This window comes from Clostridium guangxiense (genome assembly GCF_021043395.1).
Classification (GTDB): Bacteria; Bacillota; Clostridia; order Clostridiales; family Clostridiaceae; genus Clostridium_S; species Clostridium_S guangxiense.
Genome location: NZ_JAJNKE010000002.1, coordinates 173398 through 231068 on the forward strand (window position 1 = coordinate 173398; position 57671 = coordinate 231068).

At 29.5% G+C, this 57671-nt stretch carries 57 protein-coding genes and 1 riboswitch (1 of these 58 running past the window's edge); of the genes, 28 read left to right on the forward strand and 29 right to left on the reverse strand.

The window, feature by feature from the left end; genetic code table 11:
• The 6 genes from LQK79_RS02665 to LQK79_RS02690 form a co-directional block, all read right to left on the reverse strand.
• A protein-coding gene (locus tag LQK79_RS02665) for a sigma 54-interacting transcriptional regulator (protein WP_231015426.1) crosses the window boundary here: on the reverse strand, positions 1 to 95 show its start. 2653 nt of this gene lie to the left of the window's left edge; only the first 95 of its 2748 coding nucleotides appear in the window; its start codon is at positions 93 to 95; the stop codon falls past the left edge of the window.
• A 177-nt stretch (positions 96 to 272) separates the two neighbouring features.
• Positions 273 to 1241 carry an SIS domain-containing protein gene (locus LQK79_RS02670; protein ID WP_231015427.1) on the reverse strand — a complete coding sequence of 323 codons (969 nt, stop codon included), beginning with the start codon at positions 1239 to 1241 and terminating at the stop codon, positions 273 to 275.
• Positions 1242 to 1301: 60 nt separating this feature from the next.
• Positions 1302 to 2135 (reverse strand): PTS system mannose/fructose/sorbose family transporter subunit IID, encoded by an 834-nt coding sequence (locus LQK79_RS02675; RefSeq protein ID WP_053240719.1) that lies wholly within the window; start codon positions 2133 to 2135, stop codon positions 1302 to 1304.
• A 19-nt stretch (positions 2136 to 2154) separates the two neighbouring features.
• On the reverse strand, positions 2155 to 2916 hold the full coding sequence (locus tag LQK79_RS02680; RefSeq protein ID WP_053240718.1) for a PTS mannose/fructose/sorbose/N-acetylgalactosamine transporter subunit IIC: 762 nt from the start codon (positions 2914 to 2916) through the stop codon (positions 2155 to 2157).
• A 26-nt stretch (positions 2917 to 2942) separates the two neighbouring features.
• Positions 2943 to 3413: a PTS sugar transporter subunit IIB gene (locus LQK79_RS02685; protein WP_053240723.1), complete on the reverse strand. Its 471-nt coding sequence runs from the start codon at positions 3411 to 3413 to the stop codon at positions 2943 to 2945.
• 4 nt (positions 3414 to 3417) lie between these two features.
• On the reverse strand, positions 3418 to 3831 hold the full coding sequence (locus LQK79_RS02690) for a PTS sugar transporter subunit IIA (RefSeq protein WP_231015428.1): 414 nt from the start codon (positions 3829 to 3831) through the stop codon (positions 3418 to 3420).
• A 258-nt stretch (positions 3832 to 4089) separates the two neighbouring features.
• Between LQK79_RS02690 and LQK79_RS02695 the strand changes: the two genes are divergently transcribed.
• A complete protein-coding gene (locus LQK79_RS02695; protein WP_053243614.1) occupies positions 4090 to 5388 on the forward strand; it encodes a hemolysin family protein in 1299 nt (432 codons plus the stop codon).
• Positions 5389 to 5869: 481 nt separating this feature from the next.
• On the opposite strand, the gene LQK79_RS02700 is transcribed toward LQK79_RS02695, so the two are convergent.
• From LQK79_RS02700 to LQK79_RS02725, 6 genes are all read right to left on the reverse strand, one after another.
• Positions 5870 to 6670: a hypothetical protein gene (locus LQK79_RS02700; RefSeq protein ID WP_053241761.1), complete on the reverse strand. Its 801-nt coding sequence runs from the start codon at positions 6668 to 6670 to the stop codon at positions 5870 to 5872.
• Positions 6657 to 7226 (reverse strand): CDP-alcohol phosphatidyltransferase family protein, encoded by a 570-nt coding sequence (locus LQK79_RS02705; RefSeq protein ID WP_053241762.1) that lies wholly within the window; start codon positions 7224 to 7226, stop codon positions 6657 to 6659. Before LQK79_RS02705 ends, LQK79_RS02700 begins: the two co-directional genes overlap by 14 nt.
• The gene (locus LQK79_RS02710) at positions 7213 to 7767 is read right to left on the reverse strand and encodes a flavodoxin family protein (protein WP_231015429.1); all 555 of its coding nucleotides are present in this window, start codon (positions 7765 to 7767) and stop codon (positions 7213 to 7215) included. Before LQK79_RS02710 ends, LQK79_RS02705 begins: the two co-directional genes overlap by 14 nt.
• Position 7768: 1 nt before the next feature.
• A complete protein-coding gene (locus tag LQK79_RS02715) occupies positions 7769 to 8392 on the reverse strand; it encodes a TetR/AcrR family transcriptional regulator (protein WP_053241765.1) in 624 nt (207 codons plus the stop codon).
• Between the two features lie 137 nt (positions 8393 to 8529).
• On the reverse strand, positions 8530 to 9540 hold the full coding sequence (locus tag LQK79_RS02720) for a 3D domain-containing protein (RefSeq protein ID WP_053241766.1): 1011 nt from the start codon (positions 9538 to 9540) through the stop codon (positions 8530 to 8532).
• A 256-nt stretch (positions 9541 to 9796) separates the two neighbouring features.
• A complete protein-coding gene (locus LQK79_RS02725; protein WP_231015430.1) occupies positions 9797 to 10441 on the reverse strand; it encodes a hypothetical protein in 645 nt (214 codons plus the stop codon).
• Positions 10442 to 10800: 359 nt separating this feature from the next.
• On the opposite strand from LQK79_RS02725, the gene LQK79_RS02730 reads away from it, so the two are divergent.
• The 5 genes from LQK79_RS02730 to LQK79_RS02750 are packed head-to-tail and all read left to right on the forward strand — an operon-like array spanning position 10801 to position 15335.
• Positions 10801 to 11733, forward strand: a complete 933-nt coding sequence (locus LQK79_RS02730) for an ABC transporter ATP-binding protein (protein WP_053241768.1) — start codon at positions 10801 to 10803, stop codon at positions 11731 to 11733.
• A 12-nt stretch (positions 11734 to 11745) separates the two neighbouring features.
• The gene (locus LQK79_RS02735; protein WP_231015431.1) at positions 11746 to 12534 is read left to right on the forward strand and encodes an ABC transporter permease; all 789 of its coding nucleotides are present in this window, start codon (positions 11746 to 11748) and stop codon (positions 12532 to 12534) included.
• The gene (locus LQK79_RS02740) at positions 12531 to 13619 is read left to right on the forward strand and encodes an ABC transporter permease (RefSeq protein WP_231015433.1); all 1089 of its coding nucleotides are present in this window, start codon (positions 12531 to 12533) and stop codon (positions 13617 to 13619) included. Before LQK79_RS02735 ends, LQK79_RS02740 begins: the two co-directional genes overlap by 4 nt.
• Before the next feature lie 8 nt (positions 13620 to 13627).
• Positions 13628 to 14734 carry a sensor histidine kinase gene (locus tag LQK79_RS02745; protein WP_231015434.1) on the forward strand — a complete coding sequence of 369 codons (1107 nt, stop codon included), beginning with the start codon at positions 13628 to 13630 and terminating at the stop codon, positions 14732 to 14734.
• A complete protein-coding gene (locus LQK79_RS02750) occupies positions 14712 to 15335 on the forward strand; it encodes a response regulator transcription factor (protein WP_053241775.1) in 624 nt (207 codons plus the stop codon). The genes LQK79_RS02745 and LQK79_RS02750 overlap by 23 nt, the downstream gene beginning before the upstream one ends.
• Before the next feature lie 9 nt (positions 15336 to 15344).
• Here LQK79_RS02750 and LQK79_RS02755 read toward each other — a convergent pair whose 3' ends face one another.
• From LQK79_RS02755 to LQK79_RS02770, 4 genes are all read right to left on the reverse strand, one after another.
• Complete coding sequence (locus LQK79_RS02755; protein WP_231015435.1) at positions 15345 to 16106, reverse strand: alpha/beta fold hydrolase; 762 nt, start codon at positions 16104 to 16106, stop codon at positions 15345 to 15347.
• Positions 16107 to 16123: 17 nt separating this feature from the next.
• Positions 16124 to 16750 carry a TetR/AcrR family transcriptional regulator gene (locus LQK79_RS02760; protein WP_231015436.1) on the reverse strand — a complete coding sequence of 209 codons (627 nt, stop codon included), beginning with the start codon at positions 16748 to 16750 and terminating at the stop codon, positions 16124 to 16126.
• 315 nt (positions 16751 to 17065) lie between these two features.
• Positions 17066 to 17863: an ABC transporter permease subunit gene (locus tag LQK79_RS02765; RefSeq protein ID WP_053241776.1), complete on the reverse strand. Its 798-nt coding sequence runs from the start codon at positions 17861 to 17863 to the stop codon at positions 17066 to 17068.
• A gap of 2 nt (positions 17864 to 17865) precedes the next feature.
• Positions 17866 to 18747: an ABC transporter ATP-binding protein gene (locus LQK79_RS02770; RefSeq protein WP_053241777.1), complete on the reverse strand. Its 882-nt coding sequence runs from the start codon at positions 18745 to 18747 to the stop codon at positions 17866 to 17868.
• Between the two features lie 186 nt (positions 18748 to 18933).
• Here LQK79_RS02770 and LQK79_RS02775 point away from each other — a divergent pair, with 186 nt between their 5' ends.
• From LQK79_RS02775 to LQK79_RS02785, 3 genes are all read left to right on the forward strand, one after another.
• Complete coding sequence (locus LQK79_RS02775) at positions 18934 to 19827, forward strand: aldose 1-epimerase family protein (RefSeq protein ID WP_231015437.1); 894 nt, start codon at positions 18934 to 18936, stop codon at positions 19825 to 19827.
• A 159-nt stretch (positions 19828 to 19986) separates the two neighbouring features.
• Entirely contained in the window at positions 19987 to 21048 is a 1062-nt protein-coding gene (hisC, locus tag LQK79_RS02780; protein WP_053241778.1) for a histidinol-phosphate transaminase, read from the forward strand.
• A 27-nt stretch (positions 21049 to 21075) separates the two neighbouring features.
• Positions 21076 to 21714 (forward strand): histidine phosphatase family protein, encoded by a 639-nt coding sequence (locus LQK79_RS02785; RefSeq protein ID WP_053241779.1) that lies wholly within the window; start codon positions 21076 to 21078, stop codon positions 21712 to 21714.
• Positions 21715 to 21802: 88 nt separating this feature from the next.
• On the opposite strand, the gene LQK79_RS02790 is transcribed toward LQK79_RS02785, so the two are convergent.
• On the reverse strand, positions 21803 to 22348 hold the full coding sequence (locus LQK79_RS02790) for a hypothetical protein (RefSeq protein ID WP_231015438.1): 546 nt from the start codon (positions 22346 to 22348) through the stop codon (positions 21803 to 21805).
• A 517-nt stretch (positions 22349 to 22865) separates the two neighbouring features.
• On the opposite strand from LQK79_RS02790, the gene LQK79_RS02795 reads away from it, so the two are divergent.
• Positions 22866 to 24143, forward strand: coding sequence for a putative bifunctional diguanylate cyclase/phosphodiesterase (locus LQK79_RS02795; protein WP_231015439.1), 1278 nt, complete (start codon positions 22866 to 22868; stop codon positions 24141 to 24143).
• 148 nt (positions 24144 to 24291) lie between these two features.
• Complete coding sequence (locus tag LQK79_RS02800) at positions 24292 to 24945, forward strand: DUF2238 domain-containing protein (RefSeq protein WP_231015440.1); 654 nt, start codon at positions 24292 to 24294, stop codon at positions 24943 to 24945.
• 32 nt (positions 24946 to 24977) lie between these two features.
• On the opposite strand, the gene LQK79_RS02805 is transcribed toward LQK79_RS02800, so the two are convergent.
• On the reverse strand, positions 24978 to 26126 hold the full coding sequence (locus tag LQK79_RS02805) for a GGDEF domain-containing protein (protein WP_231015443.1): 1149 nt from the start codon (positions 26124 to 26126) through the stop codon (positions 24978 to 24980).
• A 199-nt stretch (positions 26127 to 26325) separates the two neighbouring features.
• Positions 26326 to 26856 carry a CDP-alcohol phosphatidyltransferase family protein gene (locus LQK79_RS02810; protein ID WP_053241785.1) on the reverse strand — a complete coding sequence of 177 codons (531 nt, stop codon included), beginning with the start codon at positions 26854 to 26856 and terminating at the stop codon, positions 26326 to 26328.
• A gap of 434 nt (positions 26857 to 27290) precedes the next feature.
• Between LQK79_RS02810 and LQK79_RS02815 the strand changes: the two genes are divergently transcribed.
• From LQK79_RS02815 to LQK79_RS02845, 7 genes are all read left to right on the forward strand, one after another.
• A complete protein-coding gene (locus LQK79_RS02815; protein ID WP_053241786.1) occupies positions 27291 to 27488 on the forward strand; it encodes a cold-shock protein in 198 nt (65 codons plus the stop codon).
• A gap of 385 nt (positions 27489 to 27873) precedes the next feature.
• Positions 27874 to 29049 carry a metallophosphoesterase gene (locus tag LQK79_RS02820; protein WP_231015444.1) on the forward strand — a complete coding sequence of 392 codons (1176 nt, stop codon included), beginning with the start codon at positions 27874 to 27876 and terminating at the stop codon, positions 29047 to 29049.
• 284 nt (positions 29050 to 29333) lie between these two features.
• Positions 29334 to 29888, forward strand: coding sequence for a biotin transporter BioY (locus LQK79_RS02825; RefSeq protein ID WP_053241788.1), 555 nt, complete (start codon positions 29334 to 29336; stop codon positions 29886 to 29888).
• Between the two features lie 10 nt (positions 29889 to 29898).
• The gene (bioB, locus tag LQK79_RS02830) at positions 29899 to 30885 is read left to right on the forward strand and encodes a biotin synthase BioB (RefSeq protein ID WP_231015445.1); all 987 of its coding nucleotides are present in this window, start codon (positions 29899 to 29901) and stop codon (positions 30883 to 30885) included.
• Positions 30886 to 31095: 210 nt separating this feature from the next.
• Positions 31096 to 31998, forward strand: a complete 903-nt coding sequence (locus LQK79_RS02835; RefSeq protein ID WP_231015446.1) for an ABC transporter ATP-binding protein — start codon at positions 31096 to 31098, stop codon at positions 31996 to 31998.
• Between the two features lie 16 nt (positions 31999 to 32014).
• The gene (locus LQK79_RS02840; protein ID WP_231015447.1) at positions 32015 to 33013 is read left to right on the forward strand and encodes an ABC transporter permease; all 999 of its coding nucleotides are present in this window, start codon (positions 32015 to 32017) and stop codon (positions 33011 to 33013) included.
• Between the two features lie 12 nt (positions 33014 to 33025).
• The gene (locus LQK79_RS02845; RefSeq protein WP_231015448.1) at positions 33026 to 33814 is read left to right on the forward strand and encodes a GDSL-type esterase/lipase family protein; all 789 of its coding nucleotides are present in this window, start codon (positions 33026 to 33028) and stop codon (positions 33812 to 33814) included.
• A 158-nt stretch (positions 33815 to 33972) separates the two neighbouring features.
• Here the strand turns inward: LQK79_RS02845 and LQK79_RS02850 are convergent, their stop codons facing one another.
• Positions 33973 to 35325: an MATE family efflux transporter gene (locus LQK79_RS02850; RefSeq protein WP_231015449.1), complete on the reverse strand. Its 1353-nt coding sequence runs from the start codon at positions 35323 to 35325 to the stop codon at positions 33973 to 33975.
• Positions 35326 to 35634: 309 nt separating this feature from the next.
• On the opposite strand from LQK79_RS02850, the gene LQK79_RS02855 reads away from it, so the two are divergent.
• The 3 genes from LQK79_RS02855 to LQK79_RS02865 all read left to right on the forward strand — a co-directional run bounded on the left by LQK79_RS02855 (position 35635) and on the right by LQK79_RS02865 (position 37271).
• On the forward strand, positions 35635 to 36087 hold the full coding sequence (locus LQK79_RS02855) for a flavodoxin family protein (RefSeq protein ID WP_053241791.1): 453 nt from the start codon (positions 35635 to 35637) through the stop codon (positions 36085 to 36087).
• Between the two features lie 403 nt (positions 36088 to 36490).
• Positions 36491 to 37045 carry a sigma-70 family RNA polymerase sigma factor gene (locus tag LQK79_RS02860; protein ID WP_231015450.1) on the forward strand — a complete coding sequence of 185 codons (555 nt, stop codon included), beginning with the start codon at positions 36491 to 36493 and terminating at the stop codon, positions 37043 to 37045.
• 1 nt (position 37046) lies between these two features.
• Positions 37047 to 37271, forward strand: coding sequence for a BhlA/UviB family holin-like peptide (locus tag LQK79_RS02865; RefSeq protein WP_231015451.1), 225 nt, complete (start codon positions 37047 to 37049; stop codon positions 37269 to 37271).
• A 61-nt stretch (positions 37272 to 37332) separates the two neighbouring features.
• On the opposite strand, the gene LQK79_RS02870 is transcribed toward LQK79_RS02865, so the two are convergent.
• From LQK79_RS02870 to dltA, 6 genes are all read right to left on the reverse strand, one after another.
• A complete protein-coding gene (locus LQK79_RS02870; RefSeq protein WP_231015452.1) occupies positions 37333 to 38358 on the reverse strand; it encodes a lysylphosphatidylglycerol synthase transmembrane domain-containing protein in 1026 nt (341 codons plus the stop codon).
• Positions 38339 to 39409, reverse strand: a complete 1071-nt coding sequence (locus LQK79_RS02875) for a glycosyltransferase family 4 protein (RefSeq protein ID WP_231015454.1) — start codon at positions 39407 to 39409, stop codon at positions 38339 to 38341. The genes LQK79_RS02870 and LQK79_RS02875 overlap by 20 nt, the downstream gene beginning before the upstream one ends.
• A gap of 438 nt (positions 39410 to 39847) precedes the next feature.
• Positions 39848 to 41029: a D-alanyl-lipoteichoic acid biosynthesis protein DltD gene (gene dltD / locus LQK79_RS02880; protein WP_231015456.1), complete on the reverse strand. Its 1182-nt coding sequence runs from the start codon at positions 41027 to 41029 to the stop codon at positions 39848 to 39850.
• 1 nt (position 41030) lies between these two features.
• The gene (gene dltC / locus LQK79_RS02885) at positions 41031 to 41267 is read right to left on the reverse strand and encodes a D-alanine--poly(phosphoribitol) ligase subunit DltC (RefSeq protein ID WP_053241796.1); all 237 of its coding nucleotides are present in this window, start codon (positions 41265 to 41267) and stop codon (positions 41031 to 41033) included.
• 34 nt (positions 41268 to 41301) lie between these two features.
• Positions 41302 to 42465 carry a D-alanyl-lipoteichoic acid biosynthesis protein DltB gene (gene dltB / locus LQK79_RS02890; RefSeq protein WP_231015457.1) on the reverse strand — a complete coding sequence of 388 codons (1164 nt, stop codon included), beginning with the start codon at positions 42463 to 42465 and terminating at the stop codon, positions 41302 to 41304.
• Positions 42462 to 43988 carry a D-alanine--poly(phosphoribitol) ligase subunit DltA gene (gene dltA, locus LQK79_RS02895; RefSeq protein ID WP_231015458.1) on the reverse strand — a complete coding sequence of 509 codons (1527 nt, stop codon included), beginning with the start codon at positions 43986 to 43988 and terminating at the stop codon, positions 42462 to 42464. The genes dltB and dltA overlap by 4 nt, the downstream gene beginning before the upstream one ends.
• 212 nt (positions 43989 to 44200) lie before the next feature.
• Positions 44201 to 44308, forward strand: a riboswitch (TPP riboswitch).
• Positions 44309 to 44402: 94 nt separating this feature from the next.
• On the opposite strand from dltA, the gene thiC reads away from it, so the two are divergent.
• Positions 44403 to 45716, forward strand: a complete 1314-nt coding sequence (gene thiC, locus LQK79_RS02900; protein WP_053241800.1) for a phosphomethylpyrimidine synthase ThiC — start codon at positions 44403 to 44405, stop codon at positions 45714 to 45716.
• Positions 45717 to 46119: 403 nt separating this feature from the next.
• On the forward strand, positions 46120 to 46857 hold the full coding sequence (locus tag LQK79_RS02905; protein ID WP_231015460.1) for a DUF2161 domain-containing phosphodiesterase: 738 nt from the start codon (positions 46120 to 46122) through the stop codon (positions 46855 to 46857).
• A 258-nt stretch (positions 46858 to 47115) separates the two neighbouring features.
• Here LQK79_RS02905 and LQK79_RS02910 read toward each other — a convergent pair whose 3' ends face one another.
• From LQK79_RS02910 to LQK79_RS02920, 3 genes are all read right to left on the reverse strand, one after another.
• Entirely contained in the window at positions 47116 to 47988 is an 873-nt protein-coding gene (locus LQK79_RS02910; protein WP_053241801.1) for an aminoglycoside 6-adenylyltransferase, read from the reverse strand.
• A gap of 343 nt (positions 47989 to 48331) precedes the next feature.
• Complete coding sequence (locus tag LQK79_RS02915; protein ID WP_231015462.1) at positions 48332 to 50230, reverse strand: ABC-F family ATP-binding cassette domain-containing protein; 1899 nt, start codon at positions 50228 to 50230, stop codon at positions 48332 to 48334.
• A gap of 15 nt (positions 50231 to 50245) precedes the next feature.
• Positions 50246 to 51064: an AraC family transcriptional regulator gene (locus tag LQK79_RS02920; RefSeq protein WP_231015463.1), complete on the reverse strand. Its 819-nt coding sequence runs from the start codon at positions 51062 to 51064 to the stop codon at positions 50246 to 50248.
• A gap of 323 nt (positions 51065 to 51387) precedes the next feature.
• Between LQK79_RS02920 and LQK79_RS02925 the strand changes: the two genes are divergently transcribed.
• The 5 genes from LQK79_RS02925 (at position 51388) to pdaA (ending at position 57664) form a co-directional block, all read left to right on the forward strand.
• A complete protein-coding gene (locus tag LQK79_RS02925) occupies positions 51388 to 53571 on the forward strand; it encodes an alpha-galactosidase (RefSeq protein WP_231015464.1) in 2184 nt (727 codons plus the stop codon).
• 318 nt (positions 53572 to 53889) lie between these two features.
• Entirely contained in the window at positions 53890 to 54621 is a 732-nt protein-coding gene (locus LQK79_RS02930) for a TrmH family RNA methyltransferase (RefSeq protein ID WP_231015465.1), read from the forward strand.
• A gap of 150 nt (positions 54622 to 54771) precedes the next feature.
• Positions 54772 to 54930, forward strand: coding sequence for a zinc-ribbon domain-containing protein (locus LQK79_RS02935; protein WP_053242914.1), 159 nt, complete (start codon positions 54772 to 54774; stop codon positions 54928 to 54930).
• A 118-nt stretch (positions 54931 to 55048) separates the two neighbouring features.
• Positions 55049 to 56623: a DEAD/DEAH box helicase gene (locus LQK79_RS02940; protein ID WP_231015467.1), complete on the forward strand. Its 1575-nt coding sequence runs from the start codon at positions 55049 to 55051 to the stop codon at positions 56621 to 56623.
• A 141-nt stretch (positions 56624 to 56764) separates the two neighbouring features.
• Positions 56765 to 57664: a delta-lactam-biosynthetic de-N-acetylase gene (gene pdaA, locus LQK79_RS02945; RefSeq protein WP_407928504.1), complete on the forward strand. Its 900-nt coding sequence runs from the start codon at positions 56765 to 56767 to the stop codon at positions 57662 to 57664.
• Positions 57665 to 57671: the final 7 nt, after the last annotated feature.

Consider the following 57671-nt stretch of genomic DNA (forward strand, 5'->3'; position numbering starts at 1 on the left):
TTTTCAGCGATTGAATTAGCAGAAAAATTTTTAATATCTTTTTTATTGAATTCTTTGGTTAGTTCTTTTAAATAATTAGATATATTTACTCCCATAAATAAACACACCTCCTTATAATAAAAAGTTATCTTCTGTTTAGTGGTTATTGAATAATATATATTATAACAGATGACAATTTTTGTTATAATTTACTAAATATGAAAGTCACCGTTTATTAAAAAACAAAGAAACCGAACAATATCGATTTCCTTGTTTTCCATAATGGTTTTATTTTAATATTGTAATTTCCACATATATCTTCTCTTTGTTAATGGATGTTGACGTGAATATGAAAGTTCTTCAGCATATACACGGAATACTGCTGTAATTAACATTGGATTAAAATAATCTATAACAGTTTTTGGAATTGCTGAAGACAAACCGTAATCTAAAGCATCTACTACTGATACTTTTGCTTTAAAACGTTGTAAGAAGGTTAAAGCACGTGCATCAATTGGACGAGTGCTTCCATCGTTCATTAGTAAAATAAATGGAACATCTTTATCTACTATTTCAAATGGTCCATGGAAGAACTCTCCTGAATGGAATGTTCCAGAATTAATCCACTGCATTTCCATCATTAGGCAAATTGAAGTGGAGTAAGCAACTTCAGTAGTAGCTCCACTGCTCATTACATAAATTTGAGGAGCATCTTTGTAAGCTTCAGCAAATTTTTTTGCATCTGCTATAGCTGATTCTGCAGAAGTTTGTGCTAAATCGTAAATTTTACTAAAAGCAGCTTGCATGTCTTCATAATATTTATAACCTTCAAATTGTTCAAGAATTTCTACTGATAATTCAAGAGCATAGCCCATTTTTTCAAGTTTAGCTGCATAATTCTCACTGAAGCGATGGCAGATAACATAATTAGAATTTTTAGTGAGAGGAGAATTAGCTGAGTGTGTTAAGCAAATTACATGAGCACCAAGTTCTTTAGCTTTACCAGCAGCTTTTACAGTTTCAGGAGTTGTACCACCTAGAGAAGCTGCAATTACAATAGCTGTTTCGTTTACTGATGATGGTGTTGCATAATTAAACTCATTTGCTGTATAGTGACTAACACGTATATTTTTTGCATTGCTATCTAAAAAATATTTTGCTGGGTATAATTCTGCTTTTGAAGCACCACAGCCTACAAAAATAACACTTTTAATTTCCTTTTGGTTTTCTTTAATTTCTTTAATGATTTGTTTTGAAGTCATTATTAATACCTCCTAATATTTTTTATATATAATATATTCTTAAGGAATATTAGCTTAAGCTTATTTAAAAATTCCAAGTGCACTTAGGATAATTCCACCTGCAATACAAATAACAAGCATCCATCCTGTTGAAACTTTCTTTTTTAAAAGCCAATACATAAAGAAAGTTAATCCTAATGGAATAATTTGTGGAGCAATGCTGTCTAATACAGTTTGTAAAACAAATTTACTGCCATATTTAATTGGTGTTGTTATTCCAATCATACTAGCCATCATTGATCCTATAACCATTAAACCTACAACAGAACACATGTACATCACCTTATCCATAAGGCCTTCATTATAAAGTTTTGTTAAATATTTATTTCCCATTAAGTAACCAATTTTACCGCCATAATAAGTAACAATGTACGATGGAATAATGGAAATGAGCATTGCTAAAATAGGACCTAAAATACTTCCTTGCTTTGCTAGATTAATACCTAAACCAAAGGCTAATATACGAATAGTTCCCTGAAAAAAAGAATCGCCAATTCCAGACAGAGGTCCCATAAGTGAAGTCTTTATTGCACTAATTGATTCAGGATTAAAGTTTTCCCTATCTTCATAATATTGCTCTTCCATTGAAGCAGATAAGCCTAAAACAAATGAGCTTGTCTGAGGAGTGCAATTATAGAATGACATATGACGTTTATAAGCTTCTTTTTTCAATTCATCATCCTTTGGATCCTTATAAATATTGTCCAATATAGGAGCAATTCCATATAGAAAACCCATATTCATTTGCCTTTCATAGTTCCAAGAATCTTGAATTGCCCATGAACGCCATAAAAATTTTCTGTATTTCCACTTATTTGGATCTTTTTGTTTTGCTAGTTCTGTTTTATTACTCATTACAATTCCCCCCTTATCATCAAAGATCTAATGAGTCCTTAACGTTTTTATTATTGTTGAATTTAAGTTCGGCTAAAACAAAAGCAACTACACAAGCAAAAATTGCAACACCAGTTACACTTAATTTTGAATATGCTGTAATAAAGAAACCTGTAAGTAAAAATGGCAGCATTTTTTTAGAGAGCATAGTAGTAAGTAACAAAGCAAAACCATAGGCAGGTAAAATTTCACTTGCTAAAGTTAAACCATTTGTCAGCCATGAAGGAATAGAGGTTACAATGTTTTTAACTAAATCTGTGCCAAAATAAGTTGCTAAGAAAATAGGTACAAAGTACATTAATGAATATAAGATTGTTCCCCATACAATGTGTATATTGCATGCTTTTCTATACTCACTTTTTTCAATAAGCGAATCAGCTGTATGCGTTAAATTGGAAAGAATAGTTCTTAGTAATATTCCAATTAATTGTCCCAACACTGAAATTGGAACTGCAATAGTTAAAGCCGCTTGTGGATTTGCTTTTGATAAAATTGCAAATGCAGTAGCAATGATAGATGCCATGTTCATGTCTGGAGGTGCTGCAGCACCTATATTTACAAGACCAAGTGAGATTAATTCAAGAGAAGCTCCAACCATTAATCCTTTTTGAAGATCCCCTAGTACAATTCCTACTAACGTACTAACTATTAGTGGTCGCTCTAAGTTTGATCTACCCAAGAGTCTAGAATCTAGAATGCATATTATACCAATGATGCCTAATAAAATTGATTTAATTAACATCTTATTTACCCCCTTTTATTTAGTTTTTATATTTTAGATGTTAAATCTTCATTTTTGGAAGTAGGTACTTGCTGCATATACAAATTTATTCCCATTTGTTTTAGTTGCCTTGAATCTTCCAGTTCATCATCATTTAAGAAAATAGCATTGCTGTACTTTTTAGAATTTCCTTTGTTGGCAATTCCACCATAATTGATTTCAGTAATTTTGGAATAACCCTTGCAAAAATTCAAGGTATCTTTAGTTCCTCCAAAAACAAGCATAATATTTTCGCTTAATTGTTCTACTTTTTCAATTTTAGATAGTAATTGTTCTACTGAAAAAATGTTTAATGTTACTCCAACAGGTTTTGATAAGTTCAATGATATTTTTTTAAATTCATCCTTAGCAGTTGCGTCATCTACAACAATAATTCTTGAAATACCTAAACTCTTTGTCCATGAAAAAACTACTTGTCCATGTAATAAACGATGATCAATTCTAACTAATTTAATCATAAATTTACCTCCTTGTTTGTTTATATTGTTTAAGCAATTGATTGCAATCAATTATGCTTTGCTTACTTTCATAAATAATTTGTTTTAAAGATTCTTCAGAAATTTCATCGGTTTGTGTAGTGAGAGAAATAACTAAAGATAAATTCATTCCTGAAAGAATATGCAGTTTAGGATAATCCTCTAATAAGGAGATCATTGCTGTGTTAACACTTCCTCCAAAAATATCTGTTAATATGAAGATATTATTTTGATTATATTTTTCTTTAATTGTTTTTTCTACTTCACTTTTAATAGTTGTATGTTCATCTCTATAGGATGAGAAAGCCTCAATCATGGATACATCTCCGATAATCATACTTAGGGTATCTTTCATACCTTTTGCTAGACCACCATGGCTGGCTAAAATAATATATGTCATTACTTAAAACCTCCTTTGCTTTATATTATTAAATATAGCAAGAACCATGCCAAAAAACAGTGGATTAAGGAAAACACTGAAACATCAAGGAATGTAGTGTAAAACAACAGAAAGGCAACACTTTATGATAAAAAATATTAGGTGTTGAAAAAAGTGTTGGTAAATTTGTAGAAAATAATATTTATCATAAAAATTTATTGTTTGAGGTATAAATGGTTAGACTATAAATAAAATATTTGTTTTGTAAGGGGACTACATATGATTATTTTATTGAATATCATAATAGTGTTTCTACTGGTATTTATGAATGGATTTTTTGTAGCAACAGAATTCTCAATGGTTAAAGTGAGAAAATCAAGAATAGAGACACTAGTGTTTGAAGGAAATAAGAATGCAAAATATACTCTTAAAGTAATTAGTAGGCTAAATTCATATTTATCTGCATGCCAGCTTGGAATTACCCTGGCATCTTTGGGATTAGGTTGGATAGGAGAGCCAGCTGTTGCAAGCTTGCTTATGCCTATATTCCACTTGTTTAATATCCCAGATGCTTTAGTGCATTCAATTTCTTTTGTATTGGGCTTTATAGTTATAACAGGTTTTCATATTGTACTTGGTGAACTTGCACCTAAATCCTTGGCAATATTAGGTACAGAAAAAATAGCGATGTACACAGCACTGCCGCTTATTACCTTTTATAAAGTAACTTATCCTATAATGTGGCTTTTTAACCATAGTACAAATTTAGTTTTAAAGTTATTTGGGCTTACTCAAGTAGAGGAGCATGAGGAAGCTCATACAGACGAGGAAATAAAGCTGCTTGTTGAGGAAAGTTATAAGCATGGATTAATAGATCAAACCGAACTTACTTTTGTGGATAATATATTTGATTTTTCAGAGAAAACAGCAAAGGAAATAATGATACCGCGTACCGATATGGAATGTATATTTATTGAAGATTCCTTTGATGAAATAATAGAAACTACTTTAAAATCTCAACTTACAAGGTATCCAGTATGTAAAGAAAGCAAGGATAACATAATTGGTTTCATACATATTAAAGATTTATATAGGCAAAAAATTGAGGGGAATAATAAAGGTATTAAGGATATTATTCGTGAAATTAAATTTGTTCCAGAATCTATTTCAATAAGCGAACTTTTTAAGGATTTTCAAAAAGAAAAAATGCAAATGGCAATAATAATTGATGAGTATGGTGGAACCTCAGGCTTAGTTACAGCAGAGGATATATTAGAGGAGATTGTTGGAGAGATTCAAGATGAATTTGATGAAGAAGAAGGAGAAGAGATAAATAAAACAGAGGATGGTAATTATATTGTTGATGGAAAAGTTATTATTGAGGATATAAATGAGCTTCTTAAAATCAATATTGAAGAGGAAAATATTGATACTATAGGTGGATGGGTTTATTCAAAATTAGATTCGTATCCCCAAGTTAATGATAAGGTTAGCTATGAAGGACATGAATTTATAATACTTAAATGCAATAGAAAACGAATTAGTAAAATATTAATTAATAATACTTCAGAAGATTAAATGTAGATAGACCACTTGGAAGGTTGAAATTGTTAATACTAAGTTCATCTTGATAAATTGGAATTTGTCGAGCTGAGTGAAGGGTTTTAATTGGCCCTGCTCATTAAAAAACTAACTTTTTCACTTATGTGAAAAGTGAAGGGTTTGACATAGCTTTGCTTGTCAAAGGTGAAGGTTTTTGCCACGGCAAAAGGTTAAGGAATATTTTTCTCCGTTTCTCTACGAAAAATAAATAATTTAAATACGTTAAAGATTTTCCGTAGGGAAACGGAGGAAAATCAACCTTAGCTTTTTATTGAAGATAAAAAAGTTCACCTTTTACGTGCACAGCACCGTAAAACCCTTCACCTTTCGCATAGCGAAAACCTTAGTCTTTTAACAAACGAAGTGAGTTAAAACCCTTCACTATAGTGCTCGACAAATTCCAGTTTGTCAGGATAAACCTGGAATTTACTATTTTCAAGTTCCAAGTTATTTATCCTTAATAAGGATTAAGATAGCAACTTAAAATAACTGATAGTATATTTACTATAATGCTTATTATAAATTTAATTAGAATACCGCTAAAAATAAAGGGCATAAATATAGCAAATACTAGCCAGTTAGCCCCAAATATTATAGCCCCAAATTTTGTTGTGCTTGAGAGTTTTGTGGATGATGTGTGAGCCCAATTGCCTAACAATAAGTAAGTTATACCTATGCAAGTACCCATTAAAAAAGGCCAAATAAAGGCAAAGTATGGTTCATTTTGATACACTATTTTTATAATGCCTGTACAATTAATAAGATAACATCCAATTGAAAATATAATAGAAAAAATTAAAAGAGATAATATTACATTGCTTGGATTAATAAATTTATGTTTAATTCCAATATGATGATTACTTTTGGTTGTAAATTTGCCAAGTAATAATCCCATAATTACAATAGGAACGGCATCACAGACCCCAGTGACAAATTCATTTACAAATGAGTTGCCATAAAGTAAAACGCCTATTAGCATGCCCCATAGCCATAATATTCCGATAGATATTCCATAACGTAAGCCTTTTGTAATGCTTGTTCCTACAAATTTATCTTCATACTTATAAAATATATAAGCTATACTGCCATATGCAATAACATACCATATAATGATTGTTGGAATTAAGCCTAAACTTTTTACAAGAAAGCTCCAATTTGCTGTTTTAGGAGTTGTACTATAATTTGATGCCATTATGTGAAAAATCATAGCAAGTATAATACTAATGAAAACTATAGATATGTATTTAACTTTTTTCATTAATTATAAAAAACCTCCTATTAATCAATCTCGATGCGCATGCAGTTAATGCAAGTGCAGAATTTATCCATATTACATAGTGTATTATTTTGATGCTTATACCTAAATATATTGTGGTATATGCAATGCCGGGAATGGCATAGAAAAGTGCAGCTGATGTTCTTCCTATTAAGTCAAATACAAAAAAATTTTTTGATTTTGTAGATAAATCTTTTTGTGTGAAGGATGTTATGATAAATACAAAAAGGTTAATAAATACAAGAAGTATAAACCATGCAGGTACAACTTTTTCTTTGCAGCACAATATAGTCAATGATGAAAATATAAAAAATGAATCTACAAGTACATCTAAAATACTTCCAAAGACTGTGACGGCATTAAAGTATCTTGCAATTTTTCCGTCTACAATATCAGAAAAGCAAATTAACAAGAAATCAAATACTATAGCTAAATGCATTTTGGTATTTAAACACAATATTATAAATAAAATTGTTAAAAATAGCCTAGCTATAGTAAGAATATTAGGAAGCATTTTAAAATATTTATTTTTCTCCAATTTCGCACCCTAAATTATATGCTTTAGTTTCATCGCCCTTTTTAAATTGCAGTTTTTTAGTGACTTTGGTATTATGAATGGGCTTTCCAAGAGAGTTAAGAGGAACAGAGTCATCATTGGCTCCTGTTACAAATAAAACAACTTTTTTATCTTGAAAATTACCAACTCTTCTAATATAATCACTTAAAACCGAAGAAGTAGTTCCCATATATACAGGTGAACCGAAAACAATTATGTCATATTTGGATATATCAGCTGAAACTTTTTTCCCGGGATAAGTAATAGTAACTTGACAGCCTTTACTGTTTAAACCTTTAGCTACATTATATGATATGTCTTTTGTAAGACTAGACATTTTAGATGGTTGATATACAACAAGTGCTTTGGGGGAATCTGAAATTTTTGCTTTTAAAACATTAATTGTATATTTTCTTTCTGTATTATTAGAATGTGTAAGAGATGAAAATAGTAATATAGCTACAATAATTAAGGCTATAAATCCTAAAAATAAGGAGAATAGAATTTTAAAAAATTTTTTCATGTTAAATTTTTCCTCCGATCAGCCCATTTATTATAAATTGTAAATGATGTTCAATTAGTTTTTTCTCTTGTTCTTTAAGGATATCTTTTTCTATTATTAATCTAGATATAAGACCATAGGTTGATGTCCAGATAATTTGAGCGGTTAATTCAACATCTGTTTTTTTAAATCTACCATTATCAATGCCAATTTGAATTGAGTTACACAAAGAACCTATAGTTTTTTTGTCTTTTGAGACTCCTTCATAAAGCATCTTTATTCTTAAATTTACATCATCTAAATTGTTTATTAAAAATACTTTAGACAATTCTTTTTCTTCTAGCATAAATGAGATGTATTTTCTTAATACATTAATAATTGAATTTTCAGGTTTATTTTTATCAATTGGGGTTTCGTTTATGATTTTAAGAATTTTAGTTTGTTTTCTTTTTATTACGAAACTCAGTATTTCGGATTTATCTTTAAAATAGTGATAAATAATACCTGGAGAATATTCTATTTTTGCTGCAATTTTTCTAATTGACAAATTTTCGTAGCCTTCACTTATCAGAATTTCACTTGCGGCATCTATGATTTTTTTTCTTAAAGTTTCTTTTTCAGCTTCTCGTCTTTCGGAAATTCCCATATTAACACTCCAATGCATTTAAGTACAGTTCAATTATTGAACGCTGTTTAATAATAGCTTAGCATTATTAAATTAGCATGTCAATATTTAAAATAAAAAAGAGAATTCTGTGTACTGAGAATTCTCTTTTTTAATCTTTAACCTATTATAGTGACTTTAACAGAGCGTATTCCCCAAGCATTTGCCTCTGCTTCTGTTGGAAAAAATAAATCTATCCTATTGCCTATAATGGCACCTCCAGTATCGGTTGCAACAGCATAACCATATCCTTCGATATAAACTTTTGTACCCATTGGTATTACTCTTGGATCTACGGCAATAGTACTGTAACCGCCTGGATTTCTTACAGTCTTGCCTCCAGATGAGGTGTATCCATCTATGGAATAACCTGTTGCTATCATTATATTTGAGGATTTTGGAGATAATGTCCCTAATAAGGCGATGCTTGTACTACTATTCGAAGATTTACTAGCATTTGCAGCTTTGGCAGCAGCTTCTTGTCTTGCTTTGGCAGCAGCTTCTTCTGCCCTTTGTTTGTCTATTAGCTGTTTTTCTTTTTCAGTTGCACTAGCAAGAAGAGTTTTTTCTTGTTTTATGTCGCTGCTCAATTTTGATAGAGTTGCTTCATTACTAGTTTTTAAATCTTCTAGTTTTTTATTTGCATAACTTAATATTTGTTTTTGCGCAAGTATATTTTTTTTCTCTTTTTCAACATTGTTAAGAATGTTGTTATCAAAGTCCATTACACTAGTAACAGTATTTACATTTGATAAAAGGTCACTAAAACTTGTAGAAGAGAGCACTAGTTGAAGATAACTGCTTTTTCCATTCATATACATCGCACGTACTCTTTTTTTTAGCAGATCCTGTTGGTTATTAAGTGCGCTTTCTGTAGTTTTTAATTGTATTTCTGAGTTTTTCATTTCGTTTGCGAGTTTATTCATATCTTTTTTATTATTATCAATCTTTTTTAGTACACCATTAATTTCATTGTCTAGAGAAGTAACCTTAACCTCTATGGCCTTTTTATTATCTTGAGTTCTTTTCAGTTCATCTGAAGTACTATCTGCTGGTGAAGCAAGTACACTGGTATTCAGTGTAAACATTAAAGCTAGTACCATAACAATAGATAATGCTTTTTTATTCAAATGATATCCTCCTTAAATATACTTATTATTTTTAATTAAAGTGATTTGAAATTGTATTACTTATAAATACACCCAATTAAAGAACTTTAAAGTTATATTTTGAGCTCTTGTTATGCAAAAAATATTAACAGGTCTTATTATACCATAATATATTGCCAAAGTGTTGTAAAAAATTTACAAATAAAATAAAACTAAATTGAAATTGTAAATTTGTTATTAAAGTTTTAATAAATACTATTCCTTATAAAGTATTAAATTATAAGGTCAATTTAACGTTTTCAAGTTTAGAAAAAAGAAAATTGTCAATTTTAATTTTATCTAAAAAGTTAACAGATTGTTTAAAATTATTTTTTAAAGTTAAAAGGTTATCTTTAAAATATTGAATAAGAGTAGTATTCATATAATTACAATAGGCGAAATAGTCTTTGCGTTCTCTTGAATAGTTTTTACATAAGTAGCTTGAGTTTTCTGATAAATTGCGGCATAAATATAGATTGCATTGATGTGGTCTTAATCTAAAATCAATAGAGCAGCCTTTTGGAGTTATAAAAGAACATTTTTTGAAAAAAAGAGTTTTGTCAAAATTGCCGTATTTTGAGAATTCACCTTCAGTAGAATTTTTTGCAAAATTACTATATGCTGTTTTATCAAAGGTACCTTTTACCTCTATAAAATAGTTATGAGTGATTACGTTTTCTTTAGTAATCAACTTAAATAAAAAATCCTTTTTAAAATTTATTATATTTTTGATATCTATAAGTGAATATTTAGGAAAGTAAAAACAGCAACCACGGTTTATGCCAAGCATATTAGTACTTTCCATACTGGTGCAATTTTTACAAGAGTTACATTTAAAAATTGGAGTATTATCTAATACCTTATAAGAAAGAATTGATTCCATAAAAAGCCTCCTATGTAAAATTTAATACAAGTATATATTAGCACTTTTGCTTGAATAGTTAAAATTTTATTTATGACATTTGTCATGGTGATAATATTCTTCATGTAACTGTAGTATTTGGGGAAAATGATTTATTATAGAAACATAGAAAAACAGAGTACAAAGTACAGAGTACAATGAAGGATGATTTATCTTCCTTACGTCAGATAAATCTTTGAATTAAAAAGCTTCAGCGAAGCTAAAATATATAGGTTTGAGCGATAGCCCATTAAGTTAAAAATTTTCTGCATTAGCAGAAAATTATCCTTCACTGTTCTCTGTACTTTGTCAACTGTACTCTGAAAGAAGGGGTGATAAGGTTGTTATTAGAAGTAAAAAATTTAGTTAAGCGTTATAAGGATTTTTTAGCTGTTGATAATTTAAATATAGAAATTGAAGAGGGAGAAATTTTAGGATTTTTAGGGCCTAATGGAGCAGGAAAAACTACAACAATAAGTGCAATTACAGGCATGAGTAAACTTGATAGTGGAGAAATTAAGATATTTGGACTTGATATGAAGACTCATGAAAAAGAAATTAAAAAGCAAATAGGTGTTGTACCTCAAGATATTGCAGTATATGAGGATTTAACTGCCTATGAGAACCTTGATTACTTTGGAAGACTTTATGGATTGAAAGGTGTTGAACTTAAGGATAGAATTCATGAGGCTTTGGAATTTGTAGATCTTGTAGATAAGGAAAAAGATTATCCTAAAAGTTTTTCCGGTGGAATGAAGAGAAGACTTAATATAGCTTGTGCTATAGTTCACAGACCAAAGCTTATAATAATGGATGAGCCTACTGTTGGAATTGATCCTCAGTCAAGAAATTATATATTAAATTCTATAAGAAAACTAAATGAAATGGGATCGACTATAATATATACTTCACATTACATGGAAGAGGTAGAGGAGCTGTGTACGAGAATTTTAATAATTGATCATGGAAGAATCATAGCTAAGGGAACTAAGGATGAATTAAAATCACTTGCAGCAGTTAATGAAAAAATAGATTTAGAATTGTCGGGGGTGAATTACACTATCATAGAGAAAATAAAGAAGATGGACGATGTGATAGACTGTATTTTAAATGGCAATAAGCTTAATATTATAGCTAAAAAAAATAGCAAAATATTAGGAAGAATACTGGAAATAATTTTGCAAAACAATGTTGAAATTTTATCTTTAAATGTTGAAAAGCCTACTCTTGAAAGTGTATTTTTAACACTTACAGGCAGAACACTTAGGGATTAGGAGGAGATTTAATTGGAGAGTATACTTGTTACAGCTCGTTACACTATAATTAAATGTATAAGAAATCCACTAGCTGTAATTGCCTTTATTGCAGCACCTCTGTTAGTTACGTATATGGTAACAGGTTCTATGGATAATAATTTAAGCGTAAATTTAACTAAATCACAGGTAGAAGAAAGCAAGGTTAACCTTCAAAATAATATAATAAATCCTAATGAAACAGCTGTGTCAACTAATGACAAAGCTGCTATGGCGTCAATAATTTTATTTATTTTTTATGGAGCTGTTTTGAGCACTAATTTGATAATTCATGATTTAAAAAATGGAATTACTGATAGATTAAAGTCAATGCCCACAACAAGGATAAATATTTTACTTGGAAAGTCCTTAGGTAATATGGGGGGCATGGGAATATTTGCATTTATGTTAATAGTTATAACTACTTACTTCTTTAATATTAACTGGGGAGAAAATAAATTGAATATTTTTGTAGCAATGGTACTATTTTTAATAATTGAAAACAGTTTTGGAATTATTATTACTGGACTTTCAAAAAACATATATATATGTGCACTTGTCGCCTTTGCGGTAAACTTCTTTATGGTTGGGCCAGTATATGTAGGGGCTTTTTCACCAATTAAGATAAGTGGCATTATAAAAATTGCGGATACACTGTCTTTTCATAGCTATGTTGTAAAAGCAATAACGGAGGGTTCAGGAGAAGCACTTATAGTATTATGTGCATCAGCAGTTATAATGTTCTTTATATCTTTATTTGTAGGTAAGAAGGTGATATCATGATTATATTTATTAATAGTTTAAAAAGGCTGCTCAAAAGTAAAGTTCAAATTGCAGTGCTTTTAATAATACCATTTATTCCGATTATACCTATAGCATTAAACACAAGTGGTAATGTGGAAAAATTCAATGTCGGAATAGTTGATAATGATAGTACTAGATTTTCAAAGGTTTTTACTCAGAATATGAAAGCAAATCTTAATATTACTAAAATAACTCAAAGTGATATTAAAAATGATTTGAATAATTCGAAGTTAGATTATGTACTTGTTATACCACGTAATTATACTTATGCTATAATAAATTTAAAAAATAAAAAAATTATTGGGTACGAAAAGAAAAATTCTGATTGCTCAGGAGTAGTCGGTGAAATAATTAATAGCTTCATTTATCCAGCTAAAAGTATTGCAAGAAAGTCGTTTGGCAATAACATGGCATTTTATGAAGGTATTAAAAAAATACCAAAGACTAATTTAATGGATAAAGTTTCTAGGGGCACTAGCGGTAAATTAGTAGTGTGGGGCATGGTAATTCAGTTTGTTATGTTTTCTTCCATATTTGCATCAACGATCATATTATCAGATAAAAAGAATAAAACGTTTTATAGATCATTAAATGCACCTATATCTTTAAAGAATTATATGCTTCAAACAACACTTAGCTTTATGGTTATTTCTATAGTTCAAATACTTGTTTTAACTTTGGTGATTGTAAATGGTTTTGGAGTTTATCCGGGTAAATCTATATTTAATATGTTAGGAATATTGATATTAATATCACTTGTTAGTGTGTCTTTTGGAATTGCAGTAAGTAGTATAAGCAAGGATGTAACAAAGGCAATGGTATCAGGAGTAGGAATTGTAACAGTAATGACTATGCTTGGTGGGTGCTGGGGAATGTCACCTTCAAGTGGTGTGATTAAAAATATTTCAAAGGTATTGCCAACAACTTGGGCAATGGAAGCTGTTAAAAAAATAGTGAACAATGACAATTTTACTTCTATAGGTAAGGAAGCAGTAATACTTTTAGCATTTACAGCAGTGTTCTTTTTGCTTGGAACTTGGAGAAAAAGTGAAGCGTTAGAATAGGGGATAGGATGAAACGTGTAAATTGTATATTAAAATTACTTTTTTTAATGTATGTATTTTATGATATGGTATGTTATAGCAAGGTGCATTTTGAAGAAATTCTTATACTCCTTGTTATTATAGGAATAAATATATATAAGGAAAAATATAACAATTCTATATATACAGCTGCAGCAAGTTTTATAGGAATTTGCATAGGAGTTTATGTAAATAAAAATTTTGCAATGTTTCTTCCTGTAGCTGCATTTGATTTTATTGTTGTAAAGAATTTAATTGAAGTTTCTTGTGTATGCTTAGTAGAAATATACTTTCTTTATCTAGGGCAAAATATAGAAAAGGTTATTTTTTTAACCTGTGTGTGCTCACTGTTTGGTTATGTAATTAGAGAAGCTGAAAAAAAGGAAATTAATCTAAAAACATCATTAGATGAGGAAAGAAAGCTTAGATATGAACTTGAAGGTGTTAAAGCTAAACTATTAAACTCATCAAGAGAGGCAGCGCATCTTGCGGAAGTAAGCGAGAGAAATAGAATTGCAAGAGAAATACATGATAGTGTTGGTCATAAAACAGCAGGAGTGCTTATAGAACTTCAAGCTGCATATAAATTAGTAGATAAAAATTTGCCTAAAGCAAAGGAAGTGCTTGAAAGATCTATAGAAGCACTTTCAGAAACTGTAATTATTATAAGAGATACGGTTCATAATATTAAACCAAATGAAAAGCTTGGAATCGAATACATAAAAAATATAATTCATAATTTTAGTTTTTGTCCTGTTGAGCTTAAGTTTACTGGAGACTTTAATAAGCTAAATCCTAGTTATATGGAAATAATAGGAGCAAATATAAAAGAGGCTTTAACTAATGCTGCTAAATATTCAAAAGCTTCAAAGGTTTATATTTCAATTGATATAAATGAGGTATATTTTAGATTGTATATTAAAAACAATGGTGTAAGCTGCAGTAATATAAAAGAAGGACTTGGATTAAGTGGAATGCGTGAAAGAGTAAACAATGTTGGTGGGAGTATTTCTATAGATTCTCGTGATGGTTTTATTATAGTTTGTGTTATTCCCTTTAGTGGAGGTGAAATATTTGAAGGTTCTAATAGTAGATGATGATGAACTTGTATGTGATGGATTAAAATTACTTTTAGATATGGAAGATGATTTTGAGGTTACTGGCATAGCTCATAATGGAATGGAGGCTTTTGCTCTTTGTGAAAAGCTTATGCCGGATATTGTACTTATGGACATAAGGATGCCTGATATAGATGGTGTTATTGGTACAAAGATGATTAAAGAAAAATTTAATCAAGTTAAAATAGTTATACTTACAACCTTCAAGGATGATGAGTATATAAAGGAAGCAATGAAATCTGGTGCAGAAGGTTATATACTAAAAAATCAGAAAGCTGATACTATAATTGAAAGTTTAAGAACTGTTTCAAAGGGGAACTTTGTATTCCAAAAGGAAGTTGCAAACTCTATATCTTCAATGATTAGAGAAGGACATAAAGTGGATATGTTAAAGTTTAATTTATCACAGAGAGAAATGGAAGTTATGAAACTTGTGGCAGATGGACTTTCAAATAAAGAAATAGGGGACAAATTATTTATAAGTGATGGAACTGTGAGAAATTATGTTACTACAATTCTGGAAAAATTAAATTTGAGAGATAGGACACAGCTGGCAATATTTTATTTGAAAAATTTTTAAGTATGTTTTTTAATAAGTAGCGTTATCCCTAAAAAATGTCATCAATAGCTCAAGGTATTTATCTGAATGAACTAAACTGATTTCACCATGCGCACTATTTTTAATGATTTTTAAGGTGCTACCGTTAATGGTGTCATTAAGTAGTTTAGCAGATTTTTTCATGACAGGTAATTCTTTTTCACCTACTAATATTAATGTTTTTGCTTTTGTATTGCATAAAGTACTAGGTATTGAATATTCTTGATTGCTTTTTATAAAGTTTATTAGGGTTGTTTTTGTTATTTTTATAGTATCTTCATAGTAGTTTTCGAATAATGCCTCGGGCAGCTTTAACTGCTTGGCTTGAAGTTTTGCAAACCACTTTTTTTTGATTAATCCATAGGTTAAGCTTAATGCTAGTGCAGTTAATTTAACTGAAATTTTACTGCTAGGACAAACTAAAGCACTTTCAATAATTGCATTTTCTGTGATATCACATTCCTTAGATAGTATTTCCACGAGTATTTGAGCACCAAGAGAAAGTCCGCAGATAGCAAAAACTTTTCCATTACAGTTTTCTTTTATATAATTAATAACATTTTCTGCTGAGTTTTGTATGGTTATAAAACTATTATGTCCATCTTCACCATGTCCATCAATAACAGGTGCAACAACAAAATAATCCTTTTGCAGCACTTCAATTTGAATTTTCCATGTCCACCAAGATAGCCCACCACCGTGAAGAAAAATGATAGCTTTGTTATTTTTATTTCCAAATTCTTTAAATATCATATTTATTCTCCTTAAGGTTATTTATAAAAAACTTTCTTTAAAATTTCAATGTATTCTTTTAATTCATCTACCCTTTTATCTAGTGAGCTTAGTCCCTTATCCTCGCTTTTATTAAAATTATTTGTATATTTTTCAGATAGGCCCTTTAAGACCATTAATATTAGTTCAAGTGATTTTTGTTTATCTACATCATCTCTAAATTTTGACATATCGAGTCCATCAAAAGTTAAAAATAAACCTTTAGAATAAAGTTTTTCATAACGCTTTTTAATATCATCTTTTAATTCATCTGGAACATTTGTATATGAGATAAAGAAAAATTTGTACACATCAGGATTTTTACATGAAACCTTTAGTTTAAGTTCAGACCAATCGAGAACTCTTTTAAAAAAGTCAGGGTCATTTACTTTCATTTCTTTTATCATATAATTTAAATAATAGTCAGTTATATAATCTAAAACATATAGAAATAAACCTTTTTTATTGCCGAAGTAATTGAATAAGGTTCCTTTAGATATGTCGGCTTTTTTTACTATAGTGTTTGTTGAGGCAATGGTATATCCATTTTCAGCAAATTCTTTAACGCATATATCAATAATTTTTTTCTTCTTTTTTTCTGGTAACCTTTCAAAAACTTCGTACAAAATTATTCCACCCCTCAAGCTATTATTAAGTTAATCTTTGTATATATGTAATTATTGAATAAATAAATATTGCGAACCAACTAGAAACAGTGACAAGTGGCAGGTGACAAGTGACAAGTTTAGGATGATTTTCTTCCGTTCGCTCGCATACTCACTCGCTACCGAAAATCGTACAATTTATTCTTGCATTTTCCCTCGGGAAAATGAAGTGAAAAAAATTAAGTTATAAAGTTTTTCGTAATAAAATGGAGAAAAACTTACCTTAACTTGTCACTTGGTTTTGGTTCGCAACATTTATACATTACAAAAATTCATCTACTGAATGTCTTTATGATTGTAGATGATATAAGAAGCAGCAACCGCTATTATATTCACGCATACAAGTATTATAACATATTCAGTTTTTATATAGCCATTGGCTATTATATCTGTAGCATCAACGTATTTAAAGGGTGTAAAGTATTTAAGAAAATCAGCTTTATCGGATAAGCCTGCAAGTATATGCATAAAATACATTCCAAGTACAAACCATAAACTTAACGAAACTGAGGATTTTTGGCTTTTAACAATTAGAGATATAAGAATTCCAATGTTAGCAAAAGTTATTTCAGCTATAAAGTAACCAACATGAATTAGAAAAAGGGTTTTAACTGAATAATTTGATGTTTTTACGCTTTCAAAGGAAAAATAGGTTACTGCAAATAAAATTACATTTAAAAGAAAGATATATATAGTATAGCAGCATATTTTTGAAGTAATAATTGATGTTCTTGTTATAGGCTTTGCCTGAAGAAATTCCATAGTTTTTTCATTAAATTCTTTTGCAAACATATTGCAGCCAAGTATCATTGCATAGATTCCAACACTTAATATTATTAATAAGCCAGCTTTGGAACTGTAATATCCAAATATACTTGTTATACTTAAGGTATCTAGATTAAATGCTTTTAGCATGGATGGAGGAAATTGTTTCATAAATTGCTCTAAGGAGGCGCTGCTTTTGGCTACAGAGGTAAACATAGACATTGTAAGGATAACTAATAAGCTTAGAGTAAGTGACCAAATTAAAAAGCCTATAAGGTTTTTTCTAAGTTCTCTTTTAAATAAATTCATAATTACTTATCCTCCTTTACATAGTAATGCATAAATATTTCTTCCAAGGATGGTTCTTCAATTGTAAGATTTTTAATTTTATTTTTATGAAGGTTATCAATAAGATCATTGATGTCCCCATTGTATAAAAATTTTACAGAAGTACCTAATTTAACGGCATTAATAGCGCCAGGTATGTCTATGCTTGAAATTTCGTCATTAAAATTTACCATTACTTTTTTGAATTGAGCATCGCGAAGTTTTGATATTTCCTCTGTTTTTAGTATTTTGCCTTCTTTTATAATTGCAACTTTATTACACATTTCTTGAACTTCACTTAATATGTGTGATGAGAAAAATATAGTTGCTCCTTTTTTATTTTCTTCTTTTAAAACTTCAAAAAATGTTTTCTGCATTAATGGATCAAGTCCGCTCGTTGGTTCATCTAAAATAATTAATTTAGGCTCATGAAGTAGGGCTTGAATTATTCCAACCTTCTTTTTATTTCCAAGGGACAATTGATTTATTTTTTTAGAACTATCTACCTCAAATATATCACAAAGTTCTTTTATTCTTTTACTGCAATCCTTATTGTAAAAGTCTCCAGAATATTTAAGTAGCTCTCTAATTTTCATATCATCGTAGTAATTTACTTCTGATGGTAAATAACCTATAAGTTCTCTTATTCTTTTGCTTTCCTTTATGCAATCAAATCCCATTATTTTTGCACTACCTGAGGTTGGAAATATAAAATTTAAAATTGTACGTATGGTAGTTGATTTTCCGGCACCATTTGGACCAATAAAACCAAATATTTCACCGCACTCTATTTTTAAGTTAACATTTATGATACCTCTAGATTTTCCATAGAATTTGCACAAGTCGTTAGTTTCTATTGCGTACATTTTAATCACTCCCTTGACCATGTGGTCAGCTATTGATTATATTATATTGCTTGGTGACCATGTGGTCAAGCAATTTCGAAAAGTTTTTGTCTTTTACAAGTTATTAACTAGATTTAATTTTTTGTGGTAAAATATAATATAAATAAAGTAAACCCTGTTTTAAATTAACCAGAGGAGTTGAAGATTATGTCTATAATATTACAAAACGAATTATTAAAAGTTGAAGCTGTAGAAAAAGGAGCGGAGCTTACCAGCATAAAGACGGTAAAAGATGGGGCGGAATACCTTTGGACTGCAAAATCAGATATATGGGCAAGACATGCTCCAATATTATTTCCTATAGTTGGTAAAGTTAAAAATAATACTTATAGAATAAATGATGATACATACACTTTGAGCCAACATGGTTTTGCAAGAGATATGAACTTTGAAGTTATGGAGGGCACCAGCGATAAAGCTGTATTTAAATTAACATATAATGAAGAAACATTAAGTAAATATCCATATAAATTTGAATTAATAGTTAAATATGAACTTAAAGAAAATGAGATAGAAGCTAGCTATAAAGTAAAAAATGTAGATAGTCAAGAAATATATTTTTCAATAGGTGCACATCCAGGATTTAATTGCCCAGTAGTAGGGGGAGAAGAGAAGGAAGATTTAAAATTCGAAGATTACTACTTTGAATTTGAAAAAAGAGAAACAGCTAATATAATTCCTATAGATGAAAATGGATTGTTAAAAGAAAGTCCAACACCATTTTTATATGATTCTAATATTATATACTTAAAAAGAGAATTGTTTAAAAAGGATGCTCTTATTTTTAAGGACTTAAGTTCAAAAAAAGTTTCCCTAAAAAACATCAAAAATTCAAGAGCTGTAACATTAGAGTTTGACGGTTTCCCTTACTTAGGGTTATGGTCTAAACCTCAAGGAGCTCCATTTGTTTGTATAGAACCATGGTTTGGCCATGCCGATTTTGAAGATTTTAATGGTGATTTTAGAGAAAAGGATGGAATATTAAAATTGTTAAGTAATCAAGAATTTAATTGTAAATATACCATAAAAATTTTTGAGTGATTTTTGATACTACACTTTTTCACTTTACTACGCTAAAGCTTTGTGATATTATAGACATAGCAATAGTAATGAAGGAAGTTTTGCTTTAAATAAGTACAAAAACAATACTTGTTTAAAGCAAAGCTGTATATAAAAATTAAATTTAAAGGGTGAAGTGAAATGAGTAAATATTGGAGTGATAAAGTTAAAAGCTTAAAACCATATATTCCAGGGGAACAACCTAAGGATAAAAAATATATAAAGTTAAATACAAATGAGAATCCTTATCCACCATCTCCTAATGTTATACAGGCTATTAAAAATACAGCTAATGATGATTTGAAATTATATCCAGATCCAGAGGTAGATAGTTTTAGACAGATTGTTGCTAATTATTACGGACTAGCAAAAGATGAAGTTTTTATTGGAAATGGTTCTGATGAGGTTTTAGGATTTTCTTTTATGGCGTTTTTTAATCCAGGAAAACCTATATTATTTCCAGATATATCTTATAGTTTCTATAAAGTGTATGCTAATTTATTTGATATAGATTATAAACTTGTTTCATTGGATGATGATTTTAACATTCCACTAGATGAATTTTTAAAGAATAATGGTGGGATTGTAATACCAAATCCAAATGCACCAACGGCTAAATATATTGAAGTAGAAAAATTAGAAAAGTTGCTGCAGAATAATGTTGATAGCGTAGTTATAATTGATGAAGCTTATATAGATTTTGGAGGAGAATCTTGTGTAAAACTTATAAAAGATTATCCTAACCTTTTAGTTGTACAAACTTTATCAAAATCGAGATCACTTGCTGGGCTTAGAGTAGGTTTTGCTATGGGAAGTAAAGAACTTATAACAGCACTTAATATGGTTAAGAATTCTATTAACTCGTATACAATAGATAGAGTAGCTTTAGCAGGGGCAAATGCTGCTTTTATGGACAATGATTATTTTGAGGATACAAGAAAAAAAATAATTAAGACCAGAGAAAGAACTATAGAAGATTTAAGGAAAATTGGATTTAAAGTCATTGATTCTAAAGCAAATTTCATATTTATAAGTCATCCAAAGATTTATGCTGCTGTACTGTTTAAAGAGCTTAGAGACAGAGGAATATTGGTAAGATATTTTAAGGATGCACGTATAGATAATTACCTTAGAGTTAGTATTGGAACCGATGATGAAATGAATAAATTTATAAAAAAATTAAAAGAAATTATAGATATGTAAAATGTAAACTTAAGAGGTGATAGCAATATGAAAACAACATTATATTTAGTAAGACATGGTGAAACGGAATGGAATGCACTTGGAAAGTTTCAGGGATCTAAGGATATAGTTCTATCACCACAAGGTATTAATCAAGCGCAATATGTATCTAATAGGTTGAAAGATAAATTTGATTATATATATTCAAGTCCATTAAAGAGAGCATATAAAACTGCCAGTATAATTGCTTTAGAGAGCAATAAGGAAGCAAAAATATTAAATAATCTTAGAGAAATAGATTTTGGAGATTGGGAAGGTTTCACTGTAAAAGAAATAAAAGCCAAGTTCCCAAAAGAATTTGAAATTTGGAGAAGTGATACTAATAAAGGACCAATATGTGGTGGAGAACTTAGTATAAAAAATGCCACCATAAGATCAAGAAATGCAATATTAAGTACTGTAGAAAAACATAAGGGAAAAAGAATAGTAATGGTGGCACATGGAGGAATAATAAAAGCTGGACTTATAGGGATTTTTGAATGGAATATGACCATGTATCATAAAATTATTTTGGGAAATACATCTATATGTCAGCTTAATTTTAATGACAAAATGCAGCCTACAATAGTAACATTAAATGATACTACACATTTGCCAGATGAATATGAAGCAAAATCATACGTATAAGGAAATTTACAATGAATGAAGATTTATCTTCACTTCGGAAGATAAATCTTTGAAATAATTTTGTTTAATGTCTTGAAATATTATTGCTTCATCTGTTGTTTATAGAATAGATTCCATATTCATGTTTTCCATTGTTTATAAGATTAAGATAAACTTCGCCATTACCTACTATTACACCATTAGGAGTTATTTTTAAATTACTAAGCTGCTGATTTTTTAGTGAGTTTTTTATTTTAGAATTAAATATATTGTCATAGTTGTTAATAAATTCAGTTTTGTTTGAAATTTTAGTTTTATTACCATTTATGTAAACTATTAATGGATAATTTACATAGTCAGAAATCGTCTCTTTATCATTTTTAAGGGTTGCAGCTTTTAAAGTGTTAAAGGTTTTTATGAATTCTTCTCCATTATCGAGTCTTGAATTTATGTTGCTTATTGAATTTTGGGGTTGGTTACTTTTTAGTTTATTTAAGCTATAATTAGAAGTAGTATTGCCTTTTTTTGTAAGCATGTTTTGGGATAACTTCGAATTAGGTGAAGCATCTCTATCTTGAATTTGATTTTGATTGCAGCCAGTAAGAGAAAGCATAACAAATAAAGTAACAAAAACTGATATTAATACTTTTCGCATAGATTATCTCTCCCAATAAAATTTTAATATACTATATAATATAGTATTTACTTTTTATATATAAATTATACGATTGTTAATTATAAGTAAATTATACATTAGCCCAAGAGATCTGTAGTTACATAGCACTTACAATTGAATTACGAAGGTGTTACAAAAAAGAAGTAAGAATTAATAATGTATTTATAACTAATTCAGTTACGTTAATTGTGTTTGCGTCAATATTTTATGAAAATGCGGTTTAGCAGACAATTAAAAGTTCAATTTTGATATGAAGATTGAACTTTTATAATATGTAAATAAAATTACTTAACAAATTAACTGCAAAACAAAATATATTTGAATTAGATAATTTGGCATTAAATAAAGTAAATTAGACGTATTATAATTTGAAAAATTGTATTTAAATAAATATTATGGTATAATAATTTAAATAAAATTTTTATAAAATTTAAAAAAATGTTATAATTGGGTTTTATTTAAAGCAAGTAAAATAAATATTTTACGGGAGATAATTATGGATATTGAGGATTCTTCTAAGAAAAAAAGTATGAGAAATGTTCTAGAAAAATACGAAAGATGCGGCTTAAAGCATAAGAATGATAAGCTGGCAGTTTATATGGTCGAGATTTGCAATTTGAAATTTTATAGTTATGTATTTGGATATGAAGAAAGCTATATATTATTTAAATCCATTTTTAAAAGGATTAAAGAGAAATTACAAGAAAAGTTTTATATTTTTGAGTTTATGAATTGCAGATTTGTAATATTAGCTGCTAATTTAAATTCAAATGATATTGATAAAATGAAAAAAGATATATCTGATATATGTGAAGAAAAATTTTATATAAAAAATAGAGAAGCAACTGTCCATTTAAAAATTGGTATATCATTGTATCCGGATGATAGTAATAATTTACTTGAAGTCCTAAGATATTCAGATGTAGCACTTAGTTATGCCAAGGAAAATAATAAAATGAAATATCAATTTTTTCAAAAGTTTATGTACAACGAGATTTTAAGAAAACAAATAGTAATAAATGAAATAGGTAATGCCCTAAAAAAGAAGGAATTAATTCTTTTTTATCAGCCTCAGATTAATTTAAAAAATATGGAGGTATATGGATTTGAAGCTTTAATAAGATGGAAACATCCTAAACGTGGAATACTTTCGCCAATGTTCTTCATAGATATAATTGAAGAAAATGGTATGATAAATGATGTTGGCAAATTTGTTGTATATGAGGCATGCAGACAGCTGCAGCAGTGGCATAATTTAGGATATCCTAATATATGCATGTCTATTAATATTTCTGAAAGCCAAATAGATGGAGAAGAATTCTTAGATTTTGTTAAAGTTGTTTTGAATAAAACTGGAGTTGAGACAAAATTTCTTATCTTTGAGATAACTGAAAGAATAGTTATAGGTTTAGATGAAAAAAAATTAAAATTAATTGAAAAACTTAAGGATATGGGGATAAGGATATTTATAGATGATTTTGGGACAAAATACTCCAATCTTGATTATCTAAATGCTATGCCTGTAGATGGTATAAAAATTGATAAAAGTTTTATAGACAAATTGGAGAACTCACAAAAGGATCTAATGATAACTAAAAGCGTAGTTAAACTTGCCCATGAACTAAAACTTGAAGTTATTGCTGAAGGAGTAGAAGATCAAAAGCAGCTTAAATGCCTTTTAAATATGAAATGCAGTAAAATTCAAGGATTTATATTTGAGAAGCCGATACCGCCTAATGAAGTCTGTAAATTTATGACCAATTTTAAAGCTTAGTATATTATAATAGTTAGATTATGGTTAAAAAATTAGAGGAGATTTTTGACAAGCCGTATGAAAACGTATTCTGAAAATATAACGTATAATAATTTAATATTGAAGGCAAAATAAATATAAAAAATGTATAATAATTGGAGTGTATATTGTGGCTAAAAACAAAGAAAACAATAAAGGTGAGAAGCTGCACATAATTTTATTAATAATATTTATTTTATCTTCTGTTATATCGGCTATCAAGCCTACAGATTATTCTGCATGGTTTTTTGAGTATACGCCGGCTTTTATAGGAGTTATGATACTAATATTTACATATAAAAAGTTTCGGTTTACAGACTTTGTTTATGTGCTCATTTTAATTTTAACAATAACAATTATAATTGGAGCGCACTACAAATACAGTCATATGCCTCTTTTTAATTATATAAGAGATGTATACCATTTAAAAAGAAATGATTATGATAGATATGGTCATTTTATGCAAGGATTTGTACCGGCTTTTATTATAAGAGAAATATTAATAAGAAAGTTAAAATTAAAAAAGGGTATAATATTATCTATACTTGTTATTTGTATTTGCCTTGCAGTAAGTGGATTTTATGAAATACTTGAAGGGGTATCGTGTTTAATATACGGAAGATTACCAGAAGATTTCTTAGAATATCAGGGAGATAAATTAGATACTCAGTGGGATATGCTTTCTGCATTAATAGGTTCTATATTTGCAGTAACTGCCTTTTATAAAGTTCACGATAGAAGCATAAAAAGATTGACCAAACATAAAAATATTTCTTCATCTTAGTTTAGATAAAGCAGCAGTATTGAAGAAACAGTTTATTTAATATTGCTGCTTTGCCTGTTTTTTTTACTATTTTTATTTTGATACATTAGCCTATCGGCATGATTAATATAGTCATTTATACCAATATTTTTATTAAAATCATAAACTTCATAACCATAACTGAAGCTTAATTTATAGGATAAATTTGAACGGTTGATATAGTCAGTTAAAGCATTAGAAATTTTGAGTAGTACTGCTTCAATTTCTTGTTCGCTGCTTATATTAAGAAGTAAAATGAATTCGTCTCCTCCATATCGTGTAATTGAACCTTTATTTCCAATCAAGTTCTTGACTATAGACACTAAGGCTATTAAAGCTTTATCTCCTTCACTGTGACCAAAATCATCATTTATTTTTTTAAAATCATCTAAGTCAATAATGACTATTGAAAAATTTAAGTATTTTTTTTGTTTGATTTTATTATTTAAGTAGCTGGAAAACTTTTCACGAGTCCAAGCACCTGTTAAATAATCAATATGCATCATTTGCTGCTGTAGATACAGATAGAGTATGATTAGAGAAAAGGATATTGAGCTCCACATAAGTAAAGGTCCATAAAAGGCGAACTGAATCAAACTTGCTAATGTTGGAAATATTCCAAACAAAACAAGGGGGAAAAACTCCATTCTATTTAAGTTTCTTCTGTTTTTATAAATTATTATAAATCCACAAAGTAAATAAAAATATGATACAACAAAAGGTATAAAAAATAATGTTCCACGTTCGTATGTATTATGCGCATTGATATAAAAAGTTAGCTTAAAAAATGGACTAGGTAATACTAGAATAGTATTTATTATTATGGGCAGTAAACTTAAAATATTATTTTTGTATTTATAGTCTGCATCTTTGCTTATCCACAGTCTGGCGAATACATACCAATGATATGTAACTAAAGGTGCTAGTACAAATAAAATAATATGCAATATAGTGGTTACAGGTATTAGCCAGATATATGGCTGTTTATTTATTATGCAAGTTAAAGTTTCAATGGTTAGCTCAATTGTGTTTAATTTAAAAATAAGAGCAAAAATTGTATTCCTTTTTTCGGTTTTATCAAGACTGCATGATATGTTTTTTAAAAAAATAATGGATACAATAAGTGCAATAATATTGTTATCTATTCTAAGAACTAAATTCAATATATGTTCACTCCTAACGGACAAGATTTCCGCATTCTATTAAGTATTGAATAAGTACTACACGTTTATTTTAACACATTTTATTATAGATTTCATGAAAATATAATAGCTTTTAAGTTTATTACTATAGTTCTTTGTATTTATAAAAAAATCAGAATAAAATGGCATATAGTTTAAGTTTCACAGTGGTTTCACTCTATTATTTCATAAGTATGCTCTTTTTATCTAATTGCAAGGTGGTTGAGGTTAGTTCAATAATTAATTCTTCAATTGCAGATATACTCGCTGCAGTACAAATAATATATAGCAGCATATTAGTAGGAATATGAAAAATTAGCATTGGGAATATGAATAGTAATACACCAGTAGCTTTGTTTGAATAAGTATGAATGCTTGCAAAGGTTTTGTATTTTTTAACAGTAATGATTATTGAGGAGAATCTAACAAATGCAATTAAAATAATCCAAACAATGATTTTAGTTGAAGGATTTACAATTGGATAAAGTTTAATTAACAGCACAATATCCATGATCATGTCACCAGCAGAGTCAAGCTTTGCACCAAATTTGCTTGATGTACCTGTTTTTCTTGCAATAAATCCATCTGCAATATCGCTAAATCCGCAAATCATGTATATTACATAAAAAGCTGTGCTTAGTGGTTTTATAAAAAATAAAATCAAGGAAAAAATTGTTCTGCTAAGAGATAAATAATTTGGTATGTGTTTCATAATAATACCTCATTTAAAATTGATATTAGTCTATGTTTTAAAAGAAGGTTCATAAAATTCATTTCACTAATGAATTCTAATGACTACTTATTATAATTTGCTAGCCTTACGATATAAAAATTATATCACCATAGGTGATCTTGGGCAATAATTCTTGTTTCGTACTATGAGTGATAGCAAATGCCGATATATTAAAATCAATATTGAATCAAGAAGCTTTTCCTTGTTTTTATATCATGAATTGAAATAAATTTAAAAAAATATTTGATTTTTAGAATTAAGTGTGCTAAAATAAATTGTAGCTTAAATGAAACGTTAATAATGTAAACACAAATATATTTCAGTTAATACTTTTTAGTATGTAATAGCGAAATTTTATTGGTGGATTATTACACAGAGTTTAAGAAAAATAAAATTTCGGAGGTACACATTACATGAATGGTACAGTAAAATGGTTTAATTCAACAAAAGGATTTGGATTTATTACAGGAGAAGATGGAAATGATGTATTTGCACATTTCTCACAAATAAAAGCAGATGGATTTAAATCTCTTGAAGAAGGTCAAAAAGTTGCTTATGATGTAGTTCAAGGAGCAAAAGGACCTCAAGCAGAAAACATCACAATTCTTTAATTGAGTGATTTCTGTAATTATTAAAAAGATGAAAAGAGGAAACTCTTTTCATCTTTTTTTGTGCTAAAAATAGTTGACAAAGATTTTATTTTTCTTAGTTAGCAGAGTTACAAAATTCTTATTTATTTGTTAATAAAAGGGCTGCCAAATAGTGGGCAGTTTTTTGCTTATATTATATTTTTAATTTTCATACCATAATAGGTTGAAATTTTTAAAGCATTTTTTCAAAATGGATATAAAGTTAAGAAATATCCAGGAACTTAGATAGGTTCAGTAGTAGCAGCACTAATTATCGCAGGATATGAATGAGCTGTTCAATACCACTTTAGATAGTAAAAAATTTATGATAAAATTATATTAAAGTTAAAAATGGAAGTGATATAGATTGAAAACAACTTTAATAACAATTGGAAATATTATTTTAGCATTGTTAATGTTATTTTTATATACAATTTTATGGTACTATGTTGGCAAAAAGGGGATTAAAATATTTTTTTATAAAAGGGGAGATATAAAAACAAAAGCTTATTGGATTGTATTTTGGTTTTTAGCATTTTCCTTTATCTTGGCTGCTTTAGTTAGAAGTACAATGTCAATAAATAATAAGCTTACTGGAATTTTAACTACAATAGGTGCAGTTTCAATGGCTGCTTTTTGTTATCTTATAATATTATTTCCATTAACAGATTTAATGAGATTTATCTTTAATAAACTTGGGTTTTATGGAAGCGTGAGGAATCATTTAAGCATAGCCTATGGCAGAGGAATTTCTATTTTTATAGCTGTTGTAATTATATTTTGTTTTGGATTGTGGCATGCTACTCATCAATCAGTAACTAGCTATAAATTGAACATAGATAAAAAAATGGGAAATATAAAAGAACTTAATATTGTAATGATAGCAGATGTCCACATGGGAATAATGATTAAAGAAAAGGGAATTGACAAGCTTATAACCTCAATAAATAGGCTTAAGCCTGATATAGTTTTTTTCTGTGGTGATATGGTAGATGAAAGTACACCTACAAGTTTAAAAATGTATTTTGGAAAGGAATTTAAAAATATAAAGTCTAAGTATGGAGTTTATTCTATTACCGGCAATCACGAATACGCTGGAGATGTATCTGAAACCATTGAGTACATGAAAAAGGCAAACGTTAAGGTTTTAGAGGATGAAGTTGTTAAAGTTAACAATGAATTCTATGTGGTAGGGAGAAATGATGCAGCTGATGGAAAAAAAGTGAAACTATTAAGCGAGCTTTTAAAAAAAGCAGATAAATCTCTTCCAATTATAGAATTAAATCATAGACCAGTAGCCATAGAAGAAGCGGAGAAAAATGGAGTTGATCTTCAGCTTTCTGGTCATACTCATGAAGGACAAATCTTTCCATTTAATCTTGTTACAAAAGCGGTATTTGAGGATGATTATGGATATCTTAAAAAAGGTGAATTTAATTTAATAGTAACATCAGGTTATGGTACCTGGGGACCTCCTATAAGGATTGGAACAAAAGGTGAGATTGTTAATATTAAGCTTAAAATTGGAAAGGAGATTAAATGATTTCTCCTTTCCTTAAATTAATTTAGTCAATTTTATTATTTAAAAATTCTTTAAAAGTATTCATGCTTTCATCAAATTCCTCTTTTTCTTTTTTACCAATACTTATAAATAAACAGTCTATTTGCTATAATTGCACGAAAACAGGATGGCAATATTTATCGCTTAATAGTGACGTAAACTTAAATGTATTTATTGACATATTTTGTTGCTGCATATATAATTATATATTGTAAACTTTAAAACGTATAGAGGTTTACAATAAGTAATTACATAGGGGGCATTTTATGAAAATAAAAACGAGAGATATGATTTTAGTAGCATTATTTGCAGCCTTAACAGTAGTAGGAGGATATATAAGTATACCAATAGGAAGTGTTCCAATTACACTGCAAAGCTTTTTTTCTTTACTTTCAGGTATATTACTTGGACCATTTTTAGGGGGGGTATCTCAATTAGTTTATGTAATAATTGGACTTATAGGGTTGCCGGTATTTGCAGGAGGATCTGGGGGAATCTCATCAATTTTTCACCCATCTTTTGGATACTTGATTGGATACATTGTAGCGCCGATTGTGGTTGGTAAAATTATAAAGACTGATGATAATACTAAGTTTATGAAATTATTAGTAGCTTGTATTCTAGGAAGTTTAGCAATTTATGTACTAGGAATACCATATATGTATGTTATATTAAAATATGTATCGCATGTTAACATGACTTTACTTAAAACTTTTGAAATTGGTTGTTTTGTGTTTATTCCGGGTGATATCCTTAAGTGTATAATTGCTTCTATTATAAGCATTAAAATACTACCAGCTGTAAAAAGCATAAGAAACTAGGTGTGAAAGTATGGACAAGCTAGAAAATACAATAATTGAAGTGTGTACAAAAATTTTAAATGAGCATGATATAAATGCTTACGAAGCTGAAGCATTAGGTACAGCAAGTGGAAGCGATATATTTTTGCTGTGTGCATTTGCAAATAAAATAAGGGAAAAGTTTACAGGAAATAAGGTTGATTTATGTTCTGTAATAAATGCAAAATCAGGAAATTGCTCTGAGGATTGCGCATTTTGTTCTCAATCGGCACATCATAATACAAATGTTAAATGTTATCCGCTGTTAGAAAAAGAAAAAATAGTTGAAATGGCAGTTCAGCGTGAAAAAATGGGAGCTAAGCATTGTGATATAGCAACTAGTGGACTTGGTTATACTGGAAAAGAAGAGAACTTTGAAAAGATACTTAATGCCTTTAAGGAAATGAAGAAAAAAACAAATCTAAAGCTTTGTGCTTGTCTTGGAACTCTTAAGAAAGAGGCGGCTTTTAAGCTGGTGGAGGTTGGTGTTGAGAGGTACAATCATAACCTTGAAACTTCAAGAAGTTTTTTTAAGAATATAGTTACTACTCATGGATATGATGAGCGAATTGACACAATAAGGTATGCAAAAGAAGCCGGAATGGAAGTATGTTCTGGTATGATTATAGGCATGGGAGAGACTATGGAGCAAAGGATAGAACATGCATTCTTGTTAAAGGAACTTAAAGTTGATGCTGTACCGGTTAATGTTTTAAATCCTATCAAAGGAACTAAGCTTGAGAATTCAGAAGCCCTTTCGCCATTAGAAATATTAAAGACATTTGCAATAATAAGATTAATTTTACCGGATAAAAATATAAGATATGCAGGGGGAAGGGAAGTTAATCTTAAAAGTTTACAACCGCTTGGGCTTATTTCAGGATTAAATGGTATGCTTATTGGCAATTACTTAACAACTTCTGGTAGAATAGTAGAAGATGATTTAGAAATGTTAAAAGATTTGGAACTTTCATTTTAGATAGAGGCTGCATTTAAAAATAGAGTATGACAAAACAATTTTGTCATACTCTATTTATATCTTATTATAGATTCATGGATTAATGCGATATTATCTTAAATTTATAAAAATAATATAAAATTCATATAAATAACATTGATATTATAGAAAAAAATAATCATAATAAAAATATGGTGAATTGAAAATTGGCTACAAGACTGGGGGTGTATTATGGAAAGGGAAGTTTTATTGGTTGAAGATGTACATAAAATCATAGATGGTAGGGAAATTATAAAAGGTATAAGTTTTTCGATAAAAGAAGGAGAGGTTTTAGGATTTTTGGGTCCAAATGGAGCAGGAAAATCTACAACTCTAAGAATGATTGTTGGACTTTCAAAGCCAACTTCAGGTAAAATAGAAGTTTGTGGTTACTCTATAATTAAGGATTATGTGAAAGCAATGTCAAGCGTAGGGTGTATAATAGAAGGCCCAGATTTATATGGTTATATGAGTGGTATGGATAATCTAGAAATGCTTGCTGCTATGGAGAAAAATATCACTAAGGAGGATATTCTAGAAGCGGTAAGGCTGGTTGATATGGAGAAGCATATTAATGATAAGGTAAATACATATTCACTTGGAATGAAGCAGCGAATGGGATTAGCACAGGCACTTATGAATCATCCTAAATTACTTATTTTAGACGAGCCTACTAATGGACTTGATCCTGCGGGTATAAATGAACTTAGAAATCTTATTAGAAAACTTTCTAAAAAAGAAAAGATATCTGTACTAATATCAAGTCATCTTATAGCTGAAATTGAACTTATATGCGACAAAGTATCTATTATTAAAGACGGAGCAGTACTTAAAAATGCGTCCGTAAAAGAACTTTTGAGAACAAAGGAAACTTTTTTTGAACTTGATGACAATGAAAAGGGAATTGAGATTTTGAAAAAAAATTGGGGAATAAAAGGAAAAATAAGAGGCAGTAAAATTGAAGCAGTAGTGGATGAAAATAAGGTCGCTGAAATTAACGCTTCTTTTATAAAAGAAGGGTTAAAACTTAAATTTGTAGATAACAAGCGCAAGAACTTGGAAGAATTATTTTTAAACATTACAGAGGAAAATTAGAGAGGGGGAGAGGAATTTGGTAAAACTTATTAAAAATGAGATCATAAAGATGCTATTTAAAAAAAAGCTGATTCTCATTTTAGCAATATTGATACTTGAAACAAGTGCCTTTGCCTATGGTCAAAATGTAAGGTATAAGAGAACCATAGAGGGATATACAAAAAATCAAAGTAAAAATTACAATTGGAAACCGCTTATAAATCAGCAAATTGATGATATAAAAAATAAGCTTTCTTATAAAAATGTAAAAAAATCTGATGAAAGAATTATGAAAATACAGCTTGAGCAATATAAGTATTATTTAAAAAAGAATATAAGCCCTGCAGCTATATCTGCTTCTAAGTTTACATCAGAACTTATGGAACAATCAGCTTTAATGCTCTTACCTCTTCTCATAATAATACTTGCAGGAGATATTGTATCTGGCGAGTTCTCATCAAAAACTATTAAGGTTTTGCTCACACGTGCAGTACCTAGGTGGAAAATACTTTTAAGCAAATATACTGCGCTTATATTAATGTCAGCCTTTGTAGTTTTTTTATCTGCTGTTGTTTCTCTGGGGATTTCTGAATTTACCTTTAAAGATTTTGGTTTTATGGAGCCAGTTATAAGTGGATATAAGGTTGTAAATGGAGTAGTAAATGCCTCTAGTGTTGTACAAATTTATCAGTGGCAGTATTTACTGCTAGTTTGTTCTTTGAATTTTTTTGAGGCAGCAGTAATAGCTACAATAGCCTTTATGGTATCAATTTTAGTGAGAAGTACAGCGGCATCAATAGGAATAATGATGGCAGGTCTTATAGGTGGCAGTCTCTTAAGAGTATTTTTAACTGATTGGCCTTTTGCAAAATACTTTTTTGCCGTAAATCTTCAAACTTCTCAATACCTTACGGGAAATTTTAAAGGTGTGCCAGGTATGAGCCTTGTTTCTTCTATGTGTGTACTTATAGTATGGATTGTAACTTCACTTATAATTAGTTTTTTTGCATTTACTAGGAGAGATGTACTTGTTTAGGGGTGAGAAGTTATGAAAAAAATAATTTTATATTTTGTGGCAGTAGTATCAATATTAGTGATTGTTGTGTCAATGTGGGGAATTGGAAATTCAATCTTGCTTACAACAGGTAAAGTTGAAGATAAGGATATTAAAAAGAGTATTAGCGAAGTAGCAGCGGTTAAAAGTATATCTAAACCTAAAGGAGATTATTACAATATACTGGTTCTTGGAGATTCACTTGCAAAAGGTACAGGGGATGAAACTAATAAAGGGTTTGCAGCATATTTTGCGGACTATGTTAAAAAGAAAACTTCTAAGAAGGTTAAACTTGATAACTTAGGAGTTAATGGAGATATTTCAACTGGACTACTAGAAATAGTTAGGAGCAAGAATGCTGCTAGCCTAATCAAATATTCAAATACTATACTTATATCTATAGGAGGAAATGAGATAAGTAAGATTAGAAGATATGATGCTGTTTCGCAAGCCGCTCAGATTAAAACAATTGAGGATATTTACTTAAGTAATTTAAAAAGTATTTTTGAAACAATAAGGCAGCAAAATAAAAATTGTAAAATTGTTTTTATAGGCTTGTATAACCCTTTTGGAGATAATATTGGCTCGGATAAAGTAAAGCTAATAAATGATTGGAATAAGGAAACTCAAGATGTTATAGCAGATGATTCTAACAGTGTATTTATACCGACTTATGATTTATTTAAATATAATTCTAAAGAATATCTCACAATAGATAATTTTCATCCTAACGGCAGCGGATATAAAGCAATTTCTAAAAGAATAGAAGAAGTGGTTAAGTAACAGTCAAAACCAAAAGCAAGCAGAAAAGAAGGCCACGAGGTCATGGAAGATTAATGTAACAGGGTTTAGAAATACAACTATTAATTATTGAATTTCTAAGCCTGCTTACGATTTAGGCTCTAAGAAGATTCATTGTGTCAGATAAGTATTTAGCTACATTAAAATCCTTCACTTAGTTTTTTGAATTTTTTTCTAAATAAAATAAATATTAAAGTCCCATCAAATATCCACTGAATAGAAGTAATTATCCACACATACATTACAGATAATCTCATTATGTGGATAAATATAAACATAAGAGGCATTCTTATAAGCCAGCTTGATATCATGGAAACCTTGAAGGGAGTTTTTGTATCACCGATTCCTTTTAAAATTCCACCAGCAATCATTGATAGGGCAATGAAGGGCTGCTCTATTGATGCAATCATAACGCATAAAGTACCCTCATTAATTACTTGATGGGCATTAGAATTTATAAACAATGAAACAAGTTGACTAGGAAGCATTAAAAATATGGCTGAACATATAAGCATAATAAAAGTGCCTAAAAATAGTGATGAATAGGCGTATTCTTTAGCTTTTTCATAATCCTTCTCACCAAACTTTTGGCCTACAAGTGCTGTTGCAGCTATGGCGAAGCCCCAACCTGGCATAAATGATATAGATTCTATTGAAGTTGTTATTTGATTTGCAGCAAAGGCTAAACTTCCAAGTATAACAATAAAAAAATTACTTATTAATCTACTTATACTAAGGGAACCTTCTTGCAAGGAAGCTGGAAGGGAAAGTCTTAAAAGGCTTTTAACCATAGTAATATTAAGTTTTTTAATGTAACTAATTCTAACTTTGGTTTTTGAATATTTAAGTATGTAAAAGAAGATGAATATAAATCCTATTATTTGAGCAGTACAGGTAGCTATTCCAGAACCAGTCACGCCAAAGGAATGTACTCCAAAGTTACCAAAGATAAGTATGTAGTCAAGAGTTAAATTTATTAAGGTAACTATAATTGATGCAATTAAAGGTGTTTTCGTGTTTCCACAGCCTCTCAGAGAAGCATTTAAACTATTCATAAGCATATTGAAAAATATACCAATTGATGCTATTTTTATAAAAGGAGTTGCTGTAGTTATTATATTTTCCTGAGTTCCAATTACTCTAAATAAATGTGTTGAAAAGAAAAACAATATAAACCAGGCAAATATGGAAATTATGAACGCAAACAAAAACCCTAAAGTAGCATATTCCTCTGCAAGCTTGTCTTTTTTTTCACCAATTTTTCTTGCAACTAAAGAAGATATACCAATGGAAATACCATTAGCTACAAGTATGTTTGAAAATGTATATATAGTTTCAGTGCTTAAACCAACGCTGCTTACTGCTAAATCTCCACCATATTGTCCAACCATCATGGTATCAAAAACTCCAATCATGGTGTATAGTGTCATTTCGAAAACAGCAGGTAGAGCTATCTTTAAAACATCAAAAATGATTTCTTTTTTTAGTTTCATAATGTGATTGTCCCCCCTAAAAAATGTACTTCAACATTATATCATACTTTATTTTTTAGATTGTATCTTATAATGTATATGAAGTAAATATATTAAAGAATTTAACTCAGAGTACAGAGTAGAGTGAATGTGGATTTACATTTCGTTTCACTCAGGTAAATCTTGAAACTTATATGATGTCAGCTACGCTGAATACTATTAGTTTTACTATGTAAGATGATTAGAAAAGAAATGTTATTAACTTAATTTTACTGTATAATGTATATAAAGATATATGTCATTATATAATTAATTAAAGGGGTGAAAGCTGTGAAAAGACTTATAATTTATGAATCAGTACATCACGGAAATACAGAAAAAATTGCTAAGGTTATGGCAGAAGTTTTAAAAGCAGAGCTCAAAAGACCAAATGATGTAAATATTGATAGTTTAAAGGATTATGATTTAATAGGATTTGGTTCTGGAATATACTATGGTAAATTTCATAAAAATATTTTAGAATTAATAAAGAAAATAAGAGGTGGAAACAATCAAAAGACCTTTGTTTTTTCAACAAGCGGACAAGGAAGAGAACAATATAACGATTCACTGAAGAAAGAGTTCACTGAAAAGGGCTTTAAAGTGATTGGCAGCTTTGCGTGCAAGGGATTTGACACATACGGACCATTTAAGCTAATAGGAGGAATAGCAAAGGGAAGACCAAATGAGGATGATATTTCAAAAGCAAGAGAATTTGCAATGAAATTAAGCTTATATGAATAAAAGTGCAGCTAATGCTGGAGGTAAAACTTCAGTGTTTTTTATTTTCAAGTAGTTTATTTACAAAATAAAAGGGTGAAAATGTAGAAAGATACAGATAAATAAAAGTTTACAAAAAATGTGCTAAAGTGTTATTATTTAATGTAAAGAAAAATATTTAATTTAAAAAGAGGTGTTCAAAGTGTAGATTTAATTTTTTTATTAAATAGCATTTTTAAGATTGTTAGTAAATATTATATAAAAATTTTAATATTCTTTTAAATAATAAATTTCTAAAGTCTCTTCAATTAATAATACAATTATTCTTTAAATTCATATCAAAACTACTTCTTTAAAGTATATCTTGCGATGTAATGAGCTTTTTAATGAAATGCTAAAAATAAGGTAAAAGCGGAGGCGGCTTCTCATGTCAGACGGTTTTTACAGAGTGGTTAATGATGCTCAAAGTAATGATAAGCAGGCTATCATGTTGATAATAAATAAGTTTAAACCGCTGATAAAAAAATACAGTTATTTATTAAAATATGATGATGCTAGCTCAGATTTAACTATTTCTCTTATAGAGATAATAAAAAAAATACCTGTATGTACAAATGCAAATTTAAAAAGTGATAAATTTCTCGTTGGGTATATTGCTTCAGCCATAAAAAATAGGTATATATACTTATCTAAAAAGTATTATAGAGTATATTTGAATGAGACTAGTTTAAATTTAAATAATATAAAGAGTAGTGAAAATATAGATTTAGATGATAAGATATTTGTTTGGGAACTACTGGACAAGTTATCAAAAACCCAAAGAGAAGTTTTGATATTAAAATTTATTAAAGATTATAGCGATAAAGATATATCTAAGACTTTAAAGATATCAAGACAGTCAGTAAATAGAACTAAAAACAGAGGATTAGATAATATGAGAAGATATATAGGGTGTAAGAATATTAGTGCAAGGAGGTGGTAGTATGGAAAATGAAATTTTTAATTTAGCTGCATCTCAAGGCATATGGGCACTGTTATCAGTTCTTCTTATTTTCTATATATTAAAGGCACAGGAAAAAAGGGATATAAAACAAGAGGAAAGAGAAAAGAGTTATTACAATTTGATAAATAAACTTATTAATAAATTTGGTGCAATTGATAGCAGTGAAAAAGATTTTAAAGAAATTAAAAGAAATTTTCGTAGATAAATTTTTTTGCTTTGCTTTAAATAAATGTTGACTTTTACACTTATTTAAAACAAAGCTATTTTTAGGCTTTATTAGGTTTTATCTTAGAAGAGCTTGATTTTACAAATGCAAATAAGCAGCCAGCTGCTATGCATGAATAATAGGAAAGTATTCTCCATAAAAAGATAGCTGGCAAAAGAAGATTTTGAGGAAAAAACAATTTAAATATGATGAAAAAGCCACCTTCGGCTGCACCTTCACCGCCGGGGAGAGGTACACATGACATAATTATAGTTAAAAATATTTGGGCTGAAATCATAGTGAAAATACCAGCGGAATTAAAGCCAAAGCTTCTATATACACAATATGGTATGGAATAAAAAATTGTCCATTGTATAAAGGTAAGAATGCTAGCATTTAAACATACCAATTTGTTTTTACCAATAATTGCGGAATTCTTATGAAAGCTCATTAGTTCTTTTTCAATATCTTCATATTTTTGTTGTGGATTTTTTACTAATCTAATTTTTGAAAGTACAGTTAAAATAATTAGTAAAAGTTTTTTAGTTAACTTATCATTACTGGAAAAAAGAAATGCAATAATTATTATAAGCGTGTTAAAGGAAAAACCAACTAATGCAAAGTATATAAAGTATTTTATCTTTGATTGAAAATAAGAAAATTTAAGTACCATAACAAGTAAAGAATATATAGTAAAAACTGTTTGATGTATTATAAATTTTATCATTAATATAGAGCCTGAAGTTCCAGCTGGAATACCATACTCAGTCATTGCATATAGCTGAGCAGGTTGGCTTCCAGAGGCAAATGGTGTAAGTGAACCAAAGAATTGACCGATCATTGCAAATTTTATTGATTTATAAAATAAATTGTGTGTATTATATAGGATAGTCGTAATAATATGTAATATAATTGCCTCTAAAAGCCAAAATATAAGCATGCATACTAATGCTATAATAATCCAAAGTTTATTTACGGATCTTAAAGTTACCAGCAAAGAATGAGTATTATTGGTAAAAACGAAGAAAGATAAAAGTATACATGCAGATAATACTACAACTATTAAATTAAATATTTTGTTTTGCATCTAACTTACTCCTGGACTTAACTTTATTTTTTTCAAAACAAATATCGTCGTAGAAATTTTTCCACTGCTTTAATATATATCCCTTAGAATAAAACTCGTGACATGCAGCAGATCTATTACACCATTCATTATAATAGGTAGCATTATTTTTGCTTTTTTCTATAATATTACAAAAATCATTTACTGAGCTGCCCCTTAGGTAATAATCAAAAAGTATATTTTTGTATATATCTAAATCCCTTAGGAGAACTGGAATCTTTAATGATAAAGCTTCTAAGACAGACATAGGAAAAAGCTCACTATATGAAGGTAAAAACATCATATTCGCTATATTATACAAGGCATTCATTTCGTCTCTGTCTACAATTCCAAGGAATTTAACATTAGCTGGAGGATTTTCAACTACTTTCTTAAGTTCTTTATAACCATCTGTTATAGCCCCAAAAGAAAATCCACCTGCCCATAAAAATTGTACATCAGGAAGTTTTTTAGCAGTTTCTATAAAATCATTGATGCCTTTTCTTGTTTGAACTTGACCAACACCTAATACAACAAATTTATCTTGAGATATATGATATTTGTTTTTTAAAGAAACTATTTTTTTATCTTCATACCTATAAAAATTATCATCGGATACAAAATTGGGAATATATGTAATTTTATCTTCTGGTATGCCATAATCCTTTAATATATCAATAAAATAAGGATTTACAACTACAAGATGATCTACGCTTTTATAAAACCAGATTATATATTTATAAAATATCGACTTTGCAAAACGAGGAAGATTTATGCTGTCGTCTACAGTTTCAGGTACGAAATGTACATAAGCAACAGTTGTTCCGAGCATTTTTGCAAATGGTATACTAAGAAAAAATTTAAAATCTATAGTGTGATAATGCATTATATTACAAAATTTAAATTTATTTACTTTAACGTCGTAATTATTTTTAAGTCCTTCTTTTACTAAATTAACCTGTTCAATATATGCTGATAATACGCCTTGACCTTTTACTTTATCCGCCGAAGAAAGCATGTTAATGGTTGGCATTTGTAAAACCCCTTTCAATATTTATCTTTAAGATAAATTATTGTAAAATAGTATTAAATATATACTGTAAATTTATAGTGTTCAATTATATTAAAATTATACATAATAGATAATTATATTAGTGTTCTATATAAATAGTACACTAATTCTGTACATGTGTCAATACAAACATTTAACGCTTTATAATATTAAGTATATAAATATTATAAAGCTTAATTCTTATTTTCTTTTAACGTAATTCTTAAAATTTTCTTAAATGTTTGTAATGGGTACATTTTATGAGACCATAACCTTTTAAAAAATAAAAGCGAAGAAATAGCTGCATTCTTCGCTTTTATTTTTTAGAAATTACTATAAACATATGGTATGTTAGAGGAAGGTGTAAAAACAAACATAACAAGTAAGGCAACCATAATTATCAGGAAAAAAAGCACATAATTATTTGCTATAGTATTTAGCAATTTCTTTATTGACATATAACCATCCTTTCCAGCCAAGGTGCATTCCATCTTCCATAAGATATTTTTCATATTCATGGCTTTGAAAATCCACAACTTCAAAACCATAGTTGGATATGAATTTTTTGGTTTTATTAAAAAATGCAGTTCGCGCATCTTTATTTATTCCAGTATAATCATAATATCTAGCATTTACCGGCATTAATATAAATAGAGGCTTGATATTATTGGCTTTACAAACTTTCAAAAGAATTTCTAGATCATCATATTCTTTTGAGTCAGTAAGCTTTACATTTTTGCTTTGATTTTTAATTTTGCCAAGATTGTTTTTTAGAAATTCATTATAGTAAGAATTTAATATATAAAATGAATTATTATTGGCTAGTTTACTTCCAAGTTTTTCTGCATCCTCAAGATCTTTTTTTTCATCTATTGTTGTTAAGTTAGAAAGTTTTACATTATACTTAGCATTGTAGTTTTTTTCTAACTTTAATAATTTTATAGTGTTAGAAAATTTAAGTAAAGAGCATTTTAAATCAAAATAAGGTTTAAGTAAGGTAAATTTAATCTTAGATGTTAAAGTATTGCTGCTGTAAAGTTTCGCATATGTAGCTGCGTCAGAGTAAAATGAGTTATTTGATATAAGTAAGTATATCCTTCTGCATATTTGCTTTTTTAAATCACTAGAAATTGAATTATTTTTCATAGCCTCATAAAATTGAAGTTCAGAAAAATTCATTTGAAAGTTATCGGTTGGTGTACCGTTTTTGTCCAAAAACCACTGTAGTGATACTATAAAACCAACTTTTTTCCCTTTTAAAGCTGGATTAGCTAAAAACTTTATGACATGTGATAAATCTTGCATATATCCTTTTCCTATAGGAGAAACGATGAAATTTGCTCCTTTTTTTGGAAAATATTTAATTGGATTTTCTGTTAATTCTGTATTGCCAAGTTCAGAAGAACCATAAAGCATAAACACATTCTTTTTATCTGTTTCAGTTTTTTGAATAAATGTACTTTCATTTTTTATGTCATTATATAATCTTATAAAGCAAATTGAAAGATTATCTTTTATAATTTTTTGGAATAATATGTTTACAAAAAATACAGATATAATTATGATTATGCTAGCTATAATAAATGATCTTAATTTGCGCATGCTATTCACCTTTTTTAGAGTTTAGGTAATCTATTATTTTTTTAGGAGTTGAAATTTGTTCACGGGTTACTTCTGTTGGTTGTATTGATATCTTTAATTTATCCTCAATAGCTAATAAAAGCTCTATAACACCAAGTGAATCTAATAAGCCATCATCAAATAAGTTTAAATTAAGGTCATTTCTCACCTCATCGGTGCCGCATATTTGTTCAAGAATTTCTAATACTTTTTCTTTCATTTAAAATCCCTCCAATTTAATTCTTGTAAATTTACTATCTCAAATTTTGTAAGTAAGTACTTAAATATCCCGAAAATATCAGTAATCCAAAGCAAGCTATATTAAATGTTATAAAGATTGACAAAGCCATAAACCATTTTTCTTTTTTATGAATTTTATAAAACTTGCTTTTTCGTTGATAATAGTCGGTTAAAACAAGTAAGATGCCTTCGTAAAATCCATAAATTATATAATGAGAGTAGGTTCCATGCCATATTCCCATAGTAAGCATTGTAATCATAAATCCTAAATATGAGGATGTATATCTACTTTTAAACCATCTATGTTTCATAGAAGTCATTACAAACCTTGTGTAAATAAAATCCCTAAACCAAAATGATAATGACATATGCCATCTATCCCAAAATTCTTTCATGCTTTTACTCAAGAATGGCATATTAAAGTTTTCTGGAAGCCTAATACCAAGAAAATATCCAGTGCCAATAGCCATTGAGCTGTATCCTGCAAAATCAAAGAAAAGGTATAAACTATATGCATACATGCATTGAAGTACATGGCTTATGCTAAAGGATAAAGGTATTTTTGAAAGCCAGTAATTATAAATTAAATTGGACAAAATAAATTTGTATCCAATCCCTTTAAAAATATTGAAAATACCAGCTCCCATATAATCAACGTATTCTTGTCTAGTAAGAGTTTTATTTATATCTTTTTCGAATCTTCTACTTCTATCTATAGGACCTGAACTAATGCTCGGAAAGAACAAAATAAAATAGGTTAAATCGATTAACTTGATTTCTTTTATTAGTCCATCATGTGTTTCTAAAATTACTTGGACTGTCCTAAAGGTAATATAAGAAATACCAATAAAACCTATTGTTGAAGAAGTAAAAAAGTGGCTGAATTTAACTATGCACAAAGGAAATATACTAAGAAGAACAAATAAACGCATAAGCCAAGCATTGCTTGTTTGTCTTCTAATCAGCAAGTAAAGTTTAATTAATATTACTTGAAACACGTAGAAGGCTGCAAAACTTATCAGCTGTTTCTTATCGTTTCCTATAAATAAAAATACCATAAATAAACTTAAAAAAGTTCCATAATACTTTAGCCTTTTACTAACAAGACCAAGAACTATAGCAGGGACTAAAGAAACAAAAAGAATATAGAAAAATATACCGTGTTCAAAAGGCGTCATTTTAAGTCCTCCTGAAGAGATTTTCTATCTATTTTACCATTTGTGTTGATTGGAAATTTATTTAGTATTTTTATTTTTCTTGGAATCATATATGAAGGAAGTAATTTGCCAACATCATTTTTTATTTTCATAGCTACTTTAAATTCCTTTTCGTTAATATGTTTGTTTAGGGTGACAAAGGCTGCAATATATGTTACTTTATCTTCATGTTTTACAGGCAAAACAATAGCATTGCTTATGTAATCTAGCTTTCTTAGATTATTTTCAACATCCTCTAATTCTATTCTAAATCCATTTAATTTTATTTGAAAATCTTTTCTTCCGCAGTAGTAAAATACACAATCTTTTTTGTATGCTAAGTCGCCAGTTTTATAACCATGTTTAATACCAGCTTCACTTTGGGTAATGAAAAAGTGCTTTTTTGTCATTTTCTCATTATTGTAATAGCCAATACTTACATTATCACCTATTACATATATCTCACCTTTTTCACCTTCCTTAACTTCTTTTTCAGTGTCATCAACTAATATTACTTTCGAATTGCTCATAGCATATCCTATAGGGATAGAATCTTTACTATGAAGCATATCTTTATTTACTTCTATAGCAGTTATTAAAACTGTGGCTTCTGTTGGACCGTATCCATTGATTATGGAAATATCTCCAAACCTTTCGTAAAGGGTTGAAACAAGCTTTTTTGATAGAACCTCACCGGCAAAAAACATCTTTTCAAGTTTTGGTAGTAGAGTTTTATTGAAACTGTTATCAACAACGCACATTTCAGCAAATGAAGGAGTAGATATCCACATTGCTACTTTAGAAATAGCTAAATTTTCAAATAGATCCTTGAAATTTGCAGTCATTTTTTTATCTATTACATATAATGTTTTTCCGAGAAGGAGACCAATATATATGCTTATTACTGATACGTCAAAAGAATAAGAAACTTGATTTAAAAAGACGCTTTTATCTTCACTAGTTTTGCAATATGGTAAAAACCATTCAATAAATGTTTTTAAAGCCTTATAAGTAATTTGAACACCTTTAGGCTTACCAGTACTTCCAGAAGTATATAGCATATAATAAACATCATTGTCTTTAATAAAGAATGCTTTAGCTGGTTTCAAACCAGAAAATTTATTGAAGATATCAATTAAATTTTCTGGTGATAGTATTTTACCTTGAAAGTTATCAATATCAATGTTTCCTATATTAATAAATAATTTTGGTTTGGAACTTTCAATAATATCTTTTATCCTGTCTTTAGGAAAGGTAGTGTCTATTGGAATATATGCATGTCCGGATTTGCTGCAAGCTAAGAATGAAATCAGCATTTCATGTTCTTTATGACCGTAAATAACTATAGGTGATTTGTCTTCCCCATAGTTTGATATTATATACTTTGCGAGTGCATCTGAACGCTTTTTTAATTCACCATACGTTAAAGTTGAATTTCTGTATATTTCGCAGATACTTTCACTATGCTCAATACAAACTTTGTCTATAGTATCAATTAAATTCAATAAAATCAATCCTTTCTATTGATACAATTGTGCAAACACAGTTATTATACTTCAATAAAGTTTTATTTTCAATATTAAGGAAAAAATGATACAATTATGTCATAATTGTATCAGTTCCGTAATGTTTTGTACTTGTATTGAAAAACAGATTTTAATTATTCAAAAACAGGAAATTAGTTTACAAAGAGAGAATATAATGTTAAAATTAAATAGTATTTTGCTAGAGGTGCCTTATAAACATAGGAAGGCTGAGAGGAGAAATCCAACTCTTTGAACTTGATGTAGTTAATACTACCGTAGGGAAGCAGAGCATTATTATGTTATGAATTTTAGAAGCTTACCCTTATTGGGTGAGCTTTTTTTAATTTTAATGTGCCTGCACTCAAAAATAAAATTGAGATAAGGAGAAATGTTATGAATTACACAACACAAATGGATGCTGCCAGAAAAAATATAATTACGGAGGAAATGAAAGTTGTCTCTGAGAAAGAGCGCATGGACGTTGAAAAGCTGAAGAATCTTATTGCAAAAGGAAAAATCGTAATACCTGCCAATAAAAATCACAAATCTTTAAGCGCAGAAGGTGTTGGAGAAGGACTTAAGACTAAAATAAATGTAAACTTAGGTATATCTAAAGATTGTGCAAATGTAGATATGGAACTTAAAAAGGTTAAAACAGCATTAAAAATGAAAGCTGAAGCTATTATGGATTTAAGTTCTTATGGAAAGACAGAAGAATTTAGAAAAAAACTTATAGAAATTTCTTCTGCAATGATAGGAACTGTTCCTATATATGATGCAGTAGGATTTTATGATAAAGAATTAAAAGATATAACAGCTGAGGAGTTTCTTAGAGTAGTTGAAAAACAGGCTGAAGATGGCGTTGATTTTATGACTATTCATGCAGGCATAAACAAAGAAACCGCTGAGGTTTTTAAAAGAAATAGTAGAGTTATGAATATAGTTTCAAGAGGCGGTTCACTATTATATGCCTGGATGGAGCTTAATAATAAGGAAAATCCATTCTATGAATATTTTGATGAGGTTCTTGAAATATGTGCTAAATATGATGTTACTATAAGTCTTGGAGATGCTTGTAGACCCGGTTGTATAAAGGATTCCACTGATCCGAGTCAAATTAAGGAACTTATTACACTTGGAGAACTTACTAAGAGAGCTTGGGAGAAAAATGTACAAGTTATGATTGAAGGACCTGGTCATATGGCTATTAATGAAATAAAATCAAATATGATTATAGAGAAGAGATTGTGCCATGGAGCGCCTTTTTATGTTTTGGGACCTATTGTCACGGACATAGCTCCAGGTTATGATCATATAACGAGTGCGATAGGGGGAGCAATTGCAGCTGCAAATGGTGCAGATTTTCTGTGCTATGTTACTCCAGCAGAGCATTTGAGGCTTCCTAACTTAGATGACATGAAGGAAGGTATTATAGCAGCTAAAATAGCAGCGCATGCTGCTGACATTGCAAAGAACATTAATGGAGCAAGAGAGTGGGACGATAAGATGGCAGAAGCAAGACAAAAGTTGGATTGGAATGCTACCTTTGAACTTTCAATAGATCCTGAAAAAGCTATAAGATATAGGAAGGAATCGACACCGGAAGATCCTGATACATGCACCATGTGTGGAAAAATGTGTGCAGTTAGAAATATGAATAAAGTTATGAGTGGAAAAAATGTGAACATACTCAGAGATGATAACTAAGAAAAATGCAAAGTAACAATGCTTCGTCACATTAAAAAGAATCCATAAATCTAAGTGGTTATTTAAAAAAAGTGGTTGCTTTGAGTTCAAGAAGGATAATGGGCAAGCCCAAGCCCCGTATATGTTTATACTCGCCTTTGGCTCAGACAGATTGAAATATCTAAGTATTTTATGATTTTTTTACCAAGATTTATTGGATTCTTTTTAAATTGCTCCTTCAGCACTATTACTTCGCTCCTACGGTAGTGCAAGGAAAAAATTCCTCCGTACCTACGGAGTTTTGGCGTGAATTTTTGTAACCAATTGAATTTTAATAAAATTGATTTTTGCTTAAGTAGCCTTTATGATAAAATTACTAATAAACGTTGAGGGATTTATAATATTTTAATCATGAGGTGTAATTATGATAAATAAAGAAAAAATACTAGAAGAAGATTTGTACAAGCCTATCCATGATTTCTTTGAAAAACAGGGGTATACAGTAAGGGCTGAGGTTAAAGACTGCGATGTTACGGCTATTAAAGATGATTTTCTTATTATAGTTGAACTGAAAAAGAATTTAACTGTAGAACTCTTGTCACAAGCAGTAAAAAGGCAGAAAATTTCCGAACTAGTTTATGTAGCTGTTCCAAAGCCAAAAAGGATGAAAGTAGATTCAAAATGGAAGGATATTTGTCATCTTATAAGGAGATTAGAACTTGGACTTATATTTGTGAATTTTAAGAGCAGCAAAACTTTTGTTGAAGTTGTCATAGAGCCAAAGGCATTTGATAGATCAAAAAGTGTTAATGCAAATAAGAAAAAGAGAGCAGGTCTTATAAAAGAAATTAAAGGCAGAAATAAGGATTTAAATGTTGGAGGAACAAGGGGCAAAAAGCTTGTAACTTCTTATAGAGAAAGTGCAATTGAAATTGCTTGCTGCCTTGATAAATTTGGTCCTCTTTCTCCAAAGAAGCTTCGCGAAATAGGAACAGATTGCAAAAAAACCGTATCCATTTTATATAAGAATTATTATGGGTGGTTTGATAAAAAATCAAGAGGAGTTTATGAGTTAAATGAAGAAGGAAAAAAGAATCTTAAGGTGTATGAAGAACTAGCAAAGTACTACTATGAGAGAATTGATGAAATGAAAGTACACTAAATATAAAAATTGAGAACTAAATGCAGAGTAGAGAGTAAGGAGTAGAGTGAATGATGATTTTCTGCTTTCGCAGAAAATCTAAAACTTATTGCTGATGCCATTTCAAAATAATCCCATGTTATGTTCGTTCAGCTAACTGAACATTATACTGAGTTTTTATATAATTTTAGATTTATCTGACGAGAGTAAGATAAATCATCCTCCACTCTCTACTCTTGTTTTTAGTTCGCATTATTTTTAAACTGGAAAAGTTGTTTGTTAGTATATTTCTTTAGCATTCTTTGGCAACTTATGAATATCTTTTAAAAACTTTAAACTGTTATTTGCTTCAACTTCATTATATTTAACATTCATGCTGCAAGATACATCCTTAGCAATTTCGTTGAATAAGTCACACATAACAAAAACTGCTTTCCATATATCTTTTACATTTCCAGCTGGATAGGTTTTTAAAAATGCATCCCATTTATCGACTTCTAACCACCTGTACATGTATTTTCCTGATTTTCCAATACTAACGGAAAAATTTGTTTTGAAGCCTATGCTCCATTCCAGGAGGCATACCAATTGAGGACGAACACAGTAATTTATCATATCCATTACATATGGTATTTCTTCTCTCCATAATCCTTTTGCGACATTATTTAAGCACCACCAATATTCATTACAGGTATCAAGAAATTGATGCTCTGTTGGTCTTTTGACCCAATGAGTTTCATCAGTCTCTTCTGGAATATTAGGTAGACAGTTATCTTTATCAAGTAATATTCTGCAAAGCTTGTCTTCTTTAATTTCTTTTAAAGCATGTGATAATACACATACATGCAAATCTAAGCGATTTCCATCAGCAAATTGCATAAGCCATCCATAACAATCATCCATGTCATGCTCATAGTAACAATTTTCATCAGGATATTGCATATATAGTCGCTTTCCAAATTGATCAATCCAGTTCTTTTGCTCACGAAAGGATTTTGTTTCGCTGACAACATATACAATATCATAATCCTGAAAAATATCTTTTATAGCATTTGGATTTGTTCTTGAGCCTTCTATAAAAACTGCACGAATTCTTTCATCATTCTTTGCTGCATTTAATATTAAGTTAAACATTTCTTGTTCTGTGCGCATTTAAACATCCCCAATCTAAATTGGTTTTCTATTAAAGATAAACAGTCTGAAGATTTAAATTTATACTAACAAACTGGAAGTTGATTCAGAGCACAGAGTACAAAGTGCAGAGTACAGTGAAGGTGGATTTACCTTTCGTTTCTCTCAGGTAAATCTTAGAACTTAATAGTGTCAGCTACGCTGAGCACTATATTTTAAGCACTTTGCGTGCATTAAGTTTAAGATTTTTTGTAGCGACAGCGGAGAAAAATCATCCTTCACTGTACTCTGTCCTCTGTACTTTGTACTCTGAGTTAAATTCCAGTTTATCAGGATGAATTTTGTTTAATACTTTTCAATATTGTTACTTCTGATTTTTGATCTTTTCTGCTAATTCATTTAGGTATTCCCATCTGTCATACAAATTTTGAAGCTTATCTTCTTGATCTTTTTTCTTGGATAAAAATTCCTGTAAAGCCACATAATTGCTTCCAGCTGAAGCTATGTTATCTTCAAGCTCAGCAAGTTCAGTTTCTGCAGTTTCGATTAACCCATCTATTTCGTCGTATTCTCTTTGCTCTTTATAGGAAAATTTAAGCTTGTGATTTTTAGCTTTTTCTTCTTTAGGTTTATTTTGTTTTAATTTTTCTGTTTTAGGTTCTTCATCTAAAATTGCTTTTTCAAGGTATTCGGAGTAATTTCCAGTATTGTACTCTATTTTTCCGTTACCTTTGAAGATGATAAGTTTATTTACAACCTTATCAAGAAAATATCTATCATGAGAAACTGTTATTACTGTACCAGAAAAACCGTAAAGATAATCTTCAAGTATTGTAAGAGTTTCAATATCAAGGTCATTTGTAGGTTCATCCAGTATAAGAACATTAGGAGCTTCCATAAGTATTCTTAAAAGATAGAGTCTTCTTTTTTCACCGCCAGAAAGCTTTGAGATAGGAGTCCATTGCATTTCTCCTGAGAAAAGAAAGTTTTCTAGCATTTTGGAAGCACTTATAAGTTCACCACTTTCATCTTTTATGAATTCGGCACCTTCACGTACATATTCAATTACTCTTAAGGATTCATCCATATCTTTAGATTCTTGAGAAAAATATCCTATTTTAACTGTTGAACCAACATCTACAATGCCATTATCAGGAAGAATGCTACCTGTTATTATATTTAGAAGTGTAGATTTTCCTATGCCATTTGGACCAACTATACCTACAGCATCATGTTTAGAAAAAATAAAACTAAAATCATCTATTAATTTTTTAGCGCCAAAGCTTTTTCTTATATCTTTTAGTTCAATCACTTTTTTACCAAGCCTTGAGCTTTGCGCAGAAATTTCAATTTTGGATTGTATGTCTATAGCTTCTTTATCATTTAAATCGTTAAATCTCTGTATTCTTGCTTTTTGTTTTGTACTCCTTGCTTTAGCTCCTCTTTTTATCCACGCAAGTTCTCTTCTTAAAAGATTTTCTCTTTTTTCTTCTGAGGATTTTTCCATTTCTTCTCTTTCAAGTTTTTGGCTTAAAAAGTCGCTATAATTTCCTGTGTAAGTGTATATTTTACCATTGTGAAGTTCAAACATGTTGTTTGTGATTCTGTCAAGAAAATATCTATCGTGAGTTATCATAAATACTGCACCTTTTTTTTGAGTTAGGTATTTTTCAAGCCACAAAATTGTTTCACTGTCGAGATGGTTGGTTGGTTCGTCTAAAATCAAAAGATTAGAGGGAGTTATAAGAGCACTTGCTAGAGCAATTCTCTTTTTTTGTCCACCAGATAGATTTCTTATCTTTTCTTCAAAATTTTTAATTCCAAGCTTTGTAAGTATGGTTTTTGCTTCACTTTCCATATCCCATAAGTTTAAAGCGTCTAATTCTTGGGTCAAATCAACAATAAGTTTTTGAGTTCTTCTATCCTGTTGGTGAATTTCTGCATCTTGAACTGCTTTTTCATAAGCTTTTAAAGTTGTTACTTCTTTTGAGTTACCTTTAAAAATTTGTTCCATAACTGTTGAGTCATCGTCAAAATATGTATTTTGTGAAAGATAGCTTATTGAAAGTTCATTTGAAGTTGTTATACTGCCAGAATCATAGTCTGTAAGTCCACAGATTATTTTAAGGAGAGTTGATTTACCAGTCCCATTTATTCCAATTAAACCTATTTTTTCACCTGAATTTATAGTAAAAGTTATATCGTTTAGAATAGTTTTTTCACCATAACTTTTTGATATATTATTAAGAGTTATTAAATTCATAAGACAATTATCCTTTCATATTTGTTTCCTAAATTCACTAGGAGATATACCAATATTTTTCTTGAATATTTTAGAAAACAAAAGTACATCTCTATAACCCACAGAACGTGCTACATGACCAATAGTAAAACATGGATTTTTAAGAAGTTCGGAGGCTTTTTCCATTCTCAAGTTTATTAAAAATTGCTGCGGAGAAGTATGCAAGTATTTTTTAAAAAGTCTAAAAAGATACGCCCTTGTAATGTTAACATATTTAGCTATATCGCATACTTTTATATCATTACTATAATTATTGCATATATATGCGGCAGCATCATTTACGTATTTTTCTGCAATATTGTTTTGAGTATTTCTTTTATCTATACCAATACTTTTAATTAAAAGGTAAATGAATTTATATAAATAAGATTGAAGAATTATATCCCTACCATCTTGTTCATAGGAGTAAGATAACATTTCACTTAGGCATTGTTCAAGTCCATTACTTTTTTTACAGTCAAAAATAGGACAAGTGTTTTCTTCGTATATTTGAGACACATAGTGCTTTGCTCTTATACCATTAAAACCAATCCAAAAATATTCCCATGGATCATCCTTATCAGCTTCATAGTAAGATAGAGTTTTTGGTTCTATAATAAAGGTCTCACCGGCATTTACTTCATATACTTTTTCTGCTGTTTTTAGAATTCCTTTTCCTCTTATGACATAGTGTATTAAATAGTAATCTCTTATCCCGGGTCCCCAGTAATGTTTACTATAGCATGCCTGATGACCATAGCATGTTACGTTAAGGTCTGTGTTAACATATTTTGAAGTGGTGTATTCTACGAACATTTTAAAAATCACCTCTATGTGTATTATAAATAAAAAGTGAATAGTATCTTGTTAAATAAGGATAATGGGCTTCGCCCAAACCTCGCGTATTATAAAAAGTGCATATAATTATGTTTAAGAAGGATAATGGGCTTTGCCCAAACCTCGCGTATTATAAAAAGTGCATATAATTATGTTTAAGAAGGATAATGGGCTTCGCCCAAACCTCGCGTATGTTTACTTTCAAGATAGCAACATTGTAATATCATTAGTATACATTATTCCATATTATAAAACTAGCAAAAGTTATAAAATGAAAACATAAAATTAAGGAGATGATTTTAATGCTAATAAGTTACAGTGAAGAAGAAAAAATATTTCATTTAAAAGCTGCAGATATGAGTTATATAATTCAAATATGTGATGATGGGAAAATTGCCCATGCCTATTGGGGGAGGACAATAAAGAACATAAATTTTAGAAATAAATCAATAATATCCACCTTGAATTATGACCCAAAGGTTACAAGCTTTAATATGGATGTATTACCTCAGGAATATCCAGCTTATGGAACTGGTGATTTTAGAAGCCCAGCTTATCATGTACAACTTGAGAATGGAAGCACAATAAGCAACTTAGTATATAATTCATATAAAATATACGGTGGAAAACCAAAGCTTGAAGGGTTACCAGCTACATATGTTGAAAATGATGATGAAGCTGATACTCTTGAAATTACAATGATTGACAAGCTCACAGGGCTAAACGTAGTACTTACTTATACGGTTTTTAAAAATTATAATGTTATTACAAGATCAACAAAATTTATAAATTACGGAAGAGAAAAGTTAAAGTTATTAAAGGTAATGAGTGCAAGTGTTGATTTTGACAGCTCAAATTATGATATGCTACAGCTTTCTGGTTCTTGGGCTAGAGAAAAAAGTATTTATAGACATGCTCTTGTTCCTGGTATTCAAGCAGTTGATAGTGCAAGAGGTTTTAGCAGTGCTCAACAAAATCCTTTTATTGCATTATTAAGCAAAAATACGGATGAAATTAACGGAGAAGTTTTTGGTTTTAGCCTTGTTTATAGTGGAAATTTTTTAGCAGAAGTTTATGTTGACCAATTTTTAAAAGCAAGAGTAAATATAGGTATAAACCCGTTTGATTTTTCATGGGTAATGACCCCAGGGGAAAGTTTTAGAACACCAGAAGTTGTAATGGTTTACTCAAAAAATGGGCTTGGAGATATGTCAAGGACTTATCATAAACTTTATAGAAATAGACTTTGTAGGGGACTTTATAGAGATAAAGAAAGACCAATACTTATAAATAACTGGGAGGCAACATATTTTAATTTTACTGAGGAAAAAATAAAGGATATAGCAAAAGCTGGAAGCGAACTTGGCATAGAACTATTTGTGCTAGATGACGGATGGTTTGGAAAGAGAAATTCAGATAACTGTTCGTTAGGTGATTGGGTTGAAGATAGAAATAAACTTCCAAATGGGCTTCATAAGCTTGTGAAAGATGTAAATGACATGGGACTAGCTTTTGGAATATGGTTTGAACCTGAGATGGTTTCACCTGATAGTGATTTATATAGAAAACATCAAGATTGGTGTCTTCATGTTTCTGATAGGGAAAGATCCAGTGGCAAGCATCAAAGGAATCAGCTTGTTCTCGATTTGTCAAGAAAGGATGTATGCGACGAAATAGTAAGATTTATGTCTGAGATACTTAAGAATGCCAATATATCATATGTAAAATGGGACATGAATAGGCCATATACTGAAATAGGTTCTGAAAAGCTGTCATCTGAACATCAAAGGGAAACGGCACATAGATACGTACTTGGACTATACAGGGTTATGGATGAAATAACTTCTAGATTTCCAAATGTTCTTTTTGAGAGCTGTGCATCTGGTGGTGGGAGGTTTGATCCAGGAATTTTATATTACATGTCTCAAACTTGGACAAGTGATTGTACAGACGCTGTTGAAAGACTTAAAATTCAGTATGGAACAAGTGTAGTTTATCCTAACATTTCAATGGGGGCACATGTGTCAGCATGCCCAAATCATCAGATTGGAAGAATAACAGACATGGAGACTAGAGGAAATGTAGCCATGGCAGGTAATTTTGGATATGAACTAGATCTTACAAAGCTCACGGAAGAAGAAAAAATTATTGTTAAAAAACAGGTGGAAATTTATAAAGAAATAAGACATATCATTCAGTTTGGTGACTTTTATAGAATATTGAGTCCTTTTGAAGGAAATGAAACTTCATGGATATCTGTTACGGAGGATAAAAAGGAAGCTGTAGTATCATATTTTAAAGTTCTTGCGGAGCCTAATATTCTTCCAATTAGAATTAAGCTTCAAGGTTTGGATCCAAGCACTATGTATGAAATAATTGGCGAAGATATGATTTGCAGTGGAGATGAGCTTATGTATATTGGAATTGAAGTGCCAAGGGAAACAAAAGATTTTTCGAGTATTATGTGGAGGCTTAAAGAGGTATAGAAATATTACCTGAAAGCCTAAGAATGCAATGCTAAAATTATCCTTCATTGTGCATTGTGAACTGATTATTATAAGTTAAATGCTACTAAAACAACTTTTTGTTAATTTTAATGCTTCAAGTAGTATATCTACAGGAGCATGTGAAAAATATAGGTATTCTTTTTTACGAGCCGCTCATAAGGCTTTATGTGCAGTATAGTAAAACCTATAGAATACCTTTTTCACATCTTCCTACATATGACGTTTGAAATGCATAAGAAATAGTATTATAATAAAAAAGTGCTTTTGCTTAAAATAAATGTAGTAGGAGATTTAGATATGGATTTTAAATTAAAAAGTTATAAAAAGGATTTTGATTATTCTTATACTTTTGGTGCATTTCCAACAATGGAACTCATCAATTTCAAACCTGAAGCTGTAGTAAAAGTTTTAGTAAGCACTAATTATGATAAAAAATCATCAGAAGATAGTATATATAATGTTTGTAATGGTAAGAATATAGAGGTAGAGAAAAATGATAAACTTTTTAATAAATTAAGTCCTAAAGAAAATTGCTACGTAATAGGAGTTTTTAAAAAGTTTAAATCACATATTAATAAGAGTAAAAGCCATGTTGTACTTGTAGATCCTAGCAATATGGGTAATGTAGGAACAATTATAAGAACCATGATTGGTTTTGGAATAAATAATCTTGCTGTTATAGGCCACGGTGCAGATTTATTTAATCCGAAGGTAGTAAGGGCCTCTATGGGAGCAATCTTTAAATTGAATTTTACTCATTACGATTGTTTTGAAGATTATATTAAGGAAAATAGTGAACATGATATATATCCTTTTATGTTAAAAGGTGCAGTGACTTTAGATAGCTTAGAAATTAAAAAAGATAAGTCTTTTTCAATAGTATTTGGTAATGAAGCAGCGGGGTTAAGTGACAATTTTCTTGAGTATGGAACAAGTGTACTTATACCTCATCAAAAGACTATAGATTCACTTAATTTGACTATAGCTGCAGGTATTGCAATATATGAGTTTTCATTAAAAAGCAAATAATGCTAAGCCTTAAAAGCATCTTGCATTAAGGAACTTTGTGTGATATTATAAATAAGGTAATTTAATATATAAGAAATTCACATCTCCTTTTTTTATGGAAATTGAAATTTTTATTTATTAGATTAGAACTAAAAAAAGGAGATGTTTAATATGGCTGATAAGACTATCGTTTGTAAAGATTGTGGTAAAGAATTTGTTTTCACTGAGGGAGAACAGGAATTCTATAAAGAAAAAGGATTTGAAAATGATCCAGTAAGATGCCCTGAATGCAGAAAATCAAGAAAGCAAAATAGATCCTTCAGAAAATAATTAAAAGAGAACTTTTAGTGGCTGTTGATCTCGTCAACAGCCATTTTTATGTATCTTAAACAATTCGATTATTATACTTTAAATAATAATCGTAAGTATCTAGGAAAGGAAAGATTTAATGGAAAATATAAAATTTAATGATTTAGCGTTAAGTGGCAGCGTATTAAAGGCAATAGATGATATGGGATTTGAAGAACCTTCTCAAATTCAAGCAGAAGCAATTCCAGTTGTACTTGAAGGAAATGATATGATAGGTCAGGCACAAACAGGAACAGGAAAGACACTCGCATTTGGTGCCCCTATTATAAGTAAGATATCAGATGAGGAAAAAACAAATGGGATAGATGCTTTGATACTAACCCCAACAAGGGAACTTGCAATTCAAATTACAGACGAATTAAATAGACTTGCAAGGTATGCCAGAACTAGAATATTACCTGTTTATGGAGGTCAGTCTATAGATAGACAGATAAAATCAATTAAAAGAGGAGTTAATATAATAGTTGGTACTCCTGGAAGAATAAAAGACCATATAAATAGAAAGACAATAAAACTTGATAGCATTAAGTTTCTTGTTTTGGATGAAGCAGATGAAATGCTTGATATGGGATTTATAGATGATATAGAATCAATAATAAAATCTAGTAATGATGACAGACAAACAATGCTTTTTTCAGCAACAATGCCAGCACCTATAAAAAAATTAGCTTCAAGATACATGAAAAATGAAGTAAAGCACATTGCTATAGTTAAAAATTCTTTAACTGTTGAAAAGATAAAACAATATTATTTTGAAGTAAAGAATAAAGATAAATTTGAAACTTTATGCAGAATTATAGATGCAGATGAGCCTGAAAGTACTATAATATTTTGCAAGACTAAAAGAGGCGTAGATGAGCTTGTTGAATCCATGCAGGTTAGAGGATACAATGTTGAGGGAATGCATGGTGATATGAACCAGAATCAGAGAATAAATACTTTGAAAAAGTTTAAGGAAAATACACTTGATTTCCTTGTAGCTACGGATGTTGCTGCCAGAGGAATAGACGTTCATGATATATCACATGTTATAAATTATGATATACCACAGGATATTGAATCTTATGTTCATAGAATAGGAAGAACAGGAAGAGCAAATAAAGAAGGAATAGCATACTCACTAGTAACTCCTAAAGAGTATGTAATGCTTAAACAAATTGAAAAGTTTACAAAGAGTAAAATAAAGAGAAAAGATATACCAACTGTTGATGATATTTTTGAAACAAAGTATAACAATATGCTTGAAAAGATAAAGAAAAATATAGAAAAAAATGATTTCAAGAAGTATGTTCCTTTTGTTGAGAAATTAGATGATGAGTATAATCTAGTAGATATATCAGCTGCTCTTATGCAAATGCTTTTTGAAAAGGAAATAAGTTTTGACTATACTGAAAATTCAATAGGCGTTGACTCAAATGTAAGATTATTTATCAATGTAGGAAGAAAAGATAAAGTCAATGTTAAGAAGCTTCTTGAGTTTATAGATAAAGCATCAGGAGTAGAAGGAAACGAAATTGGCGATATAGATATACTCGATAAGTTTACATTTATTGATGTTCCAGAAAGATTTACAGAAGTTATAATAAAAAATGTACGGGGCAAGAAATTAAATGGAAGAAAAGTAAATGTAGAAATATCAAATAGTAATAAATAGAAAATAATTTATTATAATATTTTATGGAAAGCTGTCTTTAGGTATTTAAAACTTTAGATGGCTTTTTGGTATGCAAAAAATTAATTTTATTTATATTAATTATTATCGGCAGATTGAACATACTAAAAATGGAGGTGAAATTTGTTGAAAGGTAAAATTTTGTGTGGTTTTATGGCTTTTGTTTTGACAATTAATTGTTTTTTCTATAGTGCAGCAGCTCAAAGTAGCAGCAAGACTTTAGATAAGCAATCAGAGAAGCAGGAGGAAATTAAAGAATATATAAAAGAACCTGTACTAGATCAGCTCAAAAATGTATTTTTTTCTAAATATTACAATGGACTTAGTTCTAGAGCATATGAGTGGTACTATATGAATCCAGGCAAAAATGTAACTCCTGGACCACCAAAGGAATCTTCAAAGTTTGTACCTAAATATGACTGCTATTACATGGGAGATCAATCTAAAAAAATAATATATCTAACCTTTGATGAAGGATATGAAAAAGGTTATACAGGAAAAATTTTAGATGCCTTAAAAAAGCACAATGTTAAAGCAGCATTCTTTGTCGTTAAACCGTATATAGCTCAAAACCCTGATTTAGTAAAGAGAATGGTTAACGAAGGGCATTTAGTATGTAATCATAGCGCAAGGCATCCATCTATGCCATCAATAATAGATGAGAATAAATTTAAAAAGGAACTTACAGATGTTGAAGATGCCTATACAAAAGTAACAGGTAAAAAAATGCCTAAGTATTTTAGACCACCTATGGGAAGATATAGTGAATTATCTCTTTATACTACAAAAAAATTGGGGTATAAGACTATATTCTGGAGTTTTGCTTATGAAGATTGGGAACAAAATAAACAGCCTTCTCATGAATTTGCAATAAAAAGAATAATGGACAAAACACATAATGGTTCTGTACTTCTTTTGCATGCTGTATCAAAAACAAATAGTGATATAATGGATGAACTTTTAACTAGATTTGAAAAAGAAGGATATAAGATAGAAACAGTAGATGAACTGGTGAAACAGTAGTGTTTTA

Excerpts from the sequence above, each read along its gene's own strand:
- bioB (WP_231015445.1), top strand. The coding sequence starts at position 29,899 with ATGGACAAGCTAGAAAATACAATAATTGAAGTGTGTACAAAAATTTTA.
- LQK79_RS02690 (WP_231015428.1), bottom strand. The coding sequence starts at position 3,831 with ATGACATATATTATTTTAGCCAGCCATGGTGGTCTAGCAAAAGGTATG.
- LQK79_RS02835 (WP_231015446.1), top strand. The coding sequence starts at position 31,096 with ATGGAAAGGGAAGTTTTATTGGTTGAAGATGTACATAAAATCATAGAT.
- LQK79_RS02940 (WP_231015467.1), top strand. The coding sequence starts at position 55,049 with ATGGAAAATATAAAATTTAATGATTTAGCGTTAAGTGGCAGCGTATTA.
- thiC (WP_053241800.1), top strand. The coding sequence starts at position 44,403 with ATGAATTACACAACACAAATGGATGCTGCCAGAAAAAATATAATTACG.
- LQK79_RS02875 (WP_231015454.1), bottom strand. The coding sequence starts at position 39,409 with ATGCCAACCATTAACATGCTTTCTTCGGCGGATAAAGTAAAAGGTCAA.
- LQK79_RS02725 (WP_231015430.1), bottom strand. The coding sequence starts at position 10,441 with ATGGAATCAATTCTTTCTTATAAGGTATTAGATAATACTCCAATTTTT.
- LQK79_RS02915 (WP_231015462.1), bottom strand. The coding sequence starts at position 50,230 with ATGAATTTAATAACTCTTAATAATATATCAAAAAGTTATGGTGAAAAA.
- LQK79_RS02870 (WP_231015452.1), bottom strand. The coding sequence starts at position 38,358 with ATGCAAAACAAAATATTTAATTTAATAGTTGTAGTATTATCTGCATGT.
- LQK79_RS02825 (WP_053241788.1), top strand. The coding sequence starts at position 29,334 with ATGAAAATAAAAACGAGAGATATGATTTTAGTAGCATTATTTGCAGCC.
- LQK79_RS02795 (WP_231015439.1), top strand. The coding sequence starts at position 22,866 with ATGGATATTGAGGATTCTTCTAAGAAAAAAAGTATGAGAAATGTTCTA.
- LQK79_RS02810 (WP_053241785.1), bottom strand. The coding sequence starts at position 26,856 with ATGAAACACATACCAAATTATTTATCTCTTAGCAGAACAATTTTTTCC.
- LQK79_RS02755 (WP_231015435.1), bottom strand. The coding sequence starts at position 16,106 with ATGATATTTAAAGAATTTGGAAATAAAAATAACAAAGCTATCATTTTT.
- LQK79_RS02680 (WP_053240718.1), bottom strand. The coding sequence starts at position 2,916 with ATGTTAATTAAATCAATTTTATTAGGCATCATTGGTATAATATGCATT.
- dltC (WP_053241796.1), bottom strand. The coding sequence starts at position 41,267 with ATGAAAGAAAAAGTATTAGAAATTCTTGAACAAATATGCGGCACCGAT.
- LQK79_RS02860 (WP_231015450.1), top strand. The coding sequence starts at position 36,491 with ATGTCAGACGGTTTTTACAGAGTGGTTAATGATGCTCAAAGTAATGAT.
- LQK79_RS02910 (WP_053241801.1), bottom strand. The coding sequence starts at position 47,988 with ATGCGCACAGAACAAGAAATGTTTAACTTAATATTAAATGCAGCAAAG.
- LQK79_RS02685 (WP_053240723.1), bottom strand. The coding sequence starts at position 3,413 with ATGATTAAATTAGTTAGAATTGATCATCGTTTATTACATGGACAAGTA.
- LQK79_RS02865 (WP_231015451.1), top strand. The coding sequence starts at position 37,047 with ATGGAAAATGAAATTTTTAATTTAGCTGCATCTCAAGGCATATGGGCA.
- LQK79_RS02785 (WP_053241779.1), top strand. The coding sequence starts at position 21,076 with ATGAAAACAACATTATATTTAGTAAGACATGGTGAAACGGAATGGAAT.
- LQK79_RS02695 (WP_053243614.1), top strand. The coding sequence starts at position 4,090 with ATGATTATTTTATTGAATATCATAATAGTGTTTCTACTGGTATTTATG.
- dltB (WP_231015457.1), bottom strand. The coding sequence starts at position 42,465 with ATGACGCCTTTTGAACACGGTATATTTTTCTATATTCTTTTTGTTTCT.
- LQK79_RS02700 (WP_053241761.1), bottom strand. The coding sequence starts at position 6,670 with ATGAAAAAAGTTAAATACATATCTATAGTTTTCATTAGTATTATACTT.
- LQK79_RS02925 (WP_231015464.1), top strand. The coding sequence starts at position 51,388 with ATGCTAATAAGTTACAGTGAAGAAGAAAAAATATTTCATTTAAAAGCT.
- hisC (WP_053241778.1), top strand. The coding sequence starts at position 19,987 with ATGAGTAAATATTGGAGTGATAAAGTTAAAAGCTTAAAACCATATATT.
- LQK79_RS02845 (WP_231015448.1), top strand. The coding sequence starts at position 33,026 with ATGAAAAAAATAATTTTATATTTTGTGGCAGTAGTATCAATATTAGTG.
- LQK79_RS02740 (WP_231015433.1), top strand. The coding sequence starts at position 12,531 with ATGATTATATTTATTAATAGTTTAAAAAGGCTGCTCAAAAGTAAAGTT.
- LQK79_RS02770 (WP_053241777.1), bottom strand. The coding sequence starts at position 18,747 with ATGTACGCAATAGAAACTAACGACTTGTGCAAATTCTATGGAAAATCT.
- LQK79_RS02850 (WP_231015449.1), bottom strand. The coding sequence starts at position 35,325 with ATGAAACTAAAAAAAGAAATCATTTTTGATGTTTTAAAGATAGCTCTA.
- LQK79_RS02905 (WP_231015460.1), top strand. The coding sequence starts at position 46,120 with ATGATAAATAAAGAAAAAATACTAGAAGAAGATTTGTACAAGCCTATC.
- LQK79_RS02715 (WP_053241765.1), bottom strand. The coding sequence starts at position 8,392 with ATGGGAATTTCCGAAAGACGAGAAGCTGAAAAAGAAACTTTAAGAAAA.
- dltD (WP_231015456.1), bottom strand. The coding sequence starts at position 41,029 with ATGCGCAAATTAAGATCATTTATTATAGCTAGCATAATCATAATTATA.
- LQK79_RS02775 (WP_231015437.1), top strand. The coding sequence starts at position 18,934 with ATGTCTATAATATTACAAAACGAATTATTAAAAGTTGAAGCTGTAGAA.
- LQK79_RS02765 (WP_053241776.1), bottom strand. The coding sequence starts at position 17,863 with ATGAATTTATTTAAAAGAGAACTTAGAAAAAACCTTATAGGCTTTTTA.
- LQK79_RS02920 (WP_231015463.1), bottom strand. The coding sequence starts at position 51,064 with ATGTTCGTAGAATACACCACTTCAAAATATGTTAACACAGACCTTAAC.
- LQK79_RS02675 (WP_053240719.1), bottom strand. The coding sequence starts at position 2,135 with ATGAGTAATAAAACAGAACTAGCAAAACAAAAAGATCCAAATAAGTGG.
- LQK79_RS02790 (WP_231015438.1), bottom strand. The coding sequence starts at position 22,348 with ATGCGAAAAGTATTAATATCAGTTTTTGTTACTTTATTTGTTATGCTT.
- LQK79_RS02930 (WP_231015465.1), top strand. The coding sequence starts at position 53,890 with ATGGATTTTAAATTAAAAAGTTATAAAAAGGATTTTGATTATTCTTAT.
- LQK79_RS02935 (WP_053242914.1), top strand. The coding sequence starts at position 54,772 with ATGGCTGATAAGACTATCGTTTGTAAAGATTGTGGTAAAGAATTTGTT.
- LQK79_RS02670 (WP_231015427.1), bottom strand. The coding sequence starts at position 1,241 with ATGACTTCAAAACAAATCATTAAAGAAATTAAAGAAAACCAAAAGGAA.
- LQK79_RS02745 (WP_231015434.1), top strand. The coding sequence starts at position 13,628 with ATGAAACGTGTAAATTGTATATTAAAATTACTTTTTTTAATGTATGTA.
- LQK79_RS02710 (WP_231015429.1), bottom strand. The coding sequence starts at position 7,767 with ATGAAAAAATTTTTTAAAATTCTATTCTCCTTATTTTTAGGATTTATA.
- LQK79_RS02815 (WP_053241786.1), top strand. The coding sequence starts at position 27,291 with ATGAATGGTACAGTAAAATGGTTTAATTCAACAAAAGGATTTGGATTT.